The 57,671-nt window shown below is 51.8% G+C and carries 57 protein-coding genes, 3 tRNA genes and 1 pseudogene (2 of these 61 cut by a window edge); 22 read left to right on the top strand and 39 right to left on the bottom strand.

The window, feature by feature from the left end; translation table 11 throughout:
- The 8 genes from HPY52_00545 to HPY52_00510 form a co-directional block, all read right to left on the bottom strand.
- Positions 1–70 carry the beginning of a stage 0 sporulation family protein gene (locus HPY52_00545; protein NPV78751.1) on the bottom strand. It extends 983 nt beyond the left edge of the window, so only the first 70 of its 1,053 coding nucleotides appear in the window; the start codon lies at positions 68–70; its stop codon lies beyond the left edge, outside the window.
- Positions 42–1,088 (bottom strand): DNA polymerase III subunit delta', encoded by a 1,047-nt coding sequence (gene holB, locus HPY52_00540; protein ID NPV78750.1) that lies wholly within the window; start codon positions 1,086–1,088, stop codon positions 42–44. Before holB ends, HPY52_00545 begins: the two co-directional genes overlap by 29 nt.
- A gap of 114 nt (positions 1,089–1,202) precedes the next feature.
- Positions 1,203–2,786 (bottom strand): hypothetical protein, encoded by a 1,584-nt coding sequence (locus tag HPY52_00535; GenBank protein ID NPV78749.1) that lies wholly within the window; start codon positions 2,784–2,786, stop codon positions 1,203–1,205.
- Complete coding sequence (locus tag HPY52_00530; GenBank protein ID NPV78748.1) at positions 2,725–4,002, bottom strand: hypothetical protein; 1,278 nt, start codon at positions 4,000–4,002, stop codon at positions 2,725–2,727. Before HPY52_00530 ends, HPY52_00535 begins: the two co-directional genes overlap by 62 nt.
- A gap of 213 nt (positions 4,003–4,215) precedes the next feature.
- Positions 4,216–4,677, bottom strand: coding sequence for a type II toxin-antitoxin system VapC family toxin (locus HPY52_00525; GenBank protein ID NPV78747.1), 462 nt, complete (start codon positions 4,675–4,677; stop codon positions 4,216–4,218).
- 25 nt (positions 4,678–4,702) lie between these two features.
- The gene (locus HPY52_00520; protein NPV78746.1) at positions 4,703–5,002 is read right to left on the bottom strand and encodes a hypothetical protein; all 300 of its coding nucleotides are present in this window, start codon (positions 5,000–5,002) and stop codon (positions 4,703–4,705) included.
- Between the two features lie 80 nt (positions 5,003–5,082).
- Positions 5,083–6,930, bottom strand: coding sequence for a putative glycoside hydrolase (locus tag HPY52_00515; protein ID NPV78745.1), 1,848 nt, complete (start codon positions 6,928–6,930; stop codon positions 5,083–5,085).
- Between the two features lie 155 nt (positions 6,931–7,085).
- Positions 7,086–8,066 (bottom strand): GAF domain-containing protein, encoded by a 981-nt coding sequence (locus tag HPY52_00510; GenBank protein NPV78744.1) that lies wholly within the window; start codon positions 8,064–8,066, stop codon positions 7,086–7,088.
- Between the two features lie 395 nt (positions 8,067–8,461).
- Between HPY52_00510 and HPY52_00505 the strand changes: the two genes are divergently transcribed.
- The 3 genes from HPY52_00505 to HPY52_00495 all read left to right on the top strand — a co-directional run bounded on the left by HPY52_00505 (position 8,462) and on the right by HPY52_00495 (position 11,443).
- Positions 8,462–9,526 carry an ABC transporter substrate-binding protein gene (locus HPY52_00505; protein ID NPV78743.1) on the top strand — a complete coding sequence of 355 codons (1,065 nt, stop codon included), beginning with the start codon at positions 8,462–8,464 and terminating at the stop codon, positions 9,524–9,526.
- A 157-nt stretch (positions 9,527–9,683) separates the two neighbouring features.
- Positions 9,684–10,457, top strand: a complete 774-nt coding sequence (locus HPY52_00500; protein NPV78742.1) for an ABC transporter permease — start codon at positions 9,684–9,686, stop codon at positions 10,455–10,457.
- A 2-nt stretch (positions 10,458–10,459) separates the two neighbouring features.
- Positions 10,460–11,443 carry an ABC transporter ATP-binding protein gene (locus tag HPY52_00495; GenBank protein NPV78741.1) on the top strand — a complete coding sequence of 328 codons (984 nt, stop codon included), beginning with the start codon at positions 10,460–10,462 and terminating at the stop codon, positions 11,441–11,443.
- Positions 11,444–11,696: 253 nt separating this feature from the next.
- Here the strand turns inward: HPY52_00495 and HPY52_00490 are convergent, their stop codons facing one another.
- The 14 genes from HPY52_00490 to HPY52_00425 form a co-directional block, all read right to left on the bottom strand.
- A complete protein-coding gene (locus tag HPY52_00490) occupies positions 11,697–12,212 on the bottom strand; it encodes a hypothetical protein (GenBank protein NPV78740.1) in 516 nt (171 codons plus the stop codon).
- A complete protein-coding gene (locus HPY52_00485; protein NPV78739.1) occupies positions 12,209–12,577 on the bottom strand; it encodes a nucleotidyltransferase domain-containing protein in 369 nt (122 codons plus the stop codon). Before HPY52_00485 ends, HPY52_00490 begins: the two co-directional genes overlap by 4 nt.
- Positions 12,578–12,843: 266 nt before the next feature.
- Positions 12,844–14,130, bottom strand: a complete 1,287-nt coding sequence (locus HPY52_00480) for an adenylosuccinate synthase (GenBank protein NPV78738.1) — start codon at positions 14,128–14,130, stop codon at positions 12,844–12,846.
- 170 nt (positions 14,131–14,300) lie between these two features.
- Positions 14,301–15,656, bottom strand: a complete 1,356-nt coding sequence (gene dnaB, locus HPY52_00475) for a replicative DNA helicase (GenBank protein NPV78737.1) — start codon at positions 15,654–15,656, stop codon at positions 14,301–14,303.
- A gap of 34 nt (positions 15,657–15,690) precedes the next feature.
- The gene (gene lonC, locus HPY52_00470) at positions 15,691–17,763 is read right to left on the bottom strand and encodes an ATP-dependent protease, Lon family (protein ID NPV78736.1); all 2,073 of its coding nucleotides are present in this window, start codon (positions 17,761–17,763) and stop codon (positions 15,691–15,693) included.
- A gap of 54 nt (positions 17,764–17,817) precedes the next feature.
- A complete protein-coding gene (locus HPY52_00465) occupies positions 17,818–18,267 on the bottom strand; it encodes a 50S ribosomal protein L9 (protein NPV78735.1) in 450 nt (149 codons plus the stop codon).
- Positions 18,268–18,297: 30 nt separating this feature from the next.
- Positions 18,298–19,242 carry a YybS family protein gene (locus HPY52_00460; GenBank protein NPV78734.1) on the bottom strand — a complete coding sequence of 315 codons (945 nt, stop codon included), beginning with the start codon at positions 19,240–19,242 and terminating at the stop codon, positions 18,298–18,300.
- A 10-nt stretch (positions 19,243–19,252) separates the two neighbouring features.
- Positions 19,253–19,573, bottom strand: a complete 321-nt coding sequence (locus HPY52_00455; protein ID NPV78733.1) for a hypothetical protein — start codon at positions 19,571–19,573, stop codon at positions 19,253–19,255.
- A gap of 102 nt (positions 19,574–19,675) precedes the next feature.
- Positions 19,676–19,906 (bottom strand): 30S ribosomal protein S18, encoded by a 231-nt coding sequence (locus HPY52_00450; protein NPV78732.1) that lies wholly within the window; start codon positions 19,904–19,906, stop codon positions 19,676–19,678.
- Positions 19,907–19,951: 45 nt separating this feature from the next.
- Positions 19,952–20,365, bottom strand: coding sequence for a single-stranded DNA-binding protein (gene ssb, locus HPY52_00445; GenBank protein NPV78731.1), 414 nt, complete (start codon positions 20,363–20,365; stop codon positions 19,952–19,954).
- A 10-nt stretch (positions 20,366–20,375) separates the two neighbouring features.
- Positions 20,376–20,663, bottom strand: coding sequence for a 30S ribosomal protein S6 (locus HPY52_00440; GenBank protein NPV78730.1), 288 nt, complete (start codon positions 20,661–20,663; stop codon positions 20,376–20,378).
- A gap of 259 nt (positions 20,664–20,922) precedes the next feature.
- Positions 20,923–21,138, bottom strand: a complete 216-nt coding sequence (locus HPY52_00435; GenBank protein ID NPV78729.1) for a DUF951 domain-containing protein — start codon at positions 21,136–21,138, stop codon at positions 20,923–20,925.
- Positions 21,116–22,003: a mechanosensitive ion channel family protein gene (locus HPY52_00430; protein NPV78728.1), complete on the bottom strand. Its 888-nt coding sequence runs from the start codon at positions 22,001–22,003 to the stop codon at positions 21,116–21,118. Before HPY52_00430 ends, HPY52_00435 begins: the two co-directional genes overlap by 23 nt.
- Positions 22,004–22,306: 303 nt before the next feature.
- Positions 22,307–22,642 carry a phage holin family protein gene (locus tag HPY52_00425; protein NPV78727.1) on the bottom strand — a complete coding sequence of 112 codons (336 nt, stop codon included), beginning with the start codon at positions 22,640–22,642 and terminating at the stop codon, positions 22,307–22,309.
- A 169-nt stretch (positions 22,643–22,811) separates the two neighbouring features.
- Here HPY52_00425 and HPY52_00420 point away from each other — a divergent pair, with 169 nt between their 5' ends.
- Both HPY52_00420 and HPY52_00415 read left to right on the top strand, forming a co-directional pair.
- Positions 22,812–22,970 (top strand): hypothetical protein, encoded by a 159-nt coding sequence (locus HPY52_00420; GenBank protein NPV78726.1) that lies wholly within the window; start codon positions 22,812–22,814, stop codon positions 22,968–22,970.
- A gap of 23 nt (positions 22,971–22,993) precedes the next feature.
- A tRNA-Val gene (locus HPY52_00415) sits at positions 22,994–23,069 on the top strand.
- Positions 23,070–23,298: 229 nt separating this feature from the next.
- On the opposite strand, the gene HPY52_00410 is transcribed toward HPY52_00415, so the two are convergent.
- Both HPY52_00410 and HPY52_00405 read right to left on the bottom strand, forming a co-directional pair.
- A complete protein-coding gene (locus HPY52_00410; protein ID NPV78725.1) occupies positions 23,299–24,162 on the bottom strand; it encodes a hypothetical protein in 864 nt (287 codons plus the stop codon).
- Positions 24,163–24,400: 238 nt separating this feature from the next.
- On the bottom strand, positions 24,401–25,093 hold the full coding sequence (locus HPY52_00405; GenBank protein ID NPV78724.1) for a LysM peptidoglycan-binding domain-containing protein: 693 nt from the start codon (positions 25,091–25,093) through the stop codon (positions 24,401–24,403).
- A gap of 416 nt (positions 25,094–25,509) precedes the next feature.
- Here HPY52_00405 and HPY52_00400 point away from each other — a divergent pair.
- Positions 25,510–25,584: transfer RNA gene (locus HPY52_00400), tRNA-Gly, on the top strand.
- A 26-nt stretch (positions 25,585–25,610) separates the two neighbouring features.
- Positions 25,611–25,686: transfer RNA gene (locus HPY52_00395), tRNA-Thr, on the top strand.
- An 80-nt stretch (positions 25,687–25,766) separates the two neighbouring features.
- Here HPY52_00395 and HPY52_00390 read toward each other — a convergent pair.
- Positions 25,767–25,994, bottom strand: coding sequence for a tyrosine-type recombinase/integrase (locus HPY52_00390; protein NPV78723.1), 228 nt, complete (start codon positions 25,992–25,994; stop codon positions 25,767–25,769).
- Positions 25,995–26,307: 313 nt separating this feature from the next.
- Here HPY52_00390 and HPY52_00385 point away from each other — a divergent pair, with 313 nt between their 5' ends.
- On the top strand, positions 26,308–26,586 hold the full coding sequence (locus HPY52_00385) for a hypothetical protein (protein ID NPV78722.1): 279 nt from the start codon (positions 26,308–26,310) through the stop codon (positions 26,584–26,586).
- A gap of 889 nt (positions 26,587–27,475) precedes the next feature.
- On the opposite strand, the gene HPY52_00380 is transcribed toward HPY52_00385, so the two are convergent.
- The 5 genes from HPY52_00380 to HPY52_00360 form a co-directional block, all read right to left on the bottom strand.
- Positions 27,476–28,312, bottom strand: a complete 837-nt coding sequence (locus HPY52_00380) for a sugar phosphate isomerase/epimerase (GenBank protein NPV78721.1) — start codon at positions 28,310–28,312, stop codon at positions 27,476–27,478.
- Between the two features lie 12 nt (positions 28,313–28,324).
- Complete coding sequence (locus HPY52_00375; protein ID NPV78720.1) at positions 28,325–29,371, bottom strand: Gfo/Idh/MocA family oxidoreductase; 1,047 nt, start codon at positions 29,369–29,371, stop codon at positions 28,325–28,327.
- Positions 29,372–29,475: 104 nt separating this feature from the next.
- Positions 29,476–30,504: a LacI family DNA-binding transcriptional regulator gene (locus HPY52_00370; GenBank protein ID NPV78719.1), complete on the bottom strand. Its 1,029-nt coding sequence runs from the start codon at positions 30,502–30,504 to the stop codon at positions 29,476–29,478.
- 421 nt (positions 30,505–30,925) lie between these two features.
- The gene (locus tag HPY52_00365; GenBank protein NPV78718.1) at positions 30,926–31,696 is read right to left on the bottom strand and encodes a LysE family transporter; all 771 of its coding nucleotides are present in this window, start codon (positions 31,694–31,696) and stop codon (positions 30,926–30,928) included.
- A gap of 184 nt (positions 31,697–31,880) precedes the next feature.
- Positions 31,881–32,618, bottom strand: a complete 738-nt coding sequence (locus tag HPY52_00360) for a DUF421 domain-containing protein (protein ID NPV78717.1) — start codon at positions 32,616–32,618, stop codon at positions 31,881–31,883.
- Positions 32,619–33,532: 914 nt separating this feature from the next.
- On the opposite strand from HPY52_00360, the gene HPY52_00355 reads away from it, so the two are divergent.
- The 13 genes and pseudogenes from HPY52_00355 to HPY52_00295 all read left to right on the top strand — a co-directional run bounded on the left by HPY52_00355 (position 33,533) and on the right by HPY52_00295 (position 43,147).
- The gene (locus HPY52_00355) at positions 33,533–33,916 is read left to right on the top strand and encodes a nucleotidyltransferase domain-containing protein (GenBank protein ID NPV78716.1); all 384 of its coding nucleotides are present in this window, start codon (positions 33,533–33,535) and stop codon (positions 33,914–33,916) included.
- Between the two features lies 1 nt (position 33,917).
- Positions 33,918–34,413, top strand: a pseudogene (locus HPY52_00350) (hypothetical protein).
- A 732-nt stretch (positions 34,414–35,145) separates the two neighbouring features.
- Positions 35,146–35,349, top strand: a complete 204-nt coding sequence (locus tag HPY52_00345; GenBank protein NPV78715.1) for a hypothetical protein — start codon at positions 35,146–35,148, stop codon at positions 35,347–35,349.
- On the top strand, positions 35,342–36,307 hold the full coding sequence (rsgA, locus tag HPY52_00340) for a ribosome small subunit-dependent GTPase A (protein NPV78714.1): 966 nt from the start codon (positions 35,342–35,344) through the stop codon (positions 36,305–36,307). The genes HPY52_00345 and rsgA overlap by 8 nt, the downstream gene beginning before the upstream one ends.
- A gap of 5 nt (positions 36,308–36,312) precedes the next feature.
- Positions 36,313–36,639, top strand: a complete 327-nt coding sequence (locus HPY52_00335; protein NPV78713.1) for a hypothetical protein — start codon at positions 36,313–36,315, stop codon at positions 36,637–36,639.
- Positions 36,629–36,874, top strand: a complete 246-nt coding sequence (locus HPY52_00330; protein ID NPV78712.1) for a hypothetical protein — start codon at positions 36,629–36,631, stop codon at positions 36,872–36,874. Before HPY52_00335 ends, HPY52_00330 begins: the two co-directional genes overlap by 11 nt.
- Entirely contained in the window at positions 36,871–37,104 is a 234-nt protein-coding gene (locus HPY52_00325; protein ID NPV78711.1) for a hypothetical protein, read from the top strand. Before HPY52_00330 ends, HPY52_00325 begins: the two co-directional genes overlap by 4 nt.
- A gap of 232 nt (positions 37,105–37,336) precedes the next feature.
- Positions 37,337–37,909, top strand: coding sequence for a Uma2 family endonuclease (locus HPY52_00320; protein ID NPV78710.1), 573 nt, complete (start codon positions 37,337–37,339; stop codon positions 37,907–37,909).
- A gap of 153 nt (positions 37,910–38,062) precedes the next feature.
- Positions 38,063–38,314: a ribbon-helix-helix protein, CopG family gene (locus HPY52_00315; protein ID NPV78709.1), complete on the top strand. Its 252-nt coding sequence runs from the start codon at positions 38,063–38,065 to the stop codon at positions 38,312–38,314.
- Positions 38,302–38,724 carry a type II toxin-antitoxin system VapC family toxin gene (locus tag HPY52_00310; protein NPV78708.1) on the top strand — a complete coding sequence of 141 codons (423 nt, stop codon included), beginning with the start codon at positions 38,302–38,304 and terminating at the stop codon, positions 38,722–38,724. Before HPY52_00315 ends, HPY52_00310 begins: the two co-directional genes overlap by 13 nt.
- Positions 38,725–39,026: 302 nt before the next feature.
- Positions 39,027–39,317, top strand: coding sequence for an AbrB/MazE/SpoVT family DNA-binding domain-containing protein (locus HPY52_00305; protein NPV78707.1), 291 nt, complete (start codon positions 39,027–39,029; stop codon positions 39,315–39,317).
- Positions 39,318–39,458: 141 nt separating this feature from the next.
- On the top strand, positions 39,459–41,186 hold the full coding sequence (locus HPY52_00300; protein NPV78706.1) for an ABC transporter ATP-binding protein: 1,728 nt from the start codon (positions 39,459–39,461) through the stop codon (positions 41,184–41,186).
- A gap of 98 nt (positions 41,187–41,284) precedes the next feature.
- A complete protein-coding gene (locus tag HPY52_00295; protein NPV78705.1) occupies positions 41,285–43,147 on the top strand; it encodes an ABC transporter ATP-binding protein in 1,863 nt (620 codons plus the stop codon).
- A 306-nt stretch (positions 43,148–43,453) separates the two neighbouring features.
- On the opposite strand, the gene HPY52_00290 is transcribed toward HPY52_00295, so the two are convergent.
- From HPY52_00290 to HPY52_00260, 7 genes are all read right to left on the bottom strand, one after another.
- Complete coding sequence (locus HPY52_00290; protein NPV78704.1) at positions 43,454–45,499, bottom strand: hypothetical protein; 2,046 nt, start codon at positions 45,497–45,499, stop codon at positions 43,454–43,456.
- A gap of 85 nt (positions 45,500–45,584) precedes the next feature.
- Entirely contained in the window at positions 45,585–46,541 is a 957-nt protein-coding gene (locus HPY52_00285; GenBank protein ID NPV78703.1) for a hypothetical protein, read from the bottom strand.
- Between the two features lie 227 nt (positions 46,542–46,768).
- Entirely contained in the window at positions 46,769–49,675 is a 2,907-nt protein-coding gene (locus tag HPY52_00280) for a hypothetical protein (GenBank protein NPV78702.1), read from the bottom strand.
- A gap of 127 nt (positions 49,676–49,802) precedes the next feature.
- Entirely contained in the window at positions 49,803–50,450 is a 648-nt protein-coding gene (locus tag HPY52_00275) for a DUF624 domain-containing protein (protein ID NPV78701.1), read from the bottom strand.
- A gap of 24 nt (positions 50,451–50,474) precedes the next feature.
- Positions 50,475–51,353 (bottom strand): carbohydrate ABC transporter permease, encoded by an 879-nt coding sequence (locus HPY52_00270; protein ID NPV78700.1) that lies wholly within the window; start codon positions 51,351–51,353, stop codon positions 50,475–50,477.
- 22 nt (positions 51,354–51,375) lie between these two features.
- On the bottom strand, positions 51,376–53,355 hold the full coding sequence (locus HPY52_00265; protein NPV78699.1) for an ABC transporter permease subunit: 1,980 nt from the start codon (positions 53,353–53,355) through the stop codon (positions 51,376–51,378).
- 82 nt (positions 53,356–53,437) lie between these two features.
- Positions 53,438–54,976 carry a carbohydrate ABC transporter substrate-binding protein gene (locus HPY52_00260; GenBank protein ID NPV78698.1) on the bottom strand — a complete coding sequence of 513 codons (1,539 nt, stop codon included), beginning with the start codon at positions 54,974–54,976 and terminating at the stop codon, positions 53,438–53,440.
- Positions 54,977–55,551: 575 nt separating this feature from the next.
- On the opposite strand from HPY52_00260, the gene HPY52_00255 reads away from it, so the two are divergent.
- The gene (locus HPY52_00255; protein NPV78697.1) at positions 55,552–56,106 is read left to right on the top strand and encodes a hypothetical protein; all 555 of its coding nucleotides are present in this window, start codon (positions 55,552–55,554) and stop codon (positions 56,104–56,106) included.
- 132 nt (positions 56,107–56,238) lie between these two features.
- Here HPY52_00255 and HPY52_00250 read toward each other — a convergent pair whose 3' ends face one another.
- Together HPY52_00250 and HPY52_00245 are read right to left on the bottom strand one after the other, a co-directional pair.
- Positions 56,239–57,303, bottom strand: coding sequence for a hypothetical protein (locus HPY52_00250; GenBank protein NPV78696.1), 1,065 nt, complete (start codon positions 57,301–57,303; stop codon positions 56,239–56,241).
- A gap of 190 nt (positions 57,304–57,493) precedes the next feature.
- Positions 57,494–57,671 carry the 3' portion of an ABC transporter substrate-binding protein gene (locus tag HPY52_00245; GenBank protein ID NPV78695.1) on the bottom strand. It continues 1,760 nt past the right edge of the window, so the window shows 178 of its 1,938 coding nt (coding positions 1,761–1,938); its start codon lies beyond the right edge, outside the window; the stop codon is at positions 57,494–57,496.

Below are 57,671 nucleotides of genomic sequence, written 5' to 3'. Positions count from 1 at the left end.
CCAAATCGCCAGGATCAAAATAGTATATCTTCCCAACCTTTTTAAATCTTACCCCCACAACTGTCTGCATAAAAAGGTGAATCTCCTCTCGCGAGCAACCTGTTCAATCGCAGAAGCGTCGAATCAACACAAAGCCTTACATTTACGTTCTGCCGCAGCGCCTCGCAGGATGCTTGGATTATCTGTATAGCCTCTATCAATTGATCAACAGAATACCTATCTATCCATCCAGACAAAACCCTCTTGCTATCCATATTGAGCAACAAATTTGGATTGTCCGTTACCTTCAAGATAAGTATATCACGATACCAGGTGATCCACATCGTGAAAATCTCGCTTACAGAATCCCTATCAGCTGGAAATTCCGATGAAAACCTCAGCATTTCAAGGGTATCTTGAGTCCCGACAATTCGCGTGAGTTCCAGGGACCTTTTCCTTATATCTTCCTCCTGCCCACCAGCAAGGGCGAGCGCTCTGCCTGGAGCTCCATCAGCAAGGACGGAATAGATCCGGCTGGCCTCATCAGGTAAATCCAGTTTCTGCTTCAATATCATCTCTATCTCACTTGAAGCAACCCGTCCAAATCGTACTATCTGGCATCTTGAAACAATAGTAGGTAGAAGGTTGGATGTACTGATAGCCACGAGCACTATGACCGTGCTCGGCGGAGGGTCTTCAAGGGTCTTCAAAAGTGAATTTGCCGCCTCTTCTGTCATCCTATCCGCATCTTCGAATATCCAAACGCGCCATTTGCTATCCCAGGCCTTCAAACTCGCCTCCTTTTGCAGATTCCGAACCTGGTCAATCTTTATAGAGGCACCATCAGGCGAAATGATCATCTCATTTGGGTGGTTGCCAGCAGTGACTGCCCGACATGAATTGCACCTGTTGCATGGGATGGCAACCTCTGGCGCGGCTTTTCCCGCCAATTCGCAGAGGAGGGCCTTCCCGAATTCCATGGCGCATGTCCTCTTGCCTACCCCATCCGGGCCGACGAAAAGATATGCATGGGCAATATGGCCCGAGGAAATGGCGCCATCCAGCACAGATATGGCTTCCCCCTGTCCTATTATATCGCAACGAAACAACTATATTTTCCTCCTCATTTCCACAGTTCTCCTTCCAAAAAAGGGCCTGTCCCACTATCCGACTCGAGACTCGGATTGGGCCAGCTAATCCAGCAACGCAGATGACTCGCCAACTCAAATGACCATTATCTGCTGCGAGGAAGCGTCAAAGGTCCCCTCCACTCGGAAGCCCCTTGATATAGCCCAACGAATATAATCTACCACGGGCCTGGTGATCTCTTCACCCGGCCAGATCACGGCGATCCCCGGAGGATAGACCGCCACCTCCCCAGCGGATATCTTGCCTGCGGCGTCTTTCAACTCAATTGGCCGCGACAGCGCGAATGCCGCCTCGCGGGGCGGGAGCCTTTGAGGGGGGATGGAAACGGAATCTCGGACCAGATCGTAATATGTTTTTGTATCCTTGATGCTCCCGATATCTCCCGAACCCCCATAAAGCCCACAGTCATCATACCTCCGCACCCTTGCGGCCAATTCGCGCAGTGACTTTACCAGCGCCTCCACATCAGACTCTTCGTCAGCAAATGTCACCACAAAGATCACATTTTCCTCATCTGAGAATTCCGCCTGGATCCCAAACTTCTCCCGAAGGAGGGTTTCCGCCTGCCATCCTGAGATGCCAAGTTCTGAGAATGATACCACGAGCCTGGTAGGATCCAGCATGAACTCAATAGCGCTCTGATCATCTATAGGCCTGTCCACTGGCAGCGGACGACATTGTTGTGGAAATGACACATGTTCTTCTTGTATCAGGTCATCTTGAGATAGGCAAGAAAGCCCCGGGATCAGATTTATCTCCGCCCTTGCCCATTCAGCAAGGGAGCGCGCCTTCGCCAAATCTTCCTCCCCGGAGATAGATGCCCTGCGCCTGGCCGCATCGAGTGACGCCATCAATAAGTATGACGGACTGGAGGTCTCGAGCATCATGAGTGCTTGCCTTACCTTCGTCCGATCGATCCTTTTCCCCTTAAGGTGCAGCATGGCACTTCCAGTAAGTGATCCCATTGTCTTGTGCGTGCTCTGGACCACCGCGTCAACATCCATCGCCAGCGCTGGCCCGGGGCCATCTTTCATGAAAGCCAGATGAGCGCCATGCGCCTCATCCACCAGCGCCGCAGGGCCGGTATGGGCGTATCTTATATGACCTAGGATTCTCTCGAGGTCGCAGCATACCCCGTAGTAATTGGGACGGACCAGCGATATCGCCTTGATGCCGGGATTCTTGGAGATCGCCTCACGGATTTTTCTAGCCCTGACACCCAATGGTATATGAAACCTGCCATGTACCTCAGGGCGCACAAATACTGGCAGGACGCCCGTGATTACAGACGCGGCCACAAATGCCCTGTGAACATCTCTAGGCAAGAGGACTTGATCCCCTGGACTCAATGCTCCCATGAACATGGCGTGTACCCCAATGGTACTTCCATTTACAAGGAAATATGTCTCATCCGCAGCATACAGTCGACGCGCAAGCTCCTGGGCCTCCCGTATAGCCCCGGAAGGGGCATGAAGATCATCGAGGCCTGGGAGCTCGGTGAGGTCCATGGCAAGGGCCTGAGCGCCGATGAGCGCTTGAAACTCAGGATCTGTTCCCCGGCCCGCCTTGTGACCTGGAAAATGAAAGGCTCTTGATCTAGTTGATATCCAATGCTTCAGAGCCTCTATCAAAGGCGCCGGCACATTCTCGTAAGCCAACTTCTACACCTTCCGGCAGTTCTCCTCTGGCGTGCCTTCTAAGAAATCCGCGGATTTCCTCTATCGAAACCCCGCCTGAGCATACCTGCATGATTTTATCGCGGCTTAATTTATACTCCAGCACATGATCGGCTCTGACGAGATCAGCGATATCATCCAACATGGCGATGAATCGCGGTTCAAGCCTCCTTGGCGCGAGAATCCTGCCGTCATCTGAGATATCGAAGTTCTCTTCCCAGCTTAGATCTAGTGGGCCATCCTCGCTCGACATGATGGCTCTGCCGAGGTCCGTGACCATTAACACAGACTCCAAAGATGAAGGGGGAGAAATCGCTTCAAGAATACCGATCAATCTGAGATCGTTTATGATTCCCCTGATCCTTTTGCGTAAAGGCCCATCCCCGGGGTCGATGACAACCCTGGACTCAAAAGCTGAGGCTAACCTGTTTATCGTGGTCACCTGTCCAGGAGCCAGATGCCCCAAAATATGGAATACGAAACCTAGTTTGGGATCTCCCCTGAGCAAGAAATCGCACCAGGATCTACACATATCGTAGATTTGATCCGTCGCGGAAAGCCTGACCCATGACGCTCCTTCCTTTGTCATTAAGAGCCATGATCGCTCCCCTTGGTATGGAACCTTCTCCCGGATCAAAAATCCCTTTGCATGATGGCAGAATCGAAGAGCAAAATCGACCTCATCTTCTCTGGCTGCCCCAAGTAACCGCATGAGTTTTCCCAGCTGTCTCCTGTATATCCTGCCACTTTTTGTGACTCTTATCGGATTGTGACGGGCATATGTCAGAAAGAGCACAACTATCGACAAAGCCTCTTGCGCCAGGTCAATTGATTTCTTCGATTGAGGGGTATCCCGAAGAAAACGGCTTGCATCAAAAGAGAAACCCGCTTCGGACGCCAGCATCCTCCATAGAAATTCGCGTATTCCAGATAAGAGGAAACGACATCCATGATAGTCCCGACTGATTCCTAGAAAGCCCTTTTTTCTGAGGGCCTCGATCACCCTGGCCCCTTTGCCGCTCTTTCTTAAGAGAATATCAAGAAAAGGATATACGGAGTGAGGGGAGATATATCCGCCATCATCAGAAATGAACAAGAGAAAATAAAGCGCTTTCCTCTCCTCATCAGAACACCCGTCAAATAAGTTTTGCGCTTCAATGGTTTCATCGAGCCCATGTCGAACCAATTCAATCATCATTCCATAAATGTCTTATTTGCCGCAAAGTCCCCTGTTTTGCCGCAAACCCTTTCGTTTCTCAGAATACGGTCTGGCCTCCGATCTCAGTCTCCGGATATGGTGGACTTGACCGCCTGTCCCCGACCTGCCATTGAAAAATGCACCCTACTCTTATTATTCTACCATAACGAAGCCAGATCAGAGTCAGCAGTGCGATCTACCGCCCCATAGGGCTCAGCTATTGCCAGGCAAGATCTGAAATCCGGCGATCTGAAAATGGCGATCAAAAGCAAAGGCCTTTGTTATTCCACGATCCTCCATCAGGGTAAAGCTAACTGCATCCGTGTAACTCAATGGGTGATCCCCATATTTTCTCAGGAAACCTTCCGCCCTTTGCTCCAGCTCCTCAGTTGAGTAGGCAACCATTATGCGCGGACTGCTCCGGACTAGGGACAGAAAGCGCAAGGCAGGGTTAGCACCCAATCCCTTCCTGAGAAGAATATAGGTTTCAGAAAGCACGAGGTTTGTGGTCACAAGTCGGTGACGTGAGAGCAACTGCGGGTAGATCGCCTTTGCGGCCGCATGATAGCGATCACTCCCGTCAGATATAGCGATCCACGCTCCGGTGTCAACGAAGATCTCATTCTGCATCCAATTCATCACCTGCCCGATGGGCATCGAATCCAGCGGTGTCATGGCCCCGGCCTCATTTGCGTGATGGCTAACGATCTCTACTATGCCTGATTAAGTAATTATCGTGTTTTTCTGCAATATCCCCCTTACCGGAATTCCCCAGTTCAATAAGCTGCATACCTGGGTCATCCTCGGCCGGGATCTCGGAAAGATATTTAGCTACGCTTTCACGAATAATATAAGCCACAGGGACTTCTTTCTGCCTGGCGATGAACTTTAAAGCTTCAAACTGTCGGTCATCGAGATAGACCTGAAAAGGATGCTTTTTAGCCACATATATCCCCCTGATCTCATTATATAACCAGACTATAATGATGTCAATCGTCATTATACAATATCTCATTAAGGTCGGCTCTGAGAATGCCTCCCTGCATCTTTTTCTCAATGGCACCGATGGAAATCAGTACGTCAATCGGGCAGCTGTTCATAGGTATCAGCAGATCCGGGCGGTGGGGCCTCCGGCGTGGTTGTCGCTGAATCGTCTAAGCTCGATGTCCCCTGAGCCTCACTTTCTGAGCTGGATACCTCCGGAGCCCCGAGTTCTGAGTTCGGCGTATCCTTGGACCTGCCCCCGGTTCCCGCAGCCCCCTCCTCATATGGGGACGAAGACGGTGACAGAGATAGAGATGGCTCCGTAGATGATGGGGTGGGTGAGGCTAATGACGGTGGGGATGACGGCGCTGGTGATGAGGTTGCTATTGCTGATGACGGCGCTATTGGAGGCGGAGATGTAGACGACGATGGCGTCGGCGACGAGGGACATGATTGCAATTGCGACGGCGATGCCGGCTGGGGAGACGTCTTGCTCACGATTTGCGTGACGCCGGGAGCCACTTGCGTGACGCCGGATGCCGCAAGCGTGATATTGGACGTCGCAGGCGTGGTGTTGGACGCCACGCGCGCGACACCGGGCAATTTCTGTCGCACTGCCGCAGAAGTAAACTTTGACGAGGGATTCCACAACATCCAGGTGCCTATTCCGAGTTCATGGGAAGCCTTGATTTGAGCTCTTACCTCATCCTCTCCATATTCGTGCCTCAAACTGAAATCCTGGAGCCAGGGGCGCATCTTTGCTCTGGCCCCGGCGATGCGACCAAGTCCATCTGTCAGGCTTTTCTTGACAGTCTCGAAGGGCCTTTGGTCTGGATCCTTCAAGCCATAGGAACTGCGGGTAAAGTGAGATGGATAGACCATTGGAGATACATAATCCACTATCTTGGCGATTTCCCCTATCCTTTGACCTATACCCATATCGTCGGAAGCAGAACAAGTGAGCCCGAAGACATCCACAGATAAAAGTATTCTGTATGGCGAGAGTTCCTCTTTTGCATATTTCAGGAACGAATTTATCGTGCCGACCCTAGATGACTCCGTCTGTTTGCTCAAAGCCTTAAAGGAAGCCTCATCCGGGAACCTTACGTAATCGAATTGAACCTCTGCAAACCCGAACCCCGCGGCTTCCTTGGCAATTTGCACATTGTACTCCCATACCTCACGCTTGTTCGGGTCGACCCAAGCTATCCCTTTGCGATCACACCATATCCTGCCGCCAGCATCCTTTATGGCAAGATCGGGGCGCCTTTTGGCTAGAACAGGGTCCTTGAAGACGACTATCCTGGCGATGGGGTAGATATTCTCCTTACGGCAGATGTTTACAAGAGCGCGGATATCCTTGACCTTCTTATATGATGCGCCGATCTTCCTTGCTAGTGCCACATTTGAGGCATAAGTCAGGAGCCCTGTGTCATCTTTGAGGTCGATCACTATGGCATTGAGTTCCGTCGACTTGATAAGTTCGATGAGATCATTGAGACGACCTGGCATGCCGGCAACCCACCCGGTCGCATATAGTGCCTTGACCTGATCTGGTGAAACAGTTATTCGAGGTACATCAGATGTAGCAATGGACGAATCAACAGACTGCTTCCAGGAAGTTGCTTCATCGAAATGGGTTTGGGGTTGGATTTGAGCCCGGGTCTGAGTCTGGGTTTGGGGTTGAGTTTGAGTTTGAATCTGAGCCTGGGCCTGAGATACGGTCGGCAATGCAGGCTTAGGATCGGGACCAGGTTTGGGCAATGGCGCAGATTTGGCGCCAGGTCCTTTCCTAGACGAATGACTGAGGGTGACAGTGCAAGGGGCATCAGAGCCATAATCCGGCCCATGAAGCGCCTGCGAAACAAGACTCGAAATACTGCAACCAGTCAGCAAGAACACTCCAGCGATTAATAGTATGATGAGAGCCATGACCTTTTTCAACTATGCCGACCTCCACCCACTCTACAGATACCAATACCCGACGGTAACCATCCCCGCCTGCCCGATTCGATAAGGGGGCACCCAATTCGATAACCAGTTCAATAAGATGGAGGCAAATTCAATAGGATGAAATTACAAGAGGCGCCCACGCCATCTCAGCTCAGAGTATGATACCTCTCCCTTGCCATCCTGGATAGCCTGGCATTTTCTATCGCTACAGCCACGAGATTCGCGAGGGAAGAGAGAAAATCAATCTCATCAGGGGCAAAATCTCTCGCCATTCTGTCATAAGCCCGGAGCACGCCGATTACCCGGTCATGGATGATGAGCGGCACACACAAGACTGCGCGGATGCCTTCATGCTCTGCCTCGTCCCTGTAATGGAAACGCTCATCAGCGGTGGCATCTCTGACAATTACAGGCCTCCGTCGGGTCACAACATCATAATCGAGAAGACTCTTTTCCAGATCAACTGGACCCTTCTGAAGATACTCATCGGAAAGGCCATAGGCCGCACTCACAGTCAATCGTTCGCCAAAACGGTCAAGAAGTCTCAGGGAAGATGCCTTTACCCCAAGACCATCAGAAACAGCCTGAACTATCAAATTGAGGATCTCCGAATGCTCACGCGATGATGCCATTTCAAAGGCAAGAGAGGAAATGATCCTAATTCTATGGGAAAGCCGGGAGTTGCGGATAGCGATAGCTCCTTGATTTGCAAGAACCAGGAGAATCTCAATCTCATCGTCGCTGAAATGGCGAATCTCTCCTGTGTACCCTCTCAAGACTCCAAGAAAGTGATCCTTGAGTGATAGAGGGACGCAAATCACCGACTTGATGCCTTCTCGTGCCATTTCCTCGGGGTATTGAACCCTGGGCTCGACGGTAATATCAGGAACATAGACGATCTTCCCTTGAAGAGCTTCCTGATCAATGGGACTTCTTTCTACCCGCACGGGGCCTTTGGAAAGGTATTCATCACTCAGGCCAGAAGCGGCGGAAATCTCGAGAAACCGCCCGCCGGGATCTAAAAGCCTAATGGAACCCGCCTTGAGTCCCAACAAATTGACAGTAGTCTTTACAATCGCGTCCAAAGCCTCATCTAGATCCAGGGTGGATGATATTGCCTCACACATTTTACAAACCGATCTTTTATCTAAGTCCCGCTGCATTGATTTCCTGCCCCGCACGGAAACTTGGCATGATCCGCGTTCTGTGGGCCGCCTCCTTTATTATTCGATGTATTTATTCTGTGCTTCGACGCACAAGCCCTGTCTCCTCTATATCACCTCCAAATTCCAGGATTCATATAATGCAATGTGTCCCTTTTAGGTATGGCTGTGCTGGCGCAAAGACTTCCGGATCCTTGCACGGGTAGATGGCCCCAGGCTCTCTATCTCCCTTGAAGCATAAAAGCCTTTATGGCCCTATCAAGCGGAAAGGAGGTGGCGGAGATGATCTGAAACGCTCAAATCCTTTTCTCAACCTTCGTCAACTAGTGGACATTTCAAATCAAAGGAGGAATAGGAAAATGTTCACGATAAAGAGACGCGCATTGTTGATGCGTCTCGCGTCCTGCATTGTAATGTTGGCTTCGCTGCTTTCTATTGGGTCCTCAGACCTTATGGCATCTGATGGCAAGCTCGCTCCACTTCGCCCTGAAGTGGTTGTCACTGTAGGGATGAAAAGAGCGCCTTCAGATTGTGGCCTTCTGATCGGGAGTTACAAAGGGTATTACAAAGAGCTTGGAATTCGGCTGGAAGAGATCCAATTCAACACAGGCCAGGATATGATCAACCTCCTCGGGTCCGGTCAGCTTGATGTGGGGTGCACTGTAACAGCGGCCGGGCTGTTCAACGCGATTTTAAGGGGAATCCCCATAAAGATCGTGGCAGATAAGGGCACGAATGTCCCTGGCCTTGGCTACTATCGCCTGGTCATCCGGAAAGACCTTGCCGGAAAGATCAAAGATGCCAAAGATCTTCGCGGCAGAAAAGTGGCAATCGTAGGCACAGCTTCCCTGGACGAGATTGCCTTAGACCGCTGCCTCAATTCAGGCGGTTTGACCACTAAAGATGTAGACCTTCAAATCATACGCTCATTCCCGGATATCCTCGCCGCCCTGAGCAATGGAAGTATCGATGCAGGGATGGTCATCGAACCATTTGTAGCGCAAGGGGCTGAAAAAGGCATAATCGACCGTTGGAAAGATCCGTCAGAATACGACCCGCATGCTCAGACAGCAATTCTCGTCTTTGGCCCAAGTATGGCGTCGAAACCTGAAGTGGCAAAGCGTTTCATGGTGGCCTATTTGAAAGCCCTCCGTGACTATAACGACGCATTTTTCAAAAACAAGGGAAAGGATGAGATCGTCAAGATCCTTGCTGAGACATCGACTGTAAGAGACCCTAAAGTCTATGAAAAGATGTTCCCTGTAGGCTTGAATCCAAATGGATATGTAAGGATGAAAGGAGTCCAGATGGATCTTGATTGGTATAAGGCTCATGGACTCCTGAAGGGGGAACTCAAAGCCGAAGATGTCGTAGATAACCAGTATTGTGATTTCGCAGTAAGTGTGCTGGGTGAGTATAAGTAGCTGAGGGGGATAAACCATGGGAGCCCGAGAAATCTATACTGCTGAACAAGCATTGAAAGCGCCCAAACAAGAGAAGACAGGACGTCTAGATGACCAAAGGCTGATCGATTCAGACGCGGATATCCTGATCCTTGATGAAGAGCCTGCTCCGACCTTAATGTCGCGTATCTTCGGGGCGAATGGCATCATGGTGAGGGTGCTCTATTTCGCCTCACCTGCCCTGATCCTATTAATCTGGGAGATCATGGCCAGGCTCAAGTGGGTCGACGTAAGACTCTTCTCCGCCCCGTCGCTCATCTTGAGATCATTCATCCCGATTGCGGCATCAGGCGAATTATCCATGCACATCCTGGTAAGCGCAGAGAGGATAGTGCTCGGCTTTTTGATCGGAAGTCTGGCTGGCGTAATTCTCGGGCTTCTCATGGGTCTTTTCCCGCCTATACGGGCAGCGCTAGGTCCAATGGTGGCAGCTACTTTCCCTATACCCAAACTCGCTATAATGCCGCTGATACTACTGGTCTTCGGCCTTGGCGAGACATCCAAAGTTGTTACTATTGCAGTAGGCGTCTTTTACCTTGTCTTGATAAATACCATGACCGGGGTGCTCAATATAGATAAGATCTACCTCGATGTGGCAAAAAGCTTTGGGGCCAGTAAGAGAGACTTCTATCTCACAGTGGCGCTGCCTGGTGCGCTGCCCATGATTTTCGCCGGTCTCAAACTCGGGATGGGCACGGCCCTTTTGTTGATTGTGGCGGCAGAATTGTCCGCCGCCAAGGCAGGCGTTGGGTATATGATCTGGCGGGCCTACGACATGTTCGATATTGAAAGAATGTTCGTAGGCCTCATAAACATATCACTTCTTGGGTATATTTTCTCTAACCTCCTAGACTTACTTGAGAGGGTCATCATCCCTTGGAAAGGGAGATAATTATGGGAAAAAGCAATCCAACCTCCGGTGTCCGCCCCTTGTCTGAGACGATCCACCTTCCAGCTGGCACTAAAATAGTCGTGCGGGATGTATCCAAGGTTTTCAAGACCCGTTCTGGCGAGGTGGAAGCGCTAAGGCAGGTCTCTTTTACAGTTCGGGAAGGGGAATTCATATGCATTGTCGGGCCTAGCGGATGCGGCAAGACGACACTGCTTCGCATCCTCGCCGGACTTGAGCGTCAGACATCTGGGAAAGTCTACATTGTAGCATCTCGAACCCGATCGCGAGAGAATTCAGCTGGCCTTCAGTCCGGCAACCAATCTTACCCCCAGGCTCATAGTGAGATAGATGATAACCAAGGCTTAGAGAGCATTCTTGACTTAGCTGGTCCCGGTCCTCTGACTTCTGTGGTTTTCCAGGAGCAATCTGTTTTCCCATGGCTCACTGTGAGGCAGAATGTGGAATATGGCTTGAGGGTGAGAGGGGTTCCCAGGGAGACGCGGCGCCGCGTGGCTGATTACTATATTCAAATGATAGGTCTTGGGAAATTCGCCGGCGCTTATCCTCACCAGCTTTCAGGGGGAATGAAGCAGCGGACCAGCGTGGCGAGAGCCTTTGCCAATAACCCTGAGATCCTCCTGCTAGACGAACCCTTTGGGGCCCTTGACGAGCAGAATCGCGTTCTATTGCAGCAGGAATTATTGCGGATCTGGGAAGGCTCGCGAAAGACTGCCATATTCATCACTCACAGCATCGACGAGGCATTGATCCTAGGCGATCGTGTACTCGTCATGACAGCAAGACCAGGGACCGTCAAGGCAGTCATCGATGTGAATCTTCCGCGGCCGAGGAAGGTGACAAAACTCAAAAGCCAGCCAGAATTTCTTGAGCTTTTCAATTGCATATGGGAGCAGCTCTCTGAGGAAGTATTAAAGGCCAGAGAGGCTGAGAGAACTGGAAAAGGTCGCCCAAGGAGATGGCTTTAGGAGATATTCTGCGCTCATTGCTCCGGCCCCAGTACGATTCGCGCTATCGGATCAAAGAGACCCACAACATATGATGATATTTGATTTGGAGGGGCCACAGACCTTATGCCATGCCCTTCCAGGTGATCATCCCCGGGCTCATATCGGCCGTAGCAGCAATAAAAAGGCTGGGGACAGGGAAAAAACAAGGCGGGAAATAAGCAAGGATCCTGCCTTAGCCATTCCATAGGGAGGGACCAGATATCCTGAGAGCCTATTTGATAGCCTGGCGCATAGCCTTGAGAAATGTGGAAAGATCTTCAGCCAAAGCTTCCGTCGCTGCAGGAAACTTGCAAAGAAGCAAGCGCAGACGGTCTGCAGATAGAACGAAGCCATAGACATTCCGGAAAACATGCCTAAATGAACGGAATTCGTTGAGCTTTTCCATGGTATCTTTGCGGAGCACAGGTGGCCTATGCGTTGGAAGATCAAGTGACATTTGTTTTAGAAGGGAAAAGTGCCATTCAGGGTCTGCAGGAATTGATCTGTCTATATCGCGAGCGATCATCTTGAAGATATTCTCCGCGGCCATATAGAAATCGTGAAGGACAGACCCCACTGCCCTCAGCATAAAAGAATCGGCCTTGTCGAATCCCGGCATTGACCGATCGGATGAAACACCGGCACGCTCCAGAAAGCCCCTTGCCTCAAGTTCTTCTCTCAAGTGAGCGATGTTCGCAAGTTCATCATGGATCCTGCTTTCAAGAATTTCGAACTCATCCTTGGTCAAGGGAGTTCAACCCCTTTCTCTCTAACTCTTTTAAGAAGGTCTGGGATTGCGTCCTCCGCTAAAATCACGCTCGGAGGGAATGGTGCCGTAATCTCTTCTATTTCGGCGAGCAACTTCCAATATTCCTTGACAAAACGGGACTGAAGTCCTTCCACGAGCAGGTCGATATCAGAATGCGCCGTAAAATGCGAGCTCCAAACAAGGGACCCATATAGGTAGACCCTTTCTGCTCCATATTTCTCACGCAGCAGGGCGGCAGCATGTGCGGCCTTTGCCAATGCTTGTTGTCGCCGCGCGGCAGCTTCCCGCTCCTGCTTGCGAGCGCGCTCCCGCCAGGCACTCCGTAATACCTCGATGTCCCTCATCCCGACTTTACCCCCACATTGTCGTGCGCTACGGCCCTGATACTTACATTCTACCCATTTACGCGGATGCCTCTATTCCAAATCTAGCAAAAAGATAGAATGAACGCAACCTTGATCGCGCGGAAAGGTCAAAAGGGCCCGTCTCAGGCGCGAGCTTCAGACCGAACCCTCTAATGAAACGGTTGAATTGCTCAAGCGCATCAACCTGAATGGCTAGATGAACACTGCCTGCTAGATGGCCATTGCGTCATGATGCCCGCCTCAGTCTAGTCGAATGGATCCTTCAATACCAGTGTCTCTCCTCGTTCTCTGCCGATGGACACGATAACAATCGGCGCGCCTGTAAGCTCGGATATACGCGATAGATATACCTTAGCAGCCTGGGGAAGATCCTCATAGTGTCTCACCTTACAGGATCCCTCTGGCCACCCCTCAAATTCCTCATACACGGGCGCACAATTCTCAAAGGCCTTGATAGTGCTTGGAGGAGTCGACAGTATCTTCCCGTCGAGCTTATACCCTGTACAAATTTTGACAGACGGCAATCCCGCCAGTGTATCAAGGTGCATAATGGCCAATCCCCACAGCCCGTTGACCCTGACAGAATACCTCACGAGCGCCGCGTCAAACCATCCGCATCTGCGGGCCCTGCCTGTTGTAGTGCCATATTCCATGCCCTTTTCGCGGAGTTCCTGCTGCAGCGGCCCATCGATCTCTGTGGGGAACGGGCCCTCTCCGACCCTGGTGGTGTACGCCTTGGCAACTCCTATAACCCGGTCGATCCGAGTAGGGCCAATCCCTGCTCCGGCGGCCATGCCTCCTGCTGTCGGCCATGAACTCGTCACATACGGATATGTACCATGATCAACGTCAAGAAGCGTGCCCTGCGCTCCTTCAAAAAGAACATCCTGGCCTCTATCGATAGCATCATTGACGAGGGATGAGCAATCCACCACAAATGGCCTTATCCTCTCGGCGTAAGCTAGATATTCCTCCATGATCTCATCCTTTGAAAACGGCGTGCCTCCATAGAGTCTTTCTATCTCCATATTCTTATGAGGCAATACCAATTCCAGGCGCTCGGAGAAGACCTCTGGATCCACCATGTCCGCGATCCGGATCCCTCGCCGGGCTATTTTATCAGTGTATACTGGTCCAATGCCCCGGGAAGCGGTCCCAATCTTTTTTGCGCCGCGCGCCTGCTCTTCCAGTTGATCAAGCGCACGATGATAGGGCATGATCACATGAGCTTTGTCTGAGATCCGGATTCCCGATACATCGATGCCCTTTGATGCTAATGCATCCATCTCCTGCAGCAAGACCGCCGGATCCACTACTACCCCATTTCCTATAACCGCAAGCTTGCCCTTATATAGAATCCCCGATGGTATCAGGTGGAGCTTGAAAAGCTCCTCCCCAACCTTCACAGTATGACCCGCATTGTTCCCTCCTTGATATCGGACGACCACATTCGCCCTGGATGCAAGGAGATCTGTTATCTTACCTTTTCCTTCATCGCCCCACTGAGTGCCTACTATACCTACTGTCGCCAAATCAGACGCCTGGTCCATGAAAGCTCAAAACTAACATCCCTTAATTCTGCAGGCCGGCCCCCCGTGACCAGGCTTTCGCTCCTTTCGGGATTGATTTATCCACCCCCGGGAATGGACCACAATATAGGGAGACCTCGGCCCGGGAATCTCCCCCGGGCGGGAGAACAGATTTATCCCGCGCTCCTCTTCAATTCTATATTGGCAAAGCGGGAGAATTCTTTCTGGAATAATAGCTTGATCGAACCTGTTGGACCGTTTCTCTGCTTTGCGATGATGACTTCGGTTATGTCCTTGTTCTCTGTTTCTTGCTCATAGTAGTCCTCCCGATAAAGGAAGATCACAACGTCGCTATCCTGCTCAAGGCTGCCTGACTCACGCAGGTTAGCAAGCCGCGGGACGGCCTTGGGATTTTGCTCAGCAGCCCGACTGAGTTGGGATAGGGCAATGACCGGAACATTGAGTTCCTTTGCCAGAGACTTTAAGGCGCGAGATATTTCGGAAACCTCCTGCTGCCGGCTTTCAGACCGATTTCTGGCGTGCAGCAACTGGAGGTAGTCAACGATCACAAGGCCGAGACCATATTGGGCCTTGGTCCTCCTGGCTTTTGCACGGAGTTCCATGACAGATATGCCAGGAGTATCATCTATGAATATTGGCGCTTCACTCAGGACACCAAGCGCATTCGAGAGCTTGGACCAATCAGAATCTTTCAAGAATCCAGTCCGGAGCCTCTGATTGTCAACCCCGGCGGCAGAACAGAGCATCTTCTGGGCTACCTGTTCACGTGACATCTCGAGGCTGAAGACAAGGACGGGTATTTTCTCGCGAACAGCCACATGCTCTGCAATGTTCAAAGCAAATGTAGTCTTGCCCATGCTTGGGCGTGCAGCGACTATTATCACATCAGATGGCTGAAAACCCGAGGTCAGCTGATCCAGGTCCATAAAGCCCGATGGCACTCCGGTGACCCCGCCCTTATGTGCATAGAGATATTCAATCCGCTCGAAACTCTCTATGAGCACGGACTTGATGTCGACGACGCCTTCGCTGCCCCTCTTCTGAGCTATTCTGAAGATCAGCTGCTCAGCCATGTCTAGCGCCGATTCAACATCTTCCTGGGCCTCATAACCAATGGCAGCGATTTCAGTTCCTGCAGTCACCAGGGAGCGCAAAATCGATTTATCTTTTACAATCCGTGCGTAATATCCGACGTTAGCCGCTGTAGGAACGAAATTTACAAGAGTTGTTATGTACGAGGCGCCCCCGACCTTCTCGAGGGCATTTTGTCTGCGAAGCTGCTCGGTGACAGTGACCACGTCTACAGGCTGACCTTTGTCATAGAGAGACAGGATCGCCTCATATATCAACCTGTGGGCCTCCTTGTAGAAGTCCTCAGGCAATAGTATTTCAAATGCTGTGGCGATCGCGTCCTTATCAAGCAGCATAGAACCCAATGTTGACTGCTCTGCCTCTATGTTCTGCGGAGGCATCCGATCAAATACAGCGCTCGTGGACGCCAAGGCCATTCACCTCACAGATAATTCTTGCATCAAGCACCACTTAAGCACCACTTGCGCTATTTCTTTCCTGAATAATATCCTCTTTTCCAGCCCGTCTTATACCGGCTTCACCCTTCAACCGGCGCCTGGGCTCACCTTCAAGTAACCGCTTTATAGTTTCATTTTCCACCTCCAGAGGAACAAGCATCTCATCTAGGATATCATTGATGTCCCGGGCAAGGATCACCTTGATTCCCGTTAGCTCCGGCGGCACATCCTTTGCATTTTCGGCAGGAATTATCACGGTCCTCATGCCAGCCTGGCGTGCCGCATAGATCTTTTCGAAAATCCCTCCGACTGGCTTTATCTTGCCCTGTATCGAGAGTTCCCCTGTAATGGCTACATTCTGTCTGACCGGAATTCGCTTGACCGCGCTATAGATAGCAGTAAGCACGGCGGCGCCTGCCGATGGGCCATCAATCAGACCGCCGCCCACTACATTCACGTGCACATCCCAGTCAGAGAGATCTTGGCCGGTGAGACGCCTGAAAACGGAGGCGGCGTTGAATACAGAATCCCTGGCCATGCTTCCTGCGGTTTCATTGAATCTGATGCTTCCTTTCCCGTTATCCTTTGCATCGAAAGCGATAGCCTCTATTTCTATGATAGATCCAAGATATTCACGCACTCCAAGGCCTAACACCCTGCCGACCTCACTTGTGTCGCTGGCCTTCGTAAGGACGCTTGGAATGAGACGGGATGTCTGTATCACCTCACGGACATCCTGACATGTAATGAGTAGGGGGCTATCAGAATTGTCCGCGCCTTTTCCCTTCCGAGCCCTGTGAAGAGCTACCCCGTAAGCGTCAGCCAAGATATTGACGGCCTTCCTCCCATCCGTGGCATAGTCACTTATAAGCTCCAAAAGCCCCTCTTCCAGGTTCACTTTCAACTTTCTAGCCGCATTCCTAACAATCTGCTGTATCGTCGCGGACGTGAGAGGCTCGAAGAATACCTCGGCCGCGCGGGAACGTAGAGCAGGGCTTATCTCCTCGGGATCGCGGGTCGTCGCGCCGATCAATACAAAATCGGCAGGGGCACCTTCTTCAAATAGCTTCTTGATGTATTTGGGCACATGCGGATCATCGGGATCATAATAGGATGAATCAAATATAACCCTCTTATCTTCAAGAACCTTGAGTAATTTATTGAGCAAAAGCGGTTCGAGCTCACCTATCTCATCGATGAATAGGACTCCTCCGTGGGCCTCGGTGACGAGGCCGAGCTTGGGCTCAGGCACACCACTTTCTGCAAAATCCTTCCTGGCCCCCTGATAGATGGGATCATGTACCGATCCGAGGAGAGGATTTGTGACCTCTCTAGGATCCCATCGCAAGGTCGTCCCATCTACCTCGACGAACTTTGCCTTTTTATCAAATGGAGTAAACTTGCTCTTCTTCGCTTCCTCCAGCACAAGCCTGGCCGCGGTAGTCTTCCCTACTCCCGGAGGCCCATAGAGTATCACGTGCTGTGGGAAAGGAGTCGCAATCTTGGTCAATAGCGCTTTTATGGCCCGCTCCTGTCCTATGACTTCTTTAAGAGACGACGGCCTTAAGATCTCGAGCACCGAGCGCGTAAGCCGCCTCTGCTCCAACTTCTCAAGCTGGGCATATTTTTTCAAAGTCTGCGCGTTATCAGGTCCGGTCTGCTCTTTGATGAGCTGCATCTTTATTTCACGCACATATTCCTCATGCCGTTTCTGCATTTTCTCAGCTATCTGTTTCTCGATCCTGTCTTCTACCGCCTTACGGGCAACAAGGTCCGCAATCTGATCCTCCAATTCTTCCAGCACAGCCGGGATATCCTCAGGACGCGGCACCGTCTCAATGGTGGGATCCTCATTGATGAGCCTCTGCAAAGCCAGCACCCGTTCCTCTAAAGCATGGGAACGCATGAGGCTTAAAGCGTCCAGCTTGCTCGCCCTGAGTATAAGCTTATCTGCCCCATAGATACTAGATAATAATCCGAATAGAGCAGCCGCCTGCCTTTTCACCTGTTCATCTGATGATAATTTTCTGACAAGTCCAGGGCTCGCTGTAGCCGCCAATTTTCTGATAAAAGCGCTGATTACCATGAGTCTCTCCCCCCACCGCGATGACACCGCCTGCGCCCCGGTTTTTGCGTCACCCTATGCCTCTGCCACAATCTCGACGCGAAGGTTCGCGACAACCTGGGGATGTAGTCTTACAGGCACTGTGTACGCTCCCACCGACTTTATTGGTTCCGCCAGTTCTATCTTCTTTTTATCAACCTCCACCTTCACAGTCGACATTATAGCATCAGATATATCCTTGGACGTGATAGATCCGAATAATTTGCCACCTTCACCAGCCCGCGCGTAAATCCTGATACTGGCTTCAGAAAGACGACTCTTGAGCTTCTGCGCTGATGCCAGTTCCCGCCTCGCCTTTTCATCCTCAGTCCTCTTCTTGTCAGCCAGCGCCTTTAAATTGGAGTCCGAGGCCTCTTCCGCCATCCCCCTCGGTATGAGATAATTGCGGGCGTACCCCTCAGCGACGTTCACAAGAGTACCTTGCTTACCGAGGTTCTTTACATCTTGCTTGAGAATAACCTTCATCCCCAACGCCCCCCGAATTAAGCATGAGAATCAAGCAGCTCTGGCCCTGATCTTCCTGAAATCAAACCAGCCGTCGAGAAGCCCTGCCCATACCAGAACCTGCGAAAACAATCTTGTAAAGGCCAGGAAGAATACCAGCAAATATCGAACTGGGATGCTTACCTTATATCTATCCATGAAAAACCAGGCGATGGAAAGTCCCTGGATCAGGAAAATATATGAAAACACCGCCATGAGATTAAAACCCGTCCTGAAGATGATATCCTGATGATAATATTGTCCCAGAACAGTCAAGACACCACCAAGAATATACCCCCATCCCCAGTACCATGCAAGATGCCAGGTCTGGAATTTTGGCAATGTGGGGATCTCATAGCGAAGCCTTCGCAATACAAATGTCGCCAGTAGATAATTTATCACACTCAACATTATAACAGCCAGGAGCACGATCGCGGGAAAGGAAATCTTGGCAATTGCAAGCATCTGCTCAAGGCTTTGCTTGGCGGTCGCTAGTTCCTTCTCAGGCATGCCCAGATTTCGATACAATGATATAGCGCTCTGTATACTCGTAGTAAATTCTCTTTCCAATTGTGCCAGGGAAAATCCAAAAGCTGCGGCTGAGATGCCGAAAAGAAGCGCTACGGAAAGAGCTACTGCTATACTCGTGATCCCTATCGTCAGTGCAGGCGCCAATTTGCGGCGCAGGCATTCGCCCAAAGATACCCCCGCTATTCCCACCTTTGCCAAAACAGTCACGCCCTGAATAGGACCAGTGATTACGCTGGTCCCTAGGACTGCGATGAGGGTGGCCAGAACGCCGGAACGCAAACCATGTCTTGTCACCAGCACGACTATAGGGATCGGGTACACCAGCGCCAGGAAAGGAATATAGGTGTCTAGAACACACAGGAGGATCGTTATGGAGACCAAGAGTGCTCCTTCTACCATCGCCTTCGTGGATGTGCGATCCTGCATTACTATTGCCTCACCTCTTCCTCTCCTTCATATACTTTTGAAGAGCGCTGAAATCTCCGTACCATTTCTCCAACTCATGTTCCTTCTCTATATTAGCCATAATCTTGCTCTCGACCTTGGCATCAAGGGCGGCGAAGCTTATCCCAAGGCGGCTGGCAAGAAGGTAAGTCCCGATGATCAAATTGGAAAGAGATTCAGAGGCAAGGTCCTCGCTGTCGCGAGCCATTGCCTGATATAGGGATGCCAGGCTCCCGAGAAGCTCTGTTTTGAGCCACTCGATGGCCTTCACCTCCCGCGCGATATCCACCCCACGAGCGACCTGCGTGCTCATATTGAAGTGTTCGTCAAGCATCCGGATCTCCCTCCCCGCAACGATTAAAAGGGGAGCACCCGGGCCCCCCTCTTTCACCCTTGTTATGGAAGCCCCTGCCACTCATTCCACGGTATATGGCAAAAGGGCCATCTGCCTTGCCCTCTTTATGGCAGTAGTCAATGCCCGCTGATGACGGGCGCAATTTCCCGAGATCCTCTTTGGCAGGATCTTGCCCCTGTCTGTAATATACTTACGTAATTTAGAGGCATCCTTGTAATCAATGAATTCTACCTTATCAACGCAGAAGCTGCATACGCGCTTCTTGCCTTTTTTCCCCTTCTCGCGTCTCACCTAAATCCCTCCTGATAAAAGGCAGTATCTCAAAAACTAGATCAATCACATAGAAGGTGCATCATCCGGGGCATCAAAATCTCCGGGAGACTGCCCGATCTCATCTTCAGAATACCCCTGGCCCTCCCGGCCACCCCTATCCAGGAATTCCACGCGATCCGCAACGACCTCCGCAGCCCGCCTCTTCTGGCCATCGGCAGTTTCATAGGAACGAATCTGCAGGCGGCCATCGATACCTACGAGTCGTCCCTTCGTAAGATAGTGGGAACAGGTTTCAGCCTGATTTCTCCATACAACGATATCTATAAAATCTGCTTCCCGCTCCCCTTGCTGGTTCGTGAAAGACCTGTTCACGGCTATCGTAAACGTCGCCACAGGCACTCCCGGCTGGGTATAGCGCAATATCGGATCACGAACAAGCCGGCCAACAAGCACTACTCGATTCATGAATAACACCACCCCAGGGCGACTACTTCTCTCTTCGCGTAACAAGATGGCGGATCACTTCGTCGGTAATCCTGAGCACCCTATCGACCTCATGCGCAGTCTCAGTCGTAGCCTTGAAATCAATCACTACATAGAATCCCTCAGTGCTATGATTGATCTCGTAGGCGAGACGCCTCTTGCCCCACCTGTCCAGCTTTTCGATTTCTCCACCGCCGTTTTTGATAAGCTCCTCAAACTTGGCGATGGTGGCCTCTATAGCAGCCTCATCCAGGTCGGGCCGGATTACAAACATTACCTCATAATCCCGCACCCTGCTCACCTCCCCTCGGACTTACGGCCCCGCGACGTGCGCGGAGCAGGGATCTTAAATATTATAACATTCACGTCCCGCAAACACAATTATATTCTGCGTGATCTCGCATAGGGCGCATAAAGTCAAAGGGAAGAAGGTTAAGGCATAGGAGGCATGATCTTCCTCACTGGCCATCTATCTATTTCTTCGTAGACAGACTCCCATGCTGCTTCGGCGGCGCCATCAGAGGGATGATAATCCCCCGAGGCGGGCGCCCCTATCCTTGGGTTAGATCAATAGACTGGTCGAAAGCCGATGATACTATCCCCTTTACGCTTTTCTCGAACTTGGCCCGAGGGAGCATAACAACCCTCTGGCACCCCCTGCACCTGATCCTGAAATCTGCGCCAACCCTCAGGACTTCCCAGAGAAAGCTGCCGCAGGGATGCTGTTTTCTCATTCTCACTATATCACCAATGTGGAATTTGGCCATCCTTGCCCTCCAAAATCACATTCATATGTGGATACGGTATTCTTATCCCTTCCTGGTCGAATAGATCTTTGATACGCTTCTTCAAAGCCCGCTCAACCCGCCATTGCTCCATAGGCTGTGTCTTTGCTATCACCATGATCTTGATGGATGAATCGGCAAGATCGCTGACACCCAGAGCCGTCGGTCCATCTACTATGCCCGGGATCTCGGTCTTTGCCTTCTCGAAGTCCTGCGCCAGCAGTTCCAGGGCGCGATCGATATCGGTATCATAAGAAACGCCAACCTCAAAAAGCACCCTCATGGCGGATCCCATATAATTGGTGACCTGCGAAATCTGGCTGTTAGGGACGATATGGAGTTGACCGCCGAAATCCCGAATGCGCGTCACCCTGAGCCCCACATCTTCGACGATTCCTGACACATTATTGATGCCTACATAATCCCCGACCGCGAATTGATCCTCGAAAAGGATGAAAAAGCCATTGATTACATCCTTCACCAGGCTCTGTGCTCCAAAGCCCAGGGCAAGCCCGGCGATCCCGGCGCCTGCCAGGAGACTTCTAGTATCGACCCCCAACTTGCTCAGGATTGAGAGCCCGGCAAATAAATAGATGGTATATCGGATGACGCTCTTGAGCAGCGGGGCGAGGGTCTTTATCTTTCGTCCATCTATATAGCCCGTCTTATTTTTTTCCGCCTGGGTCAATGCCCGGTCAATCAACACGCTGCTGAATTTCATGAGCAAGGCGGCCACAATAACCGTAATTCCTATTGAAGCAGCCCCTCTACTGATCGCAAACGCGATGTCCCAGAGCTTATCCGCTGGCAGCAGGTTCGAAAAGATGAAATCTCGCCCTTGCGCCAATGTGTCCACCCCCCTTAGATTCCAGATAACCCGTATATGGTGCCTCAGGCAGATTATAAATGCCATAATATAGTGCCAAGCCCGGACAGGCCCATCTACGATGCTGTATCAATAATTTCTATTTCATTTCTTCATCCTATTCGTCCAATCCTGCCTTTGGAACCCGAGGAAAGGAACAGAGAGGGGACGTTCCCCTCTCTTGTTAGAGTGGCCTTTTAGTTGTAGAATCACTGCACCTCATTCCCATCCAGAAATGGGGAATGCAGCGCGCTCATCTTCATGGAGTGAATCCATGAAACCTAGTCAGCGAAGTGTGGTAGGAATGAACATATCGATCAACCCGATGACGAACGCCGCTATCAAAGCGCCTAAGACCGTCACGCGCATCGTGGGCACCACGAATTGAGCAGCATAGATCACGGCCGCAGAAACCAGGAATCCCACGATTCCTCTCCCGTAGGGCGAAACATTCCTGCCAATCACCGCCTCGATCACATAGCCGACTATCGTGATGACAGCCGCTGCAATCAGGGCGTTAAGGAAACTCAACGTACTAAAGCCTGGCACGATAAGCCCTACAAACATAAGAACCAAAGCTGAAACCACAAACCTAACAAGGTGACGGACCCAATCGCCCACTTAGTTTTCACCCCCAAAAGCTGATTATTAGCCACTACACCTATATCTTGACCACCGCTGCATCAAATATTCATGGCCCTTCTTTTCGTTGCCAAAAGACACCCTGAAGAGGTTTCCTGCGAGAGGTCCTGCCCGCCTATCCATCATGGGGCAGGAAACCGGGGTCTTGATGGACAAATATAGAGACCTCGAACTTCCCTCGACGGAGGTTGAGGTCTCTATGCCAGCAAGCACCGGTTCAACAACCAGCCTCGAGGCAATTTTAAGTATATTGGATGGCGCCCGCAATTTCAAAACGGCGCTTGACGCTTTGGAGCATATAAGGTAAAATAAAATCGTCACGGAAGTCGTGGGCGAATAGCTCAGCTGGCAGAGCGCCTGGTTCACATCTAGGAGGTCACAGGTTCAAGTCCTGTTTCGCCCACCAACAATATCAAGGGCTTGAGGCCCCAAGAGGGTATCGCAAGATCTAAACTACCACTACAATCCCACCGGTTCGGATTACCCGCTAAGTGGCAGGCTACTTAAGAGACCGAATTTAATAATCATTGTGGGATTTGTAGTCAATTCCTGTTTTTTCTTTTCATCGCCCAGGCTTTAATCGTACTCCGGCTTCTCTTGCCTTTGAGCGGATGTAATCCGCAGCAGAGCATTTATCAGGCGCCAAACCCCGGACTTGTCGGTGACTGGGCCCACTGGTTGAACCATTGATCCCTTTTTGCCCCCATATATCTATCCGCAATTATGGTGAGAGGCTTTCGCGCAAGAATGAATTTCTCCGACAGAGTCAGCAAGACACGGTCCAGCCCAACGGCTTTGGCCACCTTATGCAAGGCCGCCTGCCGATAGAACATCTGTCCTTGCTTTTCATAAGCTTCGAGGCCGCCTTGACCGTTTCCAGGCTCTTTATTCTTTGGGAGTCCATTCCCTTCCTCTTCCTTGGAGAATATATAGTCGGGAAAGACGCCAGTCAGAAATAAACAGATATCTGCGGCTCTCTTATACAGGCTGAATCGCGAATCCTCTGGCAGTATATTTGAAAGGTCAACAACATCCTCGAGATCTGTATCATTGAAAACCCGCTTCGAAAGAGTCGGACCGTTCTTGAAATATAGAGTTGTCGTGCCTACCTTCGTAAATGAGCTCAGCATATCGGCCAGATAGGTGCAGATATCCTTATCACCTAGCAACTCTACCACTTGTGGCGCATCAAAGACTGGAAGACGTTCCTTCTTGCCAACGGGTTCTATCGTAAAGGTCGTCTCCTTGAGATCCCGGTACACTTTCCTTAGCAAGATGATAAATAGTAGAAATGGTGAAAGTTTTAGAAAGATGTCATCATCGGCCATAACTGCCCGGAATAGCCTTTCGTCATCCAGCATGATGTCGATGAGGTCGCCCTTGCCCTTGACGATTCCGCGGATTTCGTCATAATCGCTCCGCTTTGTGACGACTGTGCGTATGATAAAATCCAGGTCCGCCTCGGACAAGGAATTAAGATATCGATTGGTGACCTCCATGGCCGCTCCCCCCCATCTACAATCATGTATAACATCCCAAAAGATCCTTCAATAAAATTATACCATGCCTACTCTGCTTTGAGCATAGCCCAGTCACTGGCCGCCATCCACTAGCGCTAGAGGTCCCGGAGGCTCAGGTTAGGCCCGTCATCTCACTGGTCGCCACCCCATCGGTGCCAAAGGTCCCGCGGGTTCAGGCCCGGCCCATCATCTAGATTCGACCATGACCCGTCAAGAACTAGCTCAGGGGAATTGTAAGAGTCTGACCGGCCCTGATGAAATCTGGATCTTTTATATTGTTTGCCCTGATGATATTGGAGATAGTGATTTTAAAGCTAGCTGCGATGGTAGAAAGGCAATCACCATCTTTCACTAAATATTCTATGTTCTTATGAGCGTCTTTTCCCTTGGCCACACCAGACCCGGCAGGTATTGTAAGTCTCTGGCCAATGTATATTATTGTATTTTGTAAGCCATTTAGCTTCATTATCTCCTTTACTGACACATTATACCTTTCCCCCAGGATGGACAGGCACTCGCCCTTCTTCACCACGTGCGCGATGTCCTGTCTCTTCGCTGCCGGCGCGGAACTGAGGGTTTTAGGTCCAGCGGCTTGGTTCTTTGTGACCTGCTTTTCGCGCGGCGTAGTTTTAGATGTTGGCGTTTTGGACTCCGACGGTCTGGGAGTCTGCTTTGGCGCTGGAGGTTTCTCTGTTCTATAATCTTGGGAAACCTCTTGAAGTCCCGTGCCTTTCTTCACCTTTCCTGATAGTATGGCCTGGGCGGTAGATGCATCCACTTTTCCGGTCCTTGATAGATTCGCCGCAGCCTGAAATTCCAATACCGCCCTGAGGGTTTCATTTCCATATATTCCATCAAGCACCTTAATATAGAAACCCAACAAATTCAAGCGATATTGCAACTCAAGCACATCATCCCCCCGCGATCCATATGATAGCTCGCGACTCCCCAGGGGGGTCTGTGCACGGCATATAAATGCGGAGCTCCAGGTCGACCCGATATTTATTCTTAAAATCCCCATCTCCCATGATGTGAAGGTCCCCAAAGATAGACCCAGCAATGAGATTAAGAACACAATGAATGCCGTGACAGAACGCGAAATGGATGGAATGATGCACCTATTCCCATAGTCTGAAAAACTCTTTTGGCCTTTAGCCATCCTATAACCCCCGATCTCACGAGAACTTTACCTCTATTATGGTAATATACCCCGAAAGGCCGGGTTGATTTCCCGTCAGATCGTTGACTTACATGGAAAAAAGGGGTTGCAAAATTCCTGACTTCAAGGTAGAATATATTTGAGTAAAAAAGGGTTTCCTCGTTTGAGCGGATGTAGTTTAGTGGTAGAACATCGGCTTCCCAAGCCGAGGGCCGCGGGTTCGAATCCCGTCATCCGCTCCATATTTATGGGCCCGCACGATCACAATGCCGACGTAGCTCAGCAGGCAGAGCGGCGCACTCGTAATGCGCAGGTCACCGGTTCGATCCCGGTCGTCGGCTCCAAGAATATAACAACGGCAAGGCTTTCCGGACTGGGAATACCTGCCGTTTTGTGTTTGGAACTCGAGACGGTCACAGAATGGTCACGAGCCACTTTTTGACAGCAGTTCCTCAAATGCCTCCGCGGCCTCCTTTTGCATTCCCGGGAGCAGATGGCCGTATATGTCCATGGTGACGGATATTGAGCTATGGCCTAACCTTTCGCTTATGACTTTAATGGGGACACCGGCTTTGATCAATGCGGATGCGTGAAAGTGCCGCAGGCTATGGAAGGTATACGGATACCCGAGGCTTTCCGCGAATTGCCTCATCAAAAATGTGCTTGAAACCGCTTCATTGCCTCATATCAAAAATGTGCATGAAAGGAGTGAGCGATGTATGCCTAGAACCCTTGAGTACCTGTTAGGAAAGGGTGAACAGCATATGCCACTCATTCTGCGCGAAAAGCAGGCCGTGACCCGGGAATTGGCCACTAAGTATAAATCCGTGAGACCGTTGATGTTTCCCAGTATCTGTCAGGCATTCTAGCTCGTGCAGCCTGTAACCTTGACAATCTTGCCGGTGAAAGTCCGGTCGCGGTTATTGCTCATATGGCCGCATAGCAACCCTTGACTTCTTGCTTGGGTGACCGGCAAGGAGAAGGCTCAAAGGAAAACGCTCCTCTCCTTCGAGGTAGGACTGGCACAGGGGCCGAGCAACCTCGAAGGCCATAGCATAAAGCGAATCTTGCAGCATCGACACACTGGCCCACCTGAAGCTGGGGGTGGGGATTGGGAGTGCCGAGCCGCTGAGTGGACGGCGAAGGCTGGGAAGGCCCAAGAAGAAATGGACAATAGCACTGGGTCTACTCCCCAGAACAACGTCAAAGTCCCTGTTGAGCCGCGACTTATGAGATTCTCATAAAGGCTCTGACGTTTTTTCGCATAGTCTGCTAGAATATCTGCATGGGCAACTATTGCTCAAAGGTCCAAACCAGCATAGCACCAAATGATTATCTTAATTTTCCATACCTCGCCCAGGTCTTCCGGATTGAAAGGATCACAACCGATCTACGTGGGGAACTCCTCCGGCATAAAATAGCCTATGGTGTGACAAACCTCTCTCCAGAGAAGGCCAGCCCAAATCGGCTTTTAACCCTCACACGGGGTCAATAGGAAATTGAGGACCGTCTACACTGGGTGCGAGATGTCACTTTGGATGAGGATCGCTCCCAGGTACGTATAGGCTCGGGCCCGCGGGCCATGGCTACATTGCAGAATCTTGCCATCAGCCTGTTTCGTCTCCGGGGATATACCAGTATAGCTAAAGCGATTCGCTATCATGCTCGAGACCCTCGCCGTGCCCTGGGGCTTATCGGGTTATAAGCCTAACCATACCGGGCCCTTCCCTCGAAGGTCTGCATAAAAACACCTAATGCAGGCTTGGTTTGTCATGCCCTAATTGGCCGAAATTCCTAGATGACAGGTTGAAAGATGGCCTTTTCTACTCTTCAACTGGCTCATGCAGATCATTGCTTCATTTCTCTCCCGAATTCTGGTCATGACTTTGACGTAACCTTGCCTTTCAAGGTTTTGAATATGTCAATATGTTCAGAATGCAATGCTGATGCGTGAAGCCATCCAGGCAGCATTGACCTTTGCCGCAGGAGCTCCACGGGCTGATGCGATCTATCCCACCACGGAGGTAGGCGAGCGAAGTCTGTGCCCGATGCAGACATAATCATAGTGCAACCCGGGATCCATCCTGCTTACGCTGAGGATGAATCCCGGGCTCAGGAGGTAATTGGGCGGGCTCAGACTTTGCTCGCAACAGCCTTCATAAACTCGATACTCTCCGGCACCCCTATCTTCTCATCGTCGGGGCCTTCATACTCAAGGGCAATATACCCGTCGTAGCCCGCGGCTTTGAGTTCCCTGAGGCAGCCGAGATGATCCACATCGCCCTTTCCCACGGTGCACGCTTGGATGCCCCATCCCCATGGAAGCGAAGGGTCCGGGCATTTCTTGAAATCCTTAAAGTGAACATAGGCACAGTACTTGGCGGCTATCCTTGTGCCTTCTACCGCCTCCTGGCCACCCGCCATGTAATTTCCTACGTCGATAGTGGCGCGAAGATACTTGGACCCTACCTTCTCTATCATTTCGACCTGCTCCTCGCCTGTACATGGAAGCCCTCCATGATTTTCGAGCGCCAACACAAGCCCGAGTCTCTCTGCCTCATGGGCAAGTCTTCCGAGGGCATCAATTACACGCTGGAAGATGCCCTTCTTGGTCCCTTCATCGACTTCAAGCCTGTTCTTAAGGGCGCCACCGAAGATCCTCGATACCGGAGCACCCAACTCAGATGCCGCACGCATCCATGCAATCGTATTATTCACCATATCCTGATACGCACCGGGATCATCAAGGTTGAAATTAGTGGAAAGGGAGAGCCCTGACAGAGCGAGTCCTGTCTTTGAAAGCGCAGCTTTGATATTATCAACTGCGCCTTCGATCTGACCAAGCAAGCCTGCATGGAAATCCACGGCTCCGATCCCTAGAGCCTTTACCTCCTCGCATAGCCTCTCAGGAGTCCAGTTTTCCTCTTTCCAGCGCCTGTGGAAACTATAGTGGCAGATAGATAAATTCAATGGAATTCCCTCCTATAGACCGGATATCTCATGGCACCGTTGCAGTAAAGCTATTCTCTTACGAACACTCTCCGGGGTTACAGCGAGCGGAGCGCCTTTACGGATCGTATTATACAGGTCGACATAAAAAGCAGCCTCACCCATTCCAGGATCATCTGCCGCGCTCCATGTTTCTTCATACCAGTGAAGATCCTCTCTATTGTAACTCCTGTCCGGCGTAGGCTTTCGATCCACTTCCCTGTGCGGGAGTTCAGCTGGATCTATGTATTTCCACCTAAGTTCGGTTGCTGTGCCGATCAATGTCCCCTGTGTCCCCATCACGAGCCAGTTTTCGGTTGGATAGGCGCAAGCGCTTGTTAATTCTATGTCGACCAAAGGCTCCCCAGGGGCCTTCAAAATCACCTTTACATGATCATCTGCGTCTCCCAGGGTCAGGGCCCTGTCAAGATGACAAAATATCTCAGGTTCCTTCTCATCGATAAGAACCATCGCCCTGTCTATGAGATGAATACCATTATTGTTGAGGGTGCCTCCGCCAAATTCTTTTAGGGTCTGCCAGTCCCATCGACGACCAAAGCCGTTGAGAGCGATGCGGATCTGGACAATGCGACCCAGCCTGCCGGAACTGATTACCTCGCGTACCTTTACAAAATCCTTTGAATACCGTCGATTCTGAAACACTGTGAGAAGTCGCCCCGTCTCCTTAGATACACTGATCATTTCATCAGCTTCTTTAAGGCTGGGAGCCATCGGCTTTTCACAAAGCACCGCCTTCCCGGCGCGAAGGGCTGCGATAGAATATGGGGCATGAAGATGGCTGGGCATAGCTACTATGACCAATTCTACTTCCGCATCACCCAAAAGTTCCTCATATTGGCCATATGCCCGACAGCCCAGCGTTTCCTCTGCTTCCTTCAGGCGCGAGGTCTCCTTATCAGTTACTGCCACAATCCTGAATTTATCCCCCATGTTCCCCAGCATTTTGGCATGAATGTCCCAGCCGCTACGGCCAAGGCCCGCTATGCCTACGCGAATTGGTGAGTCGTGATCTCCGCCCATGACGGCCACCTCCAGAGTCATTTGTGTTCTACCAGATTATTTGTGTTCTACCAGATTCCCTCCTCAGGATCGCAAAGATTACGAATTGTGGATCCCGACCCTCACTAATCAAATAAGCTATATGAGCTCCTCGCACCCCCCTCCCTCCTTTCGCATGATTTCCTAACGACCAGCTCCGCGGGCAGCAGAATTTGATTATCCCTGACCTTCCCGCCCTCGATGAGCCGGATCATCATCTGAGCGCATCGTACTCCAATTTCATGACTGGGCTGGCGAATGACCGTAAGAGGGGGATCAATTTCCGAGAAAGTCTTGCTGTCATCGAAACATACAATGGATATGTCGTCCGGGATCTTCCATCCTTTATCTTTGAGACAGCGTAAAACCCCTAGGGCCATATCCTGGGTTGCAACGAAGATAGCTGTCGGGGGAGGAGAAAGGCTTGTCAGGAATTCCGCAGCATGATAACCAAATTGTTCGCCCCCAGCGGGCTCTATTACAATTAAGCTATCGTCAACCCGCACGCCGGCTGCGTCTAGCGCCATTCTGTAACCCCGGAGCCTATCGGCCTGAGGAGGATGCTCCGTAGGGCCGGATATGTAAGCAATGTGCCTATGCCCAAGCTCTAAAAGGTGTCTCGTGGCGATAATACCCCCACCTACGAAATCGGTCGTCACATAATTTATATCCGAATTCGCAGCACGCCTATTAGCGAACACAATAGGGATAGGCGCCCGGCGCACATCCTGACAGAAAGGATCGTCGATGTTGACCCCGACGAAAATGATCCCGTCTGTATTCAACTCAAATGGCATATTCATATTGTAAAGCATCAGGTGGTAATTCAACCCGCCGAGGACATCGAGTAACCCGCCCAGGAGCTCGCCAAAATAACTCTGTTCTATGAATTCATGCCTGAAGAATCTGGTGGCGAGCCCTATGATCCTGGTCTTCCCTCTGGCCAGATTCTTGGCACTTGCATTGGGAAAGTAATTAAACCGGTTCAACATTTCACGAACCCTTGCCCGTGTCTCGGGGGCCACCTTAGGGCTATTTTGAAGGACCAGGGACACCGTCGACTTGGAAACCGAGGCAGCTGAGGCTATATCACGCAATGTAGGTTTTCTTCCCATCAGTGATGCCCTCTCTTAACCCATCATCCCTGCACTTTGGACAATTGTCCTTTTATTGGACCGCTCCAACGGCATCTCAATAATTCAATTCGATATTGATATATGAAATCCTGCCGGGAGAAAGTATTTTCTCTTTCCAAGTCATCTATCTTCAATCGAAAGCCACCTAGAAAATGAGCCGCCCCGGTTTTCATCATTCTGGTAATGCTGGCGTAGCAGTATGAGGACCTACCCCCGAAGATTGGCCACCGCCATTCTCATGATTCTGATGGCACCGCCCCTGCGCCATTGGCAGCTATAGATGACCAAGCTCGAACTTAGAAATTATGAGCTAACAGTGTGCGGCGCGCCCGGCAACCGCGTGGTGACATAGCTAGGTTATCTTTCAATTCTGGACTTGGCAATCTATAGCTGTTCGAAACTAAAACAGCGCTTTTACTCCCGTGAACAAAAAATAGATAGCCATCAGAAATAGCAGGCTCGCCAGGACCTGTATGAGCCGCGTGTAGAAATTGCGGGTCAGAAAACTACTCCCCACTGCAATGGCGCTGCTGACGAAGGTAAGCCACAGTATATCTGATAGGATATGACCGCCAAAGAAGAATCCAACTCCTGCCCACCCAGAGCCAAGTGCCTGTGAGACATAGGTAGCGCCTATGGTGGTCCACCAGAGGATCCAGTAAGGATTAGAGACACTTGCCGCCGCTCCTGCGGCCATCGTCGGGAAAGCCGCCCTCGGTCGCGGGATTTTCATTGCCCTGATAATGCCTTGAGGGATGCGCGTATCGGCCACAACGCACACATTAGACGCAGCATGTCTGCCAGCCGTAGCGCTCCCGCCAATCGCATCATGTCCACCCTCCTTGGCGGGCCCTTCGGCCTCGGCAGCAGTTGCGATTTCAACAGTCGCGGCAGAGCGAAACATCCCAATAGCCATCCAGGCCAAGACCACTCCGCCAATTACTGCAATCAAACCGGTGACCAGAGGGATCCGCAGCACGCCGCCAAAACCCAAGGCCAGCGCAACAACTAGAAACGCCTCCGGAATCCCATGCCCCGCTGATGCTACAAGCCCCGAAAGACCGCCCAATCGCCCGACTCCGGCTATCGCGACTGTTACGAGCGGTCCCGGCATCACAGCTCCGGATAAGCCTACCAAAAATGATGTGACAAATAATCCCCAGCCCTCCACCGGTAACACCTCTACAAGGTAATAACATAGTTTTTATGATGCGAAGCACCAAAAAGACCTTACGATTTGAAACGATAGATACTTGCACGAGCAAATCTATATTCATCATAGCCGACCTTGCGAAGTCCATCAATACCTCGGTTTCCTGCCCCATTAAGTTTTACACGAACGTTTCCTGTCCCCATTAGATTTTACACAAACTGGATGAATTGCCGCCGGCAGGTTTTCGTATCACATGCGCCCGTCGCTCAGAGTCCAGGTATGCGAGGAACAGTTCACCCGGATCATTGACACCGAGAGATACTAGCATTTGCGTCAGAATTTCCTTTGAAAGTCCCAGGAGCCGGAGATTTTCCTCGATGGTAACTCCATTCTCAATCAGGATGACAGGCAGTTTCACCTCTGGCACAGCTATCCTCAAATCTTCCGGTGTCGCAGGGCGGTTTGCCCCCTTCTTGATTACGCTTATACGGCCGTTGGGCTCGAGGGCCGCCATGGCCACCTCTTCCGGGCCGGCTACGCTGTTGAGCCTGAGTTCGGATAAAAGGATATCATGATTGATCCTGGCCTTTGCCAGGCCTTCAGGCAGTATCCGCCCATTTTCGATGAGCTGTATCGGCTTTGATTCTATTAGCACGCGAAATCCCCGCTTGAGGGTTGAAAGCCAGGCAAGCAAAAAATGAAAAAGCGCGAAGATCGCAAGAGCCAGAAGCGCTCCGGAAAATGGGAGCCGGCTGTCTGAAAGAGGGTGAGCTATCGGATTGCCTATGACGATGGCAGTTATGAAATCCACCAGCCTGAGATTAGCTATGGACCTTTGCCCCATAGCCCGCGCGGTAAGGAAAAGGACAATATAGAAAACCACTGCCCGTGCTACCCACTGGACAGCGGACAATTCCTCCTGGCCTTCCCAGAAGTGCATGATATCCACCCCCCTGCAGTTAGACCAAGGCTCGGGAATACCGAACGATGATATATATTGCCACGCCACCTGCAAAACCCGTGCATGAAGCCCCCGAGACCAAGTGAGCCCGGGCAGAGCCCCGTCCGCCGCACAATAAACTTGGAATCGCTCCCTGTGGCCGGCAGCATACCTGTAGTTATTTGGATGGCCTGCCCGCCAAAATGCTCCCGCCGCAGGCGGACATCTTCCACTATCTTGAGTCGCCAAGCGCACATCCCAAAACTCACTGTTCTCATATTATTCCCCATGCTATAGTATCCGATGGACAATATCCTCTTAACCGCCTCACACTATGACAGCTTGGTGTTCATTTTCTGTCGTATTAAATCCTACATTTGCTGTGTTTATCTGCTATACGCCGTAATTTTTCATTACGGTACCCAGGCCTGCAGGCAGAGAATTCACTCGAGCTTTACCGAGCCTGGAAGAGGGTATGTCTTCCCAAGGACACCGGCTTTGCCGCCCCAAGAATCGAACGCTGCGGTTCCCATTCTTCTGGTGCCGCTACAGCGGCATGGGAGTCTACCCTGTTTTAAGGAACCAATCCGGTGATGACGATAGCATGCAAGATTATAGCATGCTAAGCTAAGACCGCAGCGCCAGGGCCGCGGGTGTGTTACCTTATGCAGCCCCCTGGTCGAGGTTCCCCATGGGAGGATTACCGGACCTGACGTCGTGTGACCGGGATCGCAACCAAAAAATGGATTTCAAATCAAGGGGGAAGGTTGCACCAATCTTCTTGACACATACCCGGCCGCAGGATCACCTAGAGTCTAGAGCGTGGTTATGATATACTGAACTAGGAGGGCCTTTGAGAAGGATTTGAGGGATAAGGTCTATCAATGACATTTCGTCAGGGAGGTATATGGGATATGGACGTGCAGCCTGACAGCCTGGCTGCCTATTATGCTAGGAAATATCCCCTCACATTCACGGACGATTCTCTCCCGGCTGAGTCATTCCTGGTCGAGCGTTACCGGGAAGCGTGGGAAGTTGCCAAGATGGCTGCAGACATATTGAAAGGCAGGTATGGCGCCTCGAAGGTGGTAGTCTTTGGCTCATTGGTCGACCGCTCCCGATTCAGCCTATGGTCTGATATTGATTTGGCAGCATGGGGGGTCTCGGACCATAAATTTTACGCCGCAGTGGGGGAAGTTATAGGGTTAAGCACGAGATTCAAGATAGACTTGGTCGATCCGGAATCTTGCCGCGAATCTCTGCGCAGAGCTATTGAAGGCGAAGGGATGGAGATATAATATGGGCAAGAAGCATCTAACCATGGCCAGTCGAGTATGCGATGAACTCTCTGAACTTCAACAGGCCATCCGAGCGTATTCATCTCGGATGGGAACGAGCTAGGCGCGAAAATGATGATCTTTATCTTGATAGCGTAGCATTTAATCTACATAGCCTCTATACCGGTCTGGAGAGGATTTTCGAATTAATTGCCGCCAATATTGATCAAAGCAAACCGGAGGGAGACAACTGGCATCAAGAGTTATTGCACCAGATGGCAATAGAAATCGAAATGGTTCGCCCCCCCGTTATTTCAAAGAAGACAAGGGATAGCCTAGATGCATATAGAGGTTTCCGTCACGTGGTCCGAAATGTATATACCTTCCACCTATCTCCCGCCCGAATGCAACCATTGGTAGACAATATCCAGGAGACCTTTATAAGGGTTAAAACAGAAATAGAGGAGTTTCTTTCCTTCATCGAGACGCGCAGCCAAAAGATACCACCCCTTGAATGATTGCACCGTGAGATTGAGCATATATAGCCATCCCCCAGCGTCTTGATTCTCACGCGTAAGGGGCGACCGCTTTATCGGGTCTGATTTTGCCTATCTGTCATGACAACATGGACATCTAGATTAGCAGGTCCATCCCTGTGATTACGCGCGAGACATAAACCTCGGCTGGGGGGAAGCGAAGAACAAAAAATGGCAAAGGTGCTCATGATATATTGACATAGGCTCCCTGAAATGGTAGGGTAGAAGTGTCCCGATTATGCTTCTGAAGTGGAGGTGGGTTATGTGAATGAGGTCGTTGTGCGTGTGTTTGCTATTCCCAAAATTCACCTTACCCACCTTGTCGTCCGGGGCATGAAGGGAAAGCTATGGGAAGACTAAATCGTATTCCCGCATATTACTAAAGTCTGCTTTGATACTGCATGCCCGCGATAGCGGGCATTTCTATTCGCCCGGTTGATGAGCAAGGATATTAGGCGCAGGATAAAACTATGCCGGCCGTGGGTAAGGTGTCGCCCATGGCCTTTTTGCGTACCAAAAGCAATGTCAGGGTAGACTCCCATGCCGCTATAGCGGCATCATCAGGGGGATGAAAATCTCCCGAGGCGGGCGCCGCTATTTTCAGGATAGCCCCCCATGCCGCCGGGGCGGCACCAACGAAAAATGAAAATGGCGCTCAGCTATTTTCAAAGTAGTAGCAGTTCTCAAAAAAGTGCTTATGGAGGTTATGTAACCGTGACTGATAGACTGACAGAACGACAGATATCGAGGTTGAGAAAGGACTTTGAACAAAAGCGCAATCGCGACAAGATGAAAGAACGACTCAAGACACGGCGGCAGGAAAAGCGGGGAAGGCGCCATGATCCGCCGCGCCGTGATAGAGAAACCATAGATCTCATTGACGAATTCTTCGATAGGGAGGCTGATTTCGATGAATAATGAAGGCCTTTCCAATACTGATGTTTGTGGTATCCGCATCACATCCGGTCCACAGGAAAACCTCCGCAGCGGCTTGGTCATCCGGATAGGAAGTGACATCTATCAAGTGCTTGTAGATGGCAGGCCTATCCTGTGCACAATCCGGCGGAGATTGATTAAAGAGACTGAAAACACCATAAATCCAGTGGCGCCTGGAGATATCGTCTATCTATCCATTCTTGATGGTGGCGGAGGTGTGATAGAGGAAATCGGCAAGCGACGCAATTCATTTGGCAGGAAGGCCGCAGGTGGCCGTCCGGGAGAGCAAGTCATCGCAGCTAATGTGGACCAGATCATCATCGTATACGCGGCGGCGGAACCTACATTCAGGGCACGGGGCCTTGACCGGTACCTTGCCGTAGCCGAGTATTCAGGAATACCAGCTGTTATATGCCTCAACAAGATCGACCTTGCCTCCCCTGAGGATGCCGCCAACATGACCGTTCCCTATGAGGAAATCGGCTACCAAGTTCTACATACATGCGCCAAGACAGGCCAGGGCATAGATGACCTCAGGTCCCTCCTCGCGGGCAGGATTTCCGTTGTGGTTGGCCCATCAGGAGTGGGGAAGTCGTCACTACTCAATGCTGTGGAGCCGGAACTTGGCCTTGCGACAGGTGAGGTCGGTCGGATCACACACCGGGGCCGCCACACAACCACGGCCTCCCGGCTCATTCAGCTCCGCGCAGGCGGTTTCGTGGTGGATACAGCGGGGATGAGGGAATTCGGATTTTGGGAGATTTCAGCCCAGGATCTTGCATCGTGCTTTCGTGAAATGAGGCCGTATATAGGGAAATGCCGATTTTCCAATTGCGCGCACCTGACCGAACCAGGATGTGCAGTGCGAGATGCCCTCGCGTCGGGATTCATACGCCCCGCACGGTATGAACATTATGTGAAGCTTATGGAGGGGAGGTAAGGAAGGTGCGCAGATTTCCGGCCTCACACGGGTTTGCGGCTCCGCAAAGATCTCGATCTTTTCGTAGGTTCTCAGCCTTGCGCAGGCTTATGGCATACGTGGCCGCTGGAGCGCAGGATATGCTCGAATACCGGGCTGATTATCTTATTCGCACTGTATTGAATCTCGCCCCACTCCTCGTTGATACTCTGGTGTGGGTGGCCGTATTCCGGTCGCACTCCGGAGTACGGATCGGCATGTATGACCTTCCTCACCTCCTGTCATACATAGTTGCTGCGCAAATGACACTGCAGCTTGTGGATGGTGAAATCCAGTGGGTTTATGGCCCTTGATTCGCTATTTCATTTCGCGCTCAAGCCGGATGGCATATACGGGCGGGTACTGCGATTCTTCCTTACGATCATATTGCCGATGACGGTGATCGCTAGTTTCCCGGCCCGGCTGGTATTCGGCAAGATCACATGGTGGGAGATCGTTTGGTCTTTTGTGGCAACCGGAATCATGCTCGCTGTGAGTCGTGTGCTATGGAAATACGGGCTCAAGCGCTACGAGAGCGCTAGTAGTTGATCAACATGTGCCGGGCAGTCGAGGTTGATAACACAGGCCTGGGCGCCGCCCTCGGCCGCCTGGGGCGCGTGGTAAGCAACGGCGGCCTGTCTGCTACCCTCAAGGTGCCCTTTGGCGAGACAACCCGTATTGCTTCGGCCCTTATTGCGAGTTTCCCGGTGCAGGACTTCACCGTTGAGGAAGTGCCCCTGGAGGATGTTTTGAGCCAGGTATTTGCTGACATACCCTGAGTAAATGGTCGGCGGAGTCTCCCGGTTTCCCAGTTTATAGCAACCAAGCTATCACGAGTAGTCCTGCCATCGTGAGCAGTCGTTGACCGGTCCTTGCGAGTAATCCTTGACCGGTCCCTTCTTTATTGGTAGAATTAGGATGTCAATAAGTGCGTGAATTCACATGATCGAGGTGATTACTGTGAAAGACCAGGATCCGATGAAGGGCCCCAGTGTGCCAAAGCCTCCGGATATGGTGAAGGAAACGGCAGTTCAATATTATACGGCTGATCTTCGTCTTACATACGCAGATTATTGCCGGATGCCGTCCGGGGAAAGATATGAGCTCGTGGAGGGGGACCTGAGGAAGATGACACCGGCTCCATCTGTTTTTCACCAAAAAGTCTCCGGGAGGATTGAAAAGGCACTGCGGCACTGGGTTGAGAATCGTGACCTTGGAGAAGTGTATGATGCTCCCATTGATGTGGTATTAAGTGAACATAACGTGGTCCAGCCTGATATCCTGTATGTCTCACTGGAACGCCTTGGGATAATCAAAGAGGCCTATATTCAAGGCGCGCCGGACCTAGTGGTCGAGATCCTCTCACCTTCTACCGCGGAGTTGGATAGGGTGACCAAACGCCGGATTTACGGCCGCTATGGAGTTCGCGAATTCTGGATAGTGGATCCCGACGGTCACAGCATCGAGGTTGCCGCTCATAACGGCAGGGAGCTCGCCACTGTCCAGGTTTATCCGCCTGGCACGACACTGGAAAGCCCCCTGTTGGATGGCTTTAGATTGGAGATAGATGAGGTCTTCCGTTGATTCAATTGAATTACCCGACTCCCGTTCGTCTCAATTATAATGTCCCGCGCCATATTTAGCCTTCTATCTATTATTCCCCCAACGCGTACAATTAATGTCATCATCTTGACATTCTAATGTTCCAATACTAGAATGTCATCAGAGGTGAACGCCATGAGGACGACGATAGATATTGATAATGAGCTTCGTGCAAAGCTGCTTGCTCTTGCTGCACGGGCGGGGCTCCGTGGCTATTCGGAAATCGTACGCCAGGCCATCGAGGAATACATTGCGCGACACGAATCAAGACAGGACGACCTCGAGGAAGTTCTTAACCTTAGAGGCTCGCTGAGCAATGAGGAGGCCAAAGCGGCGACAGAAGCGGTCAAAGAATTTTGGGAAAGGTGGAAGTCATGCAGACGGTAGTCGATACGTGCGTTGTGATAGACTTTCTGAGAGGTGCGAACCCGGGGGCAGATTATGTAGAGGAATTGCTCAAGACGGGCGACATGGCAGTTACTGCTATCACTTTATTCGAGTTACGTGTGGGCATCAAGCCAAATAGCCGACGTGACCGGATTCTCGAGAAGCTGTTTAGCATTATACCGGTGTTATCGTTTGACAAGGACGCCGCCTTGCGTGCTGCACAAATAGAGAATGACTTGCGTGCGCAGGGTAATGTCATTGGCCCTGCGGATACATTCATTGCCGCCATCTGCCTCGAGCGCGATATCCCGCTTGCCACACATAATATAGAACATTTCTCAAGGATCCCGGGTTTGAAGGTGTTGCCAATCGAAGGAATGCACATACCTTCTCGGCCCGGGTCCCGCTGATGGCAGCCAAGAGCGCATCAGAGAAATCGATGTTCTTGTCTCCATAGTCGACTGCAGCTTCAAGTATGGCACCCCCGTCCACGAACTCAATCCCGTCTATCCGACTGAAATCCCTTAATGCGTTGTAGATTTTATCTCGTGAGTAGTCTTGGCCCTCAAGAATATAAATGACCTCGCATACAATGTGCGGGGCAACTTTCAGGTGAAAACCGTCACCCCTTGCTCCGCTCTCAAACATGTGCTATCATACTATTCATGTAAAAATGATCATACATGATCTATTTCGCGAAAGAAGGTATATCATGGCCGGGCATGAACCGATTTTCTATGGTGCCGTAACCGTGGGTGAACGCGGGCAGGTGGTCATCCCCCAACAGGCCAGGGAGGCTCTGGGGATCAAGCCTGGCGACAAGATATTGGTGCTGGGCGGGGGCTTTGGCGGCCGTGGCTTGATGATGATCAAGGCCGAGGCAGTCAGCGGGTTGCTGGCGAGGTTGAGCGAGCATGTAAATACCCTTGAGAAATTGTTTCGAATGTCTGTAGAGGACCCATATAGATCCGCAGAGGGGCCGGATGAAAAAGGGCAGGATTAGCCGGAATCGCCATCAAACTGAAGTCATGGATCCCTGCCGCTTTGTCATACGCAGGGTCGGCCAATATGTGGGTCATGAGACTGCATGAGACTATAGGAGCTACGGGGATTCTCGTGTTTTGATATAGAGAGATGGTGGAATATGATAAAACTATTCAAATTCCTCAAACCATACCGAATCCAAATCGTGTTTGTTATCAGCCTTGTATTCCTGCAGACGCTTTCCGAGCTGTACCTCCCGACATTGATGTCGGACATCGTCAATACCGGAATCATGAAAGGCGATGTCAGCTATATCTGGAGAATCGGCCGGTTGATGCTACTCGTCGCCTTGGGCGGGACGATTTGTTCAATCACAGCGGCTTTCCTATCGGCGAGAACGGCCATGGGCTTTGGCAAGATATTGCGCGCCAAGATTTTCGCCCATGTGGAGAAGTTTTCACTACACGAATTTGACAAGATCGGCACCCCCTCCCTCATTACCAGGAATACCAATGATGTCACCCAGATTCAAATGGTCATCATGATCATGATGCGGATGATGATAAGCGCGCCCATCATGTGCATTGGCGGTATCATCATGGCCCTATCGAAGGATAGAGGTCTGGCCTGGGTTTTGGCCGTTGTTCTGCCCATCCTTGCTGCCATAATCGTTTTTGTCGCTCATAAAGGCCTTCCGCTTTTCAGGAGCATTCAGAAAAAGATCGACCGGATAAACCTGATCGTGCGCGAGAATCTCGAGGGTATCAGGGTCATCCGCGCTTTCGACCGCACAGACCATGAGAGAAGGCGTTTCCACGAAGCCAACCTCGATCTGACTGAAACCTCTATCAGAGTCAACAGGTTGATGGCTCTTTTGATGCCGGTAATGATGCTGATCATGAACCTCACCATAGTCGCCATCATCTGGTTCGGAAGCATCCGCATCGACCATGGGACCCTGGAAATCGGCAATATGATGGCGTTCTTCCAATACGCTATGCAAATCATGATATCTCTCCTCATGGCCTCGATGCTGTTCATCATGATCCCCCGCGCCCAGGCTTCGGCAGATAGAATCAATGAGGTGCTGGCCATCGAGCCTGAGATCAACGACCCGGCGGCTGCCAGGAGAGCAGGCAGCGAGAAGGGGTATGTTGAGTTTCATGATGTCACCTTCAGGTACCACGGCGCAGAAGAACCCGCAATCAGAGATATTTCCTTCCGCGCCTGCCCGGGCGAGGTCACCGCCATCATCGGCGGCACAGGCTCGGGCAAATCAACCTTGGTCAACCTGATCCCGCGCTTTTACGACGTCACTAGCGGTAGCATTCTGGTGGATGGGGTGGATGTCCGGGAAATGGCCCAAGAAGAACTGAGGGCCAAGATCGGCTTCGTGCCTCAAAAGGCTGTGCTCTTTTCTGGCACGGTCGCTGACAATATCAGGTATGGCAAGAAGGACGCGACTGATGAAGAAATCCGGCGTGCTGCAGAGATCGCCCAGGCCCTGGATTTCATCTCAGAGATGAAGGACGGCTTTGATTCAGAAATCGCCCAGGGCGGGACCAATATCTCTGGTGGCCAGAAACAGCGTCTTGCCATCGCCCGCGCGCTGGTCAGAAAGCCCGAAATCTACATCTTTGATGACAGTTTCTCTGCTCTCGACTTCAAGACCGATGCCAGGCTGCGCGCGGCGCTAAAGAAGGAAACGGCTGGCGCAACAGTGATAATCGTCGCCCAGAGGGTCAGCACAATCATGGATGCAGACCGGATCGTAGTCCTGGATGAAGGGAGGGTCGCCGGTATCGGCACCCATAGAGAGCTCTTGAAAACCTGCGAAGTCTACCGCGAGATCGTTTCCTCGCAGCTTTCAGAGGAGGAGATCGCATGAGCGCAGATCACACGAGTAGAGACCGCATGAGTGGAAATCGCATGGGCGGGAATCCCACGGAGCAACAACGGCCAGCAGGGCCGGTAAGGCCTGGCGGTATGGTGCCTGGCGGCTTCAGGCCCGGCAGGGGAGGTTTCGGCGGCGGCCATGGGTTTGGCCGGCCGGTGGAAAAGGCCAAAGACTTTAAGGGCACGTTGAAGAGATTGGCCATCTATTTGAAGCCTATGTGGCCGCGTCTGGCGGTCGTGTTTCTGGCTGCCATCGCCAGCACAATGCTCAGCATCATCAGCCCGAAGGTCATGGGGAGGGCCATCACAAGCCTGGGGCGGACATTCGGGATGAGATTCATGGGCTTGCCCGCCAATGTGGATTTTCAATATATTGGGCATATCGTTCTATGGCTCATCGGTCTTTATGTCGCAAGCTCGCTTTTCAGCTATGTGATGCAATATACCATGGCGGGCGTGGCTCAGAAGACCGTTTTCGCCATGCGCCGGGATATGAATGACAAGCTCTCCCGGCTGCCGCTGAAATTCTTTGACGGGCGCACGCACGGCGAGATAATGAGCCGGATGACCAATGACATCGACAACATCAGCATGACATTGCAGCAGAGCTTGGGACAGCTCATTACTTCATTTGTCGGCATCATCGGCGCCATCATCATGATGTCCACCATCAGCTGGCTACTGACGCTGATCTGCCTATTGACACTGCCGCTTTCATTCTTCGTGACGGCCATGATCGCCAAATTCTCACAGAAGAATTTCGCGGAGCAGCAGAAGGAACTTGGCCTACTTAACGGCCACGTGGAGGAGATGTATACCGGCCACAAGATCGTCAAGGCATTTGGTCACGAGGGTGAGGCCATCGATCGATTCAACCAGATCAATGAACGGCTTTACAATGCGGCCTGGCGGGCGCAATTCGTCTCAGGCATCATCTTCCCGCTGATGAATTTCATAAACAACATTGGCTATGTCCTGATCTGCGTAGTCGGCGGGATCATGGTCACAAAACGGAGGATCGAACTCGGCGACATCACGGCATTCATCCAGTATCAAAGGATGTTCACCATGCCCATTGCGCAAACTGCCAACATCGTGAACATTCTCCAGTCGACGGTAGCCTCTGCTGAGCGTGTCTTTGAGCTGCTGGATGAGTCGGAAGAAAGTCCCGACACCGCGGCGGCGACCATCGTGTCTCCGCGGGGCGAGGTCAAATTCCAAAATGTCAGGTTCAGCTATAAAAAAGACGTCTCCTTGATCGAAAACCTCAATATAGAGGTTAAGCCAGGGCAGACCATCGCCATCGTGGGCCCGACCGGTGCGGGCAAGACCACCCTCGTCAACCTGCTGATGCGTTTCTATGAGATAGACGGCGGCAGCATCACCATCGACGGTATTGACATCAGGGACTTGAAGCGCAGCGAGCTGAGAAAGCTTTTTGGCATGGTGTTGCAGGATACCTGGCTTTTCAACGGCACTATCCGGGACAATATCGCCTATGGTCGCGAGGGTGCTACTGACGAAGAGATCGTCCGGGCAGCCAAGGCTGCTCAGGCAGACCATTTCATCAGGACACTTCCAGATGGTTACGACACAGTTTTAAATGAAGAGGCTTCCAACATATCTCAGGGTGAGAAACAGTTGCTGACCATCGCGCGGGCATTCCTGGCAGATCCAGCCATCCTCATTCTGGATGAGGCGACCAGCAGCGTTGACACGAGGACCGAGATTCAGGTTCAACGGGCAATGGCAGAATTGATGAAGGGGCGCACGAGCTTTGTCATCGCCCACCGGCTCTCCACGATCCGCAACGCGGAGTTGATTCTGGTGATGAATGAAGGCAGAATCATCGAGACCGGCACTCACAGGCAATTGCTCGCCAAGGGAGGTTTTTACGCCGATCTTTACAATAGCCAATTTGTCGGGGCCTATGCTGATGACCAGGCGGTCTGAAAGGGAAAATTTGTATATGCTTTCATTGAACGTATACTATCTAGGAATATGCTCGGAAACTCTCTCGAAAGGGCTATATTGGGGCAGCGTCTAAGTATGGCCACAATATATGGTGACTGCAAGGGTTTCCGAGCAATCTCGCCAGATTGGAAACCACTTAAACAACTCCCATGGAACAACTCCCAGTGGCAATCCAAAGCACGGAGTGGGACCCACGACATGCGAGTGCCAACTCCTGCTCCAGCGAAAGCTATCTCCACGTGTGACTGTCAGCAATCAAACAGTATGGAGTTATGCTATACTCCACTATTTCCCTTTTCCCCGCTGCAATATCAAGAGAATATTGTCTGCAATGACCTCAGGCATGATAGGCCCGCCGCCGTAGGTATTGTTGACCGGATCAAAGGTATCGCAGAAAAGGGTGTCCCATGTCCCGTTGCTGAGCAGTTCAGCGGGAAACTCCGAGCGGTACATCCACTCGGCATCTTCGTGATCGATCATCCAGCGGAGCACGGCAGTCGTGACCCCCTTCTGGAACTGGTTCCAATCAATATCGGGATCGATTTGCGCCCAATCAATGCCCAGCTTAGAGGACATGGCGAAAACCTGCAGGACTTCCCACTGCACGTGTTTGGATACCCAATCGCTAAGGAACCAGCACGTACTGCAGAAACACGGCTTCGTGTTGTACATCATAGGGATGTCTGCCGGTTCCCAAAGGTGCGTAAACGGGATAAGGCTGCGTATCCAGCGGATGGCTTTCTTCAGGTATTCGTCCTTACCGAACTCCTTATAGCCCAGATAATAGGCGATGGCCGCGTGCCCAGCAGCCAGCAGATTGGGACTCTTCAGCGGGGTCTCCCACCAGTCCCCACCTTCAGGCCGTTCAAACCCCAGGGCAAAGTCCAGGGTCTTCCTCGCTGCATCGAGGAATCTCCCTTCACCCGTATTCTTGCCGGCGAGAATTAGAGCTGCCGCCGCAGTGGCGCAGAGGTCTACGGCCGAATCGCCTTCCTGCCCCAGTGGACGCCAGGTTTCGGCCCAGTCCTTGAGCACGGTCCCGTGTATTCCATTCGGGGCGTAAGGGAAATCGCCTTCCGAAATCTGCATTTCCAGAAGACGATTGCCGACCTCGATAGAGTCCTGGGGACGACTCATGACCCACCACAGCGGCCGGGAAAGTATCGGGTGGCCGTGCAGGCCCGCTTCCACCTTATGCGGGTCAATCTGGTGCTTCTTACACCAGTCAACCTTGTCTCGAAGACCGGCCTTCACTTCACTGTCAGAACCGTGCTCAATGTAGTACAAAACGAAGTCAGGTACGCTGGTATTCCCCTGGCCCCGGAAACCCCAGCCCTTACCCTCTATCCACAGGTTGGTGTTGTAAGCCCGGGCTATCCGATTCAGGGCATCCTCCCATCCATACCGGGGTTTACCGGGGTCGGGCATGCCGTTGCGCTGCACCCAGTCCACAACTACGTCTAGACTCGTCCCCTCGACAACAGAGATCTGCGCATTGAGAGAGAAGGTTACTCCCTTTCCTACCAGGATGGGAGGGTCGGCCCTCAGGTCATTTTCTTTCATACCCCATCGGGCACTGGGGAACATCAATCCCAGGAGATGGTGGCTCCTCCGATCTACAAAGTTCGGAGTGGCAAAAACGGGCTGAGGACCGCGAATGCGTGTCCAGGGGGAAAGGACAGCTTGCTCCGGGTTCCAGGAAAGGCCAACACCCGTCCCGCCCTGGCTTATGGCCATGATTGGTATGGCGACCTTGTGAGGGTGCGGGGTAACCCGCAGGGCCTCGGGGTTTTCAAACCAGTCCGTCCCGCTAGACCACTCATCACCTATTACCCACTCCACACCCGGAAATATAGCGTCGTGGCGGTCTATGCCGAAGCTGCAGGCGCCAACCCTGAGCCAGGGCCCCCGGATGTAGTGGAGACGAAGAAGGCACTCACTCTTCAAGGACATTTCATAGTATATTACTGGCTCTTTGGCGGGAACCGTGAGCTTGACACCCCCCCGCAAAGCAGACTTGCCGGCAAGGTACTCGCTGGGTGGAGCCACTTCCTGCAATTCCACCTCAAATGAAAGAGTCTTATTTCCCGCATCCTCAGTCAGTTTGTAGTTACTCGCCTCGAGGCGGAGCGGATGGGGTACTCCGGCCATTTCCGCCTCAGCCAGATGCTCAAGAACCGCCATGAATTTGGTCAGCTTGCCCTCATCATCGGGCACAAATAGCTCTCCCCATCCCCACCCGCTGCTGCGCTTGTGAACATCCAGCCTCAGAAACGGGTTCTCCAGGGTAACCGTTTCACAACCGTAAACAGCATCACGGTACAGCGGCATGGCTAAACAAACCTCCCTTGGCTATTAAATGTTTGCAAAGGCCCACTTATGGCACCCAAGCTTGATTGACATCAACCACCAATTCTCATTCCTGATCCTCACCGAGAATCTCGGCCCATTTCTCCTCACCGACAACCTCTCTGGCGAATCTACAGGCTTCCTCTCCTTTGGGTCCGTCGATATCTTTGAAAATGTAATAAATGGGCTTGGGACTGCCGGGGGCGCTGGGATCGTCGCTTTCCTTATCTCTCCGCCACAACCCCAGGTTCAAACCGAACTCATCCCGATTATCTACGTGGGCGTGGAGAATGAAGGATTCAATACCCGGCGTCTTTTCAACCTTCCGGTAGGCCAGACAAAAGGTGATGCGGCCGGCATCAAAAGAATGAACGGCCGTTTTATCGTTCCAGAAATCGGGGCGGGAGAGATCTTCAGGATACGGGTGATAGGCAACCGACCAGTCGAAATTGCCCTCCTGAAGCGCCAGGCCGTTCAAGATGTCCAATACCTTTTTCCCGGGATAACATCGCAGCGGGTTATCCTGGTAGAAAAGGGTCCAAAAATGGTCCAGGGATATGTAGACCCTGGCTTCCGAATACTTCTTCCTGGCTGCATAATAGGCGGTTCGGAGCGCTATGGCATCATCAATCATCCTCACCTGCAATCCCTTGATTGTCCGGGCAGCAGGGTAAGCGTAGTTGTACAACGCTATACCGTCCAATTCCGTGGGATAGCAAACCCCGGACAGAAGGCTAAGGCCCGAATCCCCGGAGTCGCTCACTGCAAGTTTGTACCTGCAATATATCCCGTCTTTTTTGTCCCTGAACCGGTCTACTGCGACTTGAAAGCTGCCGTTCCTACACTCAGCCGGTATGGTCGCAATGGGAGCGGGAAAAGGATCTATATTGTGCGGGACGGCTGCGCAGGGCTCAAAAGCATAGACCTTGAACCAGGCCCCGCGCACCTCGCCATTTTTGCCGTACCCACCAGCAAAGCAGATCTTATCCTTACTGACAGTTATCGAATCTACACGTCCACTCATAGCCGTCATAACACCTCCAATTCAGCAAGCTGGCCCACCGATGGACTGAAAAATGCCTGTGGGGACAGGACACGCTACCGGTGGAGCCAACAAACACGGCTTCTGAATGCTTCTGGAGCAGCCGGCGTTGTGAAGGCTTCGGAGCCCGGGTGACCAATGGTGAAGTCTTAGGGCGCGGCTTCGTCTAGTGTCCGGTAAGCCAAAATACTCAAAGGCATGTTTTGTTTTCATACCAAGATTACCGCTATCCACTTACCCGCTTCTTCTTCGGATATGTTCACCGCCAGATTCTCTCCATCCCATTCGTACGGCACTGCCCTACCCGCGGTAAACAGGGAGTCGTCGCACACCCTTACCTGCAGGCTCGGAGCTGTCTCCCGGGACGCATTGGGCAACCCAGATAGGGGCAGCGTTAATCTGGTCGGCCTATCTACTCGGGCGAGGAACAGGCTCTTGATACCGGCAGCCAGCTGTTCTTCGGGTATGACAGTCCACACCAAGTCCGCCGGTTCCTGTACAAACTCGTACTTCTTCCCATCCACAGTAATCCCTTTAGTATTAGAACCGGCAAACCCCAGCAACCTCCCGGCCGGGCCAAGGTTGTAGGTCAAAACGTCCGTACCGGTATAGGTAATGGTGTGGCCGAGTATCAGCATCTCCCGAAGGTTGATCTCTACCGGGGGCAACTCGCGACCCTCCAAAGCGGCAGCATCCTCCTTTTCATCCCGGAAAAACCGACCGCTCCATTTTTCGTAAAAGGTGCGGTAGTGGTTGGCGATGGAAACCGCGCCGTTGGGAAACCGGTTCATATTGTAACGGCTGCCGGCCGGACGTGACTTGACCTCCAGTCCATCCGGGTCGTAAGCCCCCACGGATTTGAGGACTGAAAACAAGGTGTCAATGTCCTGACCGGTGGAACAGGACTGGTCGTCCCGCGGTCTGAACCCGAGATAAAGGGCCAGCCCACCTCCGGCATGCTCACGGGCCGCACCCAACACCTTGTCTCTGGCAACCGCCACGACTGTGGCCTTTTCACCCGGCACACAGGGGTAAACCCGATCTGGCAACATGTCGGTAAGAACCTGCATGGGCCTGACGTCTGCCAGTAATCCCCGGAAAGCGATGGTTTCGCCGGGCATCGCTGTCCCCCTGATAGCGGACTCTACATCTCTTATCCCGAAGAGTTCTTTCCACGCCGGCAGGATGTCTTCCCCGTCTTCTGCCAGCAGGGGATAGATCGATGTCCAGACCACCTTGCCGCCCCTGGAGAGGAAGTCTCTGATCAACTCCAGAGTTTCTCGCCGCACAAACGGTTCAAACAGGACTACGAGAGCTCGGTACTCTCTTCCCTTGACCAGAAGAGTCCCCCGCCCGGTCACTGTCGCATTCTCTAACAGCTTGCCTTCTGTTATGTAGTTGCAGTAACCGTACTGTACCATCCAGCTGCCGAACCGCTCTTCCACGTAATTCAACTCCAGGGGATAAAGGGCCAATACATCGGTGAGCCTGTGGGATAGGCCCTGCACCAGACTGTGGCCCAGTTCCACCCGCCAGTCCGTCGTGCCGTAACTGATCCCTATGTTTTGCAGGCGCCGCAAAACCTCCTTCGGGCTTCCCCAGCTACCGCAGTAGGCATAGGGGAATTTGTTCAAAACTCCAAAGCTGCAGGCCAGGGCCTGGGCGTAGTAGTTCCTATCAATATTGCCGCCTTCAGGGTGGTCGGTTCCAGCGCCGGTTAAGAAATCATTCCAGAGAAAATAGTCGTAGCAGGCAGAGATATTCTCCCTGATGGAGGATGACCAAACATAAGAAGGGGTGTATTCGTATCGGGAAGGACGCCCGCCCTCATGTTCTGTAAAGATGGAACGGTCGTAAAACCGGTCGCAGGTCGGGGATTCCTGCCATGTAGCGTGCGCCCTGGTCATAATCGGCCCACCAAACAGCCCCTCAGCGTAATCTTTCGCCGCATTGCACAGATCTACCACACGCCTTTGAAGCAGCTCGAAATACCGTTTGCGGAATAACCAGGTTTGGTAAATGCTCTTCTCGTCCTTGCCGAACACGTGCTGTGCCGGCAAACCGCCCTCCTCACCGCCTAGGAAATCGTGCTGGTGGTATGAGAAATAGATGAGATACCTGGCGAAGTTACGGTATTGCTCGCCGTACCTGTCTGCATACTCGCCCATGAGGCTGCCAGTAAGGTACCGGGTGTTGATCTCCTCGTGGCCGAAATGAGTGCTCAGGTCCCAATCAAACTGGATGTGCATCTCATCGGAGTAAAACCCCTGGTAGTCGATGCCGGCATCTTTGTGCAGGTCGATTATGCTCTTCATATATGGCAAGGCCTGCGGGCTGAAATAATCCAGTTCGGGAGTCTTGTATACCGCCACGGCAAGGCACCGGTTAAACCCCGGAATCCGCTCCGGATCTTCCCAAAGGCCAAACACCCTCATCTTTCCGTATCCGTACCCGGCCCCGGTGATGGTCACCGACGCTTCGTCCACCTGGCAATGGGCTGTAGACGAGATATCCACGATTTCGTCGGGATTCACGTAAAAGAAGCTGGTATTACCCAGCCTTTCCTCACGGAAAGCGTATACCAGCACCTTATCGAGTTTCAGCTCTATGGGTCCCTTGTTGTTGCACCACTGTTTCTGGTACACCATGTCCACAGAGTAGTTGCCTTCTTTGTCTATCAAACCTTCCTGGTACTGGTAAGTGAAACCAGTGGGTTCATGCTTCTGGGCATAGCCTCCCCCTATATCCAGTGGAGATATGATGCTGGCAGAAAAGTCCAGGCCATGCTTTTCTGCAAGGTCATGGATGACCTTCAAAGCAGCGACTGTGATCCCGCTGTCGGGGTAATTTGTCCGCTTCTTTCCGCCGAAGAAAAAGTCGTAGGATACTTCCAGCCTTTGTGCCCCCTGCTCCTGGCCTCGTTTCACTATGTCGATGAGGGAAGTTTCAGGGTCGTAAAGCCCCCTCCTTTCGCCGGAGTACCCCCTCTCTTCCTCCGCAAACAGGGGCTGAGCCGGGTCTTTCAGGATGATCTCCAGCTGTTTCTCATCAGTTAGAATCAGGGGTACAGTCTTGTCAAAGAGGCACCACACGCCCTCACGCTTGATGATCTCCATTCTAAACTCCCCCATTCAGTTTGATGACTCACCCTTACGAATCTGCTCGTAAAGTCGCCTCAGCCATGTCTTAGTCCGCCGGTAGGCATCTCCAGCCGGGCCTCCGATGGCGGAAAAGCTGCTCGGGTTAACCATGGCCGGTTTCTCGAGCAGATTTCTCGTCCAGTTCGTCGATAACCTGATTGTTGGCTACGATAAATCGATTCAAGGCATAAGTAGCCAGCGGCAAAAAGACTATGGCCGCTACCAGTGGTGAAATGGCCAGAATCCGCCACAAAAGGTATAGCAAACTAATGTGTATGATGGTGTCCCAGAAGTGTTCAGCAGTATAAAATACCGATTTCACAATGATCTGCAGAATCCGCGGCTCTCGCAATGCCACAAAGGGGTAGTATATCGAAAAGAAGAGCAGAACGGTGACAAGGGCGATAGCCAAGTAGGCAACCCCGTGGTAACCTGCTGACGCAGTGTTGGCCAGCACGTAGAGATTAGAGTACAGGCTGCCAGCGGCAAAGCCCAGAATCCCCGAAAACACAATCCCGGGGATGAACAGACGCTTAACCTCTCTCAGATAATGCCCCACCCTCACGGCCTTACCCTCGGCAGCCAGCCTCATGCTGCTGCACAGGGCGAGCAGGGCCGGCCCAATAGTTACTACTCCCAAGAACAAAACCAGGGTGATAATGCCCAGGATGACCGCGTAGTGGAAATTCCAGAATAGGTTTACAAATCCTTCCTTTATAAATACCCACTCCAGCCAGCGCCTGGCTCGCAATGTATTTCACCGTCCCTCCGGGGACTAAAGTTTCAACCCAGATGCAAACTCACCACTGATGAAGTACTTTAAACCAAAGGCGGTGGTAAAGATCAGCGGGATGCCGCTCAGCAGAAACATTGCGTGTCTGATCCCCTGCTCGTCGTATACACCCGCAATCTGGGCGGTTAGAGCCCGGAGAATCGGCATAAGCGTTTGGAGACTGGACTCGTCGATCACCAGCATGGGCCACAAATAGTCGTTATAATAAGCTGCAAAAGAACCCAGAGCCTGTATTGACAGCACCGGGATCGCCAGCGGGATGGCAATTCTCCAGTATATGGTAAACTCGCCGGCGCCGTCGATCCTGGCAGCTTCAAACAGCTCCTCCGGCTGCTGGGAGAGGAAAGTGCGAAATAGAAATATAGCGCCGACCTGACCGCCGGCAATGTAGGGTAAAATCAACGCCCACCAGGTATTCTTTATGCCCAGTCTGATCATTAAGAGATACGACGGGGTCAGAGTCAAAACCGCCGGGACGACCATCAAAGCGATAATGGCGGCAAAGATGACCTCCTTGCCGGGAAAATTGTGCCGGACAAACACATAGGCAGAAATGGAACCGAGAAGAACGACTCCCCCAGTGGATACGAGGCATATGAAAATGCTATTGAGCATGTTCCTGGTGATACCCTTCAACCCATAGAACCAGTTGCTCCAGACGGGAGTGCGTGGCCACACCCAAACGCCCAACTGGGCTTCATAGTTAGTTTTCAACGAGCTCAGAATAGTGATTATGATTGGCAGGAAATTGATAAACACCGTGACCAGCATGATAACCGCGACTGCAGTCTGCGCCACCGGACCATCTATACCTTTTCCCTTGTTTAATCCTCGCGACACCGCTAGACCCTTATCAGGCATTTGCGACCCCCCTGTTCAATTTCTACTGGCTGACAGTCTTCATTCTCAAATTCATCAACGTTGCTCCGAACACAACGATGAAGAGGAACAGGCCCATGGCGGCTGCCTCACCGTAATTGGTGAATTTGGACATGTTGTAGAAGAGCTCTAGTATGGGGATGTAGGTGCTGTGTCCCGGGCCACCCATGGTGGTCACATATACCCGGCCGAAGTTCTGGACTGAAGCAATAAAGCTGGTTACAAATACGAACTTAATCTGTGGGCTGATCAGGGGAACGTCTATTGTCAGGATCCTCTTCCACCAGCTGCATCCATCTATCTTCGCGGCTTCAAACAGGCTGTTGGGGATGCTGATCAAGGCCCCGTAAAAGATGATGTACGCCCCCACCCAGGGAAACCCAATAAATATTAAAGCACCGAGGGCGGTCTTTGAATTGCCCAGCCAGGGCGTGGCTAGATTGCCCAGACCTACAGCCCGCAGAAACTGGTTGATGATTCCGTTCATGCCCAGGATACCGTCTGTCCAGATAAGCAACCCGGCAATCCCGGGCAGGATACCCGGTAGGTACAGAGCCACCCTGGTCCAGTACTGGGCAGCTTTGGACCGCATGGCCAGGATTAGCTCTGCGAATAAAATGGATGGTACCAGAACTTTAATAAGGTCGGTGATCAGGAAAATCACCATGTTCCACACGCCTACCCAGAAGTACTCGTTATGGAGCATGTTGATGAAATTGGTCAAACCTACCCACCGCATGTATATTCCCGGCTTGTAATCCGTAAAGGCGATGAACAGGCCGGATACGGCAGGATAGTAGTTGAATGCGAGCAAAAGAAATATGGTAGGCAGCAAGAGCATATAGGATAACCTTGCTCTCCGCAGCACCCTTAAACCTCGGGCCAGCTTCCCCCATACGGCACTACTGATCCTGGGTGAGAGGTTCATTGCCGTCACCACCATCAGAACCAGTAGAATGATGTCGATGACTCGTATGCGCCCCATAAGATATTGCATACGCGAGAAGTCGGTCAGCGCCTCGACTCTGTATCGCCTCAGATCGCTGTCGTCTTTGAGAGTATACAGTGTGCCAGCAGCCTGGTTAACCCGTACCATCCTGATGCCGGCGGCGGAGTTTAGTTGAGTGTCCAGACTACCGTCCAGCCCGAGTGTAATGAGGTAACCGGCGTCTGATGCAACGACAATCCGCCGATGCTGGCCATCAATGTCCACCGCGTTGATCTTACTGTCAAGTTTCTTCTTCCAGAGAAGCTCCATATCGTCTGTGAATGCATACACGTTATTACCCTCATCCGAAACCACCAGCATGTTTTCAGAGGGGCTATAAGCCGAATCCACAGGATAATACTCCAGGCCGTTGCTGGCTATCTTCTCACCGGCCGCATTTATGCGATGTACCTCTGCTCCCCTGGTTACATAGATGGCCTCTTCTCCCCCCGGAAGCATAAATACGTCAAAAACGGTATCATAAAGGTTTATGCTGAACAACTTCTCTCCATTGAAATCGAAAAGCTCCAGGCGGTTTTTCATTGCCGACAGGGAGCTACTGACTATAACTCTCCTAGCGGTGGCATTCCCCGCCACGGATATAGGTCTGTATGAAGCCCTGATGGAGTTGACCAGCTGCCCTTGCCTGTCAAGGATGTAAAGCTTGCGATCATCCACACCCACGTAGATGTGGTCACCCTCTGCCTTTAGGTCGAGCACTCTGCCCTTGATAGGGAATTGCCAGGCCACACTATCATTCTCGTCCAGAGCCAAAACGCCCTTATCCCTGAGCCCCAGGTATGTCAATGCTCCGTCCTGCGAAAAATCTATCGTCGTAACCGCATCTGGAACAACAACACGTTTAGGCTTCAATCCATCTAGCGCATTCCTTAGACTTATGGTATAAGAGAAGGCGGCAAACATCAAAACAAGAATGACTGCAAAGGACACAAAGCGCTCCCTTTTAGTCAAGGCGCGACGCGGCAACAATTGCATCTCCATCCCCCTTTCCACAAAGAGCAGGGGCCCCGTCAAGAGGCGCCCTGCTAACCTGCTAACCACACTGTCGCTGCGATTATTACATCGTTGGGTCTCTGCTAGGGTCGTCCAGAGCGTCGGGGCGGTAACCCCGGGTCTTTAACCAGCGAGGTATGGCATCTACCATAACCTGCTGCATTATCTTCGAGAACTTCTCAACGGTCAGTTCACCCTTGAAGTACCTCTGGGCGTAATCTACCCAAGCTCTGACGCTCTCCTGCTCATCATTAAACCCGCGGTTGAAAGCACCCAGGGGATTGAGGTCACATTCTCCTCGATATCCCATACCGCTGAATATGCTGGCCCATTTGCCCGGCATTTTGACGTTGTAGACAAGCGACGGCCCAGCTGGCGATTGGTTGTTCTCCATCATCGCCTGATACCGGATCGACTGCCCCTCAGGCGAACTGAAGAACATCATGAAATCCATGTTCAAATCATTCTGTTCCTTGGACTTGTTTATCACCCCGATAAACCCGTTCGGGCCACCCAGGCTGCGGGTGTACTTTACAGCTACCTCCTTATCGGTCATGGGCGGGCTCCAGAAGTAACCGAGTTCGAACTTCCTGGGCGCATCTTTCATGTATCTATCGAAAGCCGCGCCAAACCATCCGCCGTCGACCCACATGGCAGCTTCGCCACGAATGAAGTACTGCATGGCCTGCGATACACTGGTGCCAAAGAACCCTGGCTGCACATACTCCGGAATCAACCTAGCGAAATTCCTGTACATCGCCCGGTACTTATCGGAATCAGGGCCGATCTTGCCTTCCTTAAGAAGCTTGGCTACCCTGATGGGGTTAAACTTGATCTTGGTGGGGAGGTCGTTATCGATCTTGCTGGGATCAAACTTCCAGGTACCATCCCTTTCCGGGTCGTAGTTCCAATCGCCCTTCCGAACGGCTACGAGGGGCTCGTGGTCTCGCCAGAATTGATCGTGGTATATTCTGAACAACCAGCCCACGGTCATCTCCCAAAAGCTTTGCGCATCTCCGGCAAGGGCTATAGGTATATACCCCGCGGCCTTAATCTTCTTGGATATCCCCACTAGCTCATCAAAGTCTTTTGGCGGCTCCACACCAATCTTTTTAAATATGTCCTTATTGTAAAACCATAGGATCTGGACGGAATCGACATTCAGGTTGAATATTTCCTCGTTGGGCCCATTTGAGCGGTAGGCGGCAGGATTCATCGTGTCCATCCACCGCTTGTTACCGGCGTAAGGGTTCTTTTGTATCAGATACTCTCCAAAATCCACGAATTTACCTTCAGCGTAGTACTGGGCGACCGTATTATTAATCACAATGTCAGCTGTGATATGTCCGCCGGCCAGCTGATTGCTGAGCCAATCAGTATAAGCGCTGCCTCCTTCTTTATCGTCTAGTATGACTGTAACACCCGGGTTCTTGGCCATATAGGCCTTCACTACAGCTTCCCATACCGGTTTTGACGCACCCATAGATATGCTAATCTGAATCTTGCCCTTCCATTCTTTCGCCTGAACTGACAGGACCGAACCGAGCACGAAGATAGCCAGCAACAACAGATAACCCAGTTTTGCAAGGCCCCTTTTGGACATAAAATCTCCTCCTTACATCGTAGAAGTTGTTCGGAAAGCCATAACTCCTTTCTGCACTTTAACTCTGTCGTTCTTCTCCTCCTGGTTTACTTCCACCCGTTCATGCGTGGATTTCCTTTTGGTTGCATTCAATTTATCCCACGATTGTCTTGTTCCAATGGCCACCTCCTTCAAGTTCCTGTTACGTTTTATGATTAGACAATAATGATATTTCTCACCTTTCTGGACCTACACGTGGTAACGCTAGACTATACCTACAGCCAATAGTCGTTGCACATTTGTGCAATATATAACATTCGTGCGTCAATTCTATAATTCTATAAAGTTTATAGATTTCCTTCATAAGTTTGATAAATCCGATCCTTCCTGCTCTTAGAGGCAGGATGACAGAGATTATGACATGTCTATGTGGTCGATAAATGGCGATAATTGACTTGTATTTCCACTGTGATTGATGTATAGTCGCAATGGGAGGCGAGAGTACTGTCGAGGGCTTCTCGGGCAGGCGCGAGTGCTTTGGTTGCGTGTATCGTAAGAGAGTTGGGGATTCCGAAGAACATTGACAGCCTGGCGGCGTGGGACCCGAAGCAGCGCAAACGTTCGCCCGGGGAGATCATTCTGAAGCGTTAGAGGCCGGGAACGCCAGAAAAGGCGAAGCCCCTCCGACGAAGACGGTCTACAGAGTGAAAGCACAAATAGGTGCTCTGAATGAAGAAGCATATGCGCAGGCAAAGCTGAGGGCCTCGTGTTTTGTTCTGGTAACCAATATACAGGACACAAACGAGTTCCCGGCAGAGAGGGTACTCCGGGAGTATAAGGAGCAGATATCTATTGAGCTTCAGTTCAAGGCAATAAAGGAGCCGGAGTTCGTTGGCCCGATATATGTGAAGAAGCCTGAGCATCTGGAGGGTTTGGCGCACGTGGTGCTTCCGATCCCGGGCAAGAGGACCTCGATGCGGCCCACAGCGCGTATGATTCTCGATTCGTTTGATCCAATCATTGTGATAATAATGCTCAACGGCACCCGAGCGCTGGCCGAATCTCCGCTGTTTCCCGCTAAGATGTTTAAAGCCTTAGGCGCATCCTCATCGGTATACCTGTGCGCTCTAGAGCAAAACGTGGGCCCTTGAAACCTGAAGAGCCACACGGACAAGGATGGGAAAGATCGGCGATGACGCAAAGCCAATTTCCCAAGGCTCACAAGGGGGATTGGCTCTCCGGTAAGGGTCCCCAGCCGGAGACAGTGAACCCCACCTCCGGTCTCAATACTTTCCCAGCTCCTTTGCCAGCTCTACGATGCGCCTGAAGTCTTCGAGGCTCACGGTGGAAGGCACGGAATGGTCCGAGGAGAAGATATACCCCCCGGATTCCTTGACAACGGGTATGACATTCCTCATCTCCGCCTCAATGGCTTCGGGTTTATCCCAGAGCACGGCATTGATACCACCGTGTAACACCAGGTCATTTCCGTATTTTCTCTTGATCTCGATAGGATCCATCCCCGCCTTTACCTCGAGCGGGTTCAGGGCGTCTATGCCGATCTCAATAAGTTCGGGGATAAAAGGCCTGATGTCCCCACAGGAATGCAGGTGTACCTTCACCCCTCTGGCATGGGCCCAGTCCGCGGCTCTCTTATGAATGGGCTTCAGGAGTTCCCGGTAGAGCTTTACCGAGAAAAACTGGTTATTCTTATAGCCCATGTCATCGGGCCACGATATACAGTCGAACTCATATCCTGCGTTCCAGACCATATCCAGGAGCGCCAGGTCCACATCGAGGAAATGATTGAACATATCCACGCACCATTCCGGATTCTCGATCAGGGCTATAAGGAGCCGCTCGGTCCCGACCGTCCACGAGTGGGTTACATCAAAGCCGAACCACAGCTGCGCCTGGATCCAGTACCCTTCCTTGCGCCATCTCGGGTAGTTCTCCCTGAGGTAATCCCAGGGGATCCTGTCCGGGGTCGGCGTCATCCGCTCCTTAGCCTCGAGCCATCTATCCATGCTTGTGACCTTGAAGTCCAGGAATTCTGGGGTTGAGTCCGCATGCCTCCATTGTTTCAGCGTAGCGCCCCAGGCCGTGGTGGATATTACATATCCCTCCGTTTCCTCCAGGATGGTAACCTCATAGCGGGGACTGTTGTCGACATGGATATGCGCAACCCTATCGAGGTCGAAGTAGTCTACAAAACTCATCCCCTCTGGCATTCCCTCTCTGTGCCAGCGTTCAATGGTGGACCTCCAGGGGGAGTCTATTATTGGAACCCTATCCGCTTCCCGGTGCTGGAACATCCGCATAAAACGCTCCTGCGATGTCATCCCCACACCATCACCTCCCTGCAGGATACTAAGATAATATTCGCCATCCCCCTGTCAGGCCTATCACCAGAAACGGGCCGTCGCGCGGGGTTCGTGATAAAATGGCCGGCCAATCCGCTTCTTAAGCACCTCAATGCCCGTTCTATAAAATCCCGGGGTGGGGGAACCTTCTCCCCCTCCCCGATTTCGGTCCCGTCTAGGACTTCTTGATGAAGAACTGGGAAGGCTCGGCCGTTCCGGGGAACCCGGGAGCCCAGGGACCCAGTATCGGCCTGTATTCTATCCCGTTAGGCGCAACCCCGATGCCCGGGACGTTCCTGAAGTTATTTTTCACGACTATCGGCGCAGGGAGGTCTGCGACAGGGGCGTATATG

The organism is Bacillota bacterium (assembly GCA_013178415.1).
GTDB lineage: Bacteria > Bacillota > SHA-98 > Ch115 > Ch115 > Ch115.
The sequence above is the reverse complement of the archived record's forward strand: the minus strand, read 5'-3'. Positions and strand labels throughout refer to the sequence as shown.

What these genes read in the sequence shown, in the direction of transcription:
- HPY52_00530 (NPV78748.1), bottom strand. Translation starts at nt 4,002, where the DNA reads ATGATGATTGAATTGGTTCGACATGGGCTCGATGAAACCATTGAAGCG.
- HPY52_00525 (NPV78747.1), bottom strand. Translation starts at nt 4,677, where the DNA reads ATGACACCGCTGGATTCGATGCCCATCGGGCAGGTGATGAATTGGATG.
- HPY52_00520 (NPV78746.1), bottom strand. Translation starts at nt 5,002, where the DNA reads ATGACGATTGACATCATTATAGTCTGGTTATATAATGAGATCAGGGGG.
- HPY52_00510 (NPV78744.1), bottom strand. Translation starts at nt 8,066, where the DNA reads ATGTGTGAGGCAATATCATCCACCCTGGATCTAGATGAGGCTTTGGAC.
- HPY52_00505 (NPV78743.1), top strand. Translation starts at nt 8,462, where the DNA reads ATGTTCACGATAAAGAGACGCGCATTGTTGATGCGTCTCGCGTCCTGC.
- HPY52_00500 (NPV78742.1), top strand. Translation starts at nt 9,684, where the DNA reads ATGTCGCGTATCTTCGGGGCGAATGGCATCATGGTGAGGGTGCTCTAT.
- HPY52_00495 (NPV78741.1), top strand. Translation starts at nt 10,460, where the DNA reads ATGGGAAAAAGCAATCCAACCTCCGGTGTCCGCCCCTTGTCTGAGACG.
- HPY52_00485 (NPV78739.1), bottom strand. Translation starts at nt 12,577, where the DNA reads ATGAGGGACATCGAGGTATTACGGAGTGCCTGGCGGGAGCGCGCTCGC.
- dnaB (NPV78737.1), bottom strand. Translation starts at nt 15,656, where the DNA reads ATGGCCTTGGCGTCCACGAGCGCTGTATTTGATCGGATGCCTCCGCAG.
- lonC (NPV78736.1), bottom strand. Translation starts at nt 17,763, where the DNA reads ATGGTAATCAGCGCTTTTATCAGAAAATTGGCGGCTACAGCGAGCCCT.
- HPY52_00465 (NPV78735.1), bottom strand. Translation starts at nt 18,267, where the DNA reads ATGAAGGTTATTCTCAAGCAAGATGTAAAGAACCTCGGTAAGCAAGGT.
- HPY52_00460 (NPV78734.1), bottom strand. Translation starts at nt 19,242, where the DNA reads ATGCAGGATCGCACATCCACGAAGGCGATGGTAGAAGGAGCACTCTTG.
- HPY52_00455 (NPV78733.1), bottom strand. Translation starts at nt 19,573, where the DNA reads ATGAGCACGCAGGTCGCTCGTGGGGTGGATATCGCGCGGGAGGTGAAG.
- HPY52_00435 (NPV78729.1), bottom strand. Translation starts at nt 21,138, where the DNA reads ATGGCCAAATTCCACATTGGTGATATAGTGAGAATGAGAAAACAGCAT.
- HPY52_00420 (NPV78726.1), top strand. Translation starts at nt 22,812, where the DNA reads ATGGACAAATATAGAGACCTCGAACTTCCCTCGACGGAGGTTGAGGTC.
- HPY52_00410 (NPV78725.1), bottom strand. Translation starts at nt 24,162, where the DNA reads ATGGAGGTCACCAATCGATATCTTAATTCCTTGTCCGAGGCGGACCTG.
- HPY52_00390 (NPV78723.1), bottom strand. Translation starts at nt 25,994, where the DNA reads ATGAGGCAATTCGCGGAAAGCCTCGGGTATCCGTATACCTTCCATAGC.
- HPY52_00375 (NPV78720.1), bottom strand. Translation starts at nt 29,371, where the DNA reads ATGGGCGGAGATCACGACTCACCAATTCGCGTAGGCATAGCGGGCCTT.
- HPY52_00370 (NPV78719.1), bottom strand. Translation starts at nt 30,504, where the DNA reads ATGGGAAGAAAACCTACATTGCGTGATATAGCCTCAGCTGCCTCGGTT.
- HPY52_00360 (NPV78717.1), bottom strand. Translation starts at nt 32,618, where the DNA reads ATGCACTTCTGGGAAGGCCAGGAGGAATTGTCCGCTGTCCAGTGGGTA.
- HPY52_00355 (NPV78716.1), top strand. Translation starts at nt 33,533, where the DNA reads ATGGACGTGCAGCCTGACAGCCTGGCTGCCTATTATGCTAGGAAATAT.
- rsgA (NPV78714.1), top strand. Translation starts at nt 35,342, where the DNA reads ATGAATAATGAAGGCCTTTCCAATACTGATGTTTGTGGTATCCGCATC.
- HPY52_00330 (NPV78712.1), top strand. Translation starts at nt 36,629, where the DNA reads ATGGCCCTTGATTCGCTATTTCATTTCGCGCTCAAGCCGGATGGCATA.
- HPY52_00320 (NPV78710.1), top strand. Translation starts at nt 37,337, where the DNA reads ATGGTGAAGGAAACGGCAGTTCAATATTATACGGCTGATCTTCGTCTT.
- HPY52_00315 (NPV78709.1), top strand. Translation starts at nt 38,063, where the DNA reads ATGAGGACGACGATAGATATTGATAATGAGCTTCGTGCAAAGCTGCTT.
- HPY52_00310 (NPV78708.1), top strand. Translation starts at nt 38,302, where the DNA reads ATGCAGACGGTAGTCGATACGTGCGTTGTGATAGACTTTCTGAGAGGT.
- HPY52_00305 (NPV78707.1), top strand. Translation starts at nt 39,027, where the DNA reads ATGGCCGGGCATGAACCGATTTTCTATGGTGCCGTAACCGTGGGTGAA.
- HPY52_00300 (NPV78706.1), top strand. Translation starts at nt 39,459, where the DNA reads ATGATAAAACTATTCAAATTCCTCAAACCATACCGAATCCAAATCGTG.
- HPY52_00295 (NPV78705.1), top strand. Translation starts at nt 41,285, where the DNA reads ATGGTGCCTGGCGGCTTCAGGCCCGGCAGGGGAGGTTTCGGCGGCGGC.
- HPY52_00290 (NPV78704.1), bottom strand. Translation starts at nt 45,499, where the DNA reads ATGCCGCTGTACCGTGATGCTGTTTACGGTTGTGAAACGGTTACCCTG.
- HPY52_00285 (NPV78703.1), bottom strand. Translation starts at nt 46,541, where the DNA reads ATGAGTGGACGTGTAGATTCGATAACTGTCAGTAAGGATAAGATCTGC.
- HPY52_00280 (NPV78702.1), bottom strand. Translation starts at nt 49,675, where the DNA reads ATGGAGATCATCAAGCGTGAGGGCGTGTGGTGCCTCTTTGACAAGACT.
- HPY52_00270 (NPV78700.1), bottom strand. Translation starts at nt 51,353, where the DNA reads ATGCCTGATAAGGGTCTAGCGGTGTCGCGAGGATTAAACAAGGGAAAA.
- HPY52_00265 (NPV78699.1), bottom strand. Translation starts at nt 53,355, where the DNA reads ATGCAATTGTTGCCGCGTCGCGCCTTGACTAAAAGGGAGCGCTTTGTG.
- HPY52_00260 (NPV78698.1), bottom strand. Translation starts at nt 54,976, where the DNA reads ATGTCCAAAAGGGGCCTTGCAAAACTGGGTTATCTGTTGTTGCTGGCT.